We start from the raw sequence: 55,356 nt of genomic DNA on the forward strand, positions 1-55,356 counted from the left end.
CCCCCCGCCCGCCCCTGAAGGGGCGGGAGCGAGGGAGTCCGAGCGAGAGGATCAGTTTTCAGCAGCCCGAATCCCGGGCTGTGCTGGTCGTCTCGTCTTCGGAGTGCATCGCCATGGCAAACGTTCGAGTCGAGCAGCGCAACGCTCATCTGGCCGGTCCGGTCCGCCTGGAGTACGTCAACGGCCGCGAAGGCAAGGTCGCGAAGGCGACGATCACCGTGATCTCCAACAACCGCCGCGGCAGCGGCGAGGACCGCGAGGAGGAGGCGACGTCGCTGATGTGGACCCTGTGGGGCCGGCAGGCCGAGAACGCCGCCGAGTACCTGGGCAAGGGCAGCCACGTCAACGTGGCCGGCCGGGTGCGCAACAACAACTACCGCAACGCGGAGGGCGCCGAGGTCTACGGCCTGGCGTTCACGGTCGAGGAGATCGACTACCTCGACAGCCGCGCCGAGTCCGAGGCGCGGCGCGCGCGCAGCGAGGGTGGGGCAGCGGCGCCGGCTGCGGTTCGCAAGACCCTGACGCCGCCGCCTGATGGGGGCGTGGTGCCGGCGGCCAACGGCCGCACGCAACGTCCGCGTCAGCGCCCGCAGGCCTGACCGAGTCCCCGGCGGGCTCTGTCCTGCCGGTCCCGAACCGATCGCGGATCCGGCCGGGTCCGCCCTGCCCCATGCGAGGACCATCATGCAAACCCGTTCCACGCTCGCCACCCGCTTCGGCCAACGCACCCAGGTGCTGCGCAGCCATGAGCCGCTGGCCGAAGACCAGATCCGCGCCGTGGCGCCCTCGGTATTCGCCGACGGCAAGCACGCCAGCCGCTCCGAGCGCTACACCTACATCCCGACCATCGAGGTGCTGCGCGGCCTGAAGCGCGAAGGCTTCGAGCCGTACATGGCGGCGCAGGGCCACAGCCGCAAGGAAGACCGGCGTGCGTTCACCAAGCACATGCTGCGGCTGCGCCATGCCGGCCAGGTCCAGGCAACGCAGACCCGGGCGCGCGACACCGTCAACGAGATCATCCTCATCAACAGCCACGACGGCGGCAGTTCGTACCAGATGCTCGCCGGGATGTTCCGCTTCGTTTGCTGCAACGGCCTGGTCGTCGGCGACGTGGTCGACGACATCCGCATCCCGCACAAGGGCGACGTGCGTGGCGAGGTCATCGAAGGCGCGTTCCGGGTGCTCGAGGAGTTCGACGAGGTCGACGAGCACACCGAGGCGATGAAGGCGCTGCCGCTGGAGCATGGCGAAGAGATCGCGTTCGCGACCGCGGCGCTGGCGCTGCGCTTCGGTGAGCGCGCGCTGGAGGATGGCGGCCACGCGCCGGCGCCGGTGACGGCCGAGCAGCTGATCGAGGCGCGCCGTCCCGAAGACCTGGGCCACAACCTGTGGACCACCTTCCAGCGTGTGCAAGAGAACGTCATCCAGGGCGGGCAGCCGGGCCGCAGCCCGCGGGGCCGCCGGGTGGCGACGCGGCCGGTGGGCAGCATCGACCGGGGCGTGAGCCTGAACCGCGCGCTCTGGATGCTGGCCGAGGAGATGCGGCGACTGAAGGCCTGATGCCAGGCCGGCCGGCGGGCTTGTGTCCGCCGGCCACGCGCCGGATGGCAGGCGACGAATCATGCCTCCAAGTCGTCGCCCCCGGCGCGCCACGCAGAGCGGACCATTGTGGCGGGCGCCGGCGCCCGCTCTTCGCGAAAGGAGCCCACCATGAGAGTCGACGTCAACCGTGCCGAGTCCGACCTCGACGACAGCCGCTCGAGCGAAGCGACGCAGGCCGGCGCGCAGGCGTTCTTGCGGCTGCTGAACCTGGCCGAGCAGCGCGACTCGGGCCAGATCGCCCGGGTCGCGCGCTTCCTGGCCAGCCTGTACAACGGCCAGGCATTTCCGCTGGACCCGTATGACCTGCGGGCCGTGGATGTCGCGATCAGCGACGACATGCTGTGCTGCCTGGACGCCTTGCGGTGGGGTCGAGCCGACCTGCACACGCTGGGCAATGCGCGCATGCTGGCCGTGATCGAGCGCTGGGGCCTGCGGTGGCCTGCCGACGCGTGAACACCGTGGGGCCCTTCAACGGCGACGCCGGGCGGCTGACTGTCGAGCGTTCGCCCTGGGGGCCGGCGTCGGTGAGCGCGACCCGACCTTGGGCCTTCGAGGCCGCGCGGTCGGGACCAGCGCGCGGGCTGGCCAAAGAGCGGGGCTTTGCCGAGGCCGGCGGCGCAGAGGAAAGCCCGCGGCGCTACACTGCATCGCAGTTGCAACGCATCAAAGGGCCCGCCATGAAGACCGCCACCTTGCCGTCGCTGCGTGTCGAGCCCGAGCTGCGCGCGGCCGCCGAGAGCGTGCTGGTGGAAGGCGAGTCCTTGTCGGGCTTCATCGAGGCGTCGGTGCGCGAGAGCATCGAACGCCGGCGCGTGCGTGCCGAATTCATCGTCCGCGGCCTGGCGGCACGCGAGGAGGCACGGCTCAGCGGCGACTACGTCGACGCCGACCAGGTGCTCGAGAAGCTGCAGCGCAAGCTGGACGCGGCCCGGGCGCGGGCGGTGCCGGCGAAGTGAGATTTCGGGTCCGGCTGACCCGTGCGGCCGAGGCCGATCTCGAGCGGCTCTATGACTTCGTCCTCGAGCGTGAACTGCAGCGCGGCGCGGGGACGCTCGATCTGGCCGACCAGGCGCTGGCCGCCCTGCGGGCCGGCATCGCGACGCTCAAGACGTCGCCGTTCACCTGCCGCAAGGCTTCATCCGGTGCCTTCCTGCGCGAGCTGGTGGTGAGCTTCGGGCACTCGGGCTATGTCGTGCTCTTCGAGGTCGAGGACGCGTCCACGGTGACGGTGCTGGCAGTGCGGCACCAGCTCGAGGACGACTTCCACTGAGCGTGCTCGCTCCGACGCGCCGGACCAGATTTCCTGTTTGCTGCGGCCGCTTGCCGCCCTGCCTACTATCGGGCCATGTGCAATCGCTATGTCTCACCCGAGGCCGGTGACATGGAGCGTTACTGGCACGTCGGTGCCAGGCAGCCCTGGCGCGGCGCCGAGGTGTTCCCGCGCGCGCAGGGGCCATTCATCCGGGCTGCACCTGAGGCGGCCGAACCGCATCGGGAACTGGTGATCGGGCAGTGGGGCCTGGTGCCGTGGTTCGCGAAGACCGCGAAGCTGACCTTCTCGACGAACAATGCGCGCTTCGAGGAACTGGCGCAGAAGGCGTCGTTCAAAGACTCCTGGGCGAAGGGGCGCCGCTGCATCATCCCGGCGAACTCGTTCGACGAACCGAACTGGGAGAGCGGCAAGAACATCTGGTGGCGCTTCCGGCGCGTGGATGGCTCACCTTGGGGCCTTGCCGGGCTGTGGAACACCTGGGTGGACCGGACGACGGGCGAGGTGGTCGAGAGCTACACGATGCTGACGCTCAACGCCGACGCCTGCGCGCTGATGTCGCGTATGCACAAGCCCGACCCGAAGCTGCCCGCGGACCAGCAGGACAAACGCTCCGTCGTGCCGATCGAGTTCGGGGACGTCGACGAATGGCTGTTTGGCACGCCGCGCGACGCTGCCGCACTGGTGCGCCTCAGCGCGCCGGAGTCATTCGACGCCAGGCCCGCCGCTTAGGGTCGCCGGGACGATCGCTCGCCTTGCGGTCCGCGGCCAGCCATCTCTGCAGCGATGGCTACTGTCCCGGCGGATCGCAGCTTCGCGCCGCCATCGGTCCGCGTCTTCGCCCTTGCGGGGGGTTTACGGCGGGCTCCTGGCTGGATAACCAGTAGAGTCCTGCGGTGCCGCTCGCTGCTCTCGTTCTCTCGTGCCTGGTCGTTGGGATCTCCGACGGGGACACGCTCACCGCCCGTTGCGACAACGCCGCCGACCCGGCGCAGCAGACCGTCCGCGTCCGCCTGGCCGAGATCGATGCGCCTGAGAGCCGACAGGCCTTCGGCACACGCTCGCGCCAAAACCTGGCGCTGCTGTGCTTCGGACAGCCGGCGCTGGTCGCGCCGCTCGTCGGCTCAGCCGGCCGGGATCGCTACGGTCGGCTCGTGGCCCGCGTGACCTGCAGCGGCGTCGATGCCAATGCGGCGCAGGTCCGCAGCGGCATGGCGTGGGTCTACCGCGCCTATGCGCGCGACTTGTCCCTGCTGGACCTCGAGGCCGATGCGCGAATCCGCGCGGTCGGACTGTGGGCCGACTCCCGCCCGACGCCCCCTTGGGAGTGGCGCGCCGATCGCCGCACGCCCCGGCACGGGTCGTAGCGGCCTTGTCGGCGGCCGCAGATCAGCCGGAGGCCCCGGCTCGTCGTCGCTGCCGACTTCGCGGATCCAGAACGCGCAGCCGTCGGCTGCCATCGAACGAACGTGGATGCCGGCGGAACGGACGCACACCGCCGCGCTGCCGCCGCCGCACATCCGAGCGAAGTGCTGGCAGTGCCAGCAGGGATGCCGCTCCGCGGCCCAAGGGTTGAACTCCGCCATTCAGGGAGCATGCCCGCGCCGGGGCTCACGACGTGAGCCCGTTGCGAGCGGCCTGGCCCAGCGGGATCACCAGCGGGCGCGGCAGTTGGGCAACCGGTACGGCTGCGGCCACCAGGGGCTCGTCGTCTGCGTCGGCTGCCGGCATCGACGGCTCTTGTCTTGGTCCGGGAGATGTGTTCCGGGACACGCTCAACGATGGCCGTCGGCGATCCCCAGGAGGTGGGCAAGGAGGCGTTGCGCCTCCTCTTGGGGCAGATCGAGGCGCTGGCACCAGCGTTCATCGCCGGCATGTCGAGAGGCCACCTGTGTGCATGATGTCCCCAGCCGCCGAGGGCGACCGGTCGACTGCCGCCGGCGGATCGGTACGCACCTGGTGACGCGTCCGAGTGCCCGACAACGCGCCGTCGCTCAGTGAACAAGGAAGCGCAGCACGAGAACCGTGGTGCCGAGCGACGAGACGATGCCGGCGACGGCGCCCAACGCAACCTGCAGAACGTAGTTGGCGGTCTGCTCACGGCCGAGGCTCCGGAGCTGGGCGGCCACCCCGTTCAGAGCAGGCGCTAATTCCTGCGCGACAACGGTCTTCGAGGCCTTGACCATCGCGCGAGTCTGTTCCTCGATCACCTGACGTCGGGCTTCGTCGGCCGATCGGATCATGAACTCGGCCATGCGCCGCTGCGCGGTAGCCCCGAGGGCTTCGATGCTGGTCTTCACCGAACCGACAGTGGACGTCAAGGTCTGTGCTGCGTCGAGCATGGCGCTCCGGGTGTCCTCGACCAGCGGTGGCAGAGCTTCGACGCGCCGGATCAACTCCAGCGCCTCGCCGAGCACGTCAGCCAGCAGCGCCTCGCGGACAGTCTTGGGGCCTTCCATCACAGGCTCCTCGCCATGGGCGCGATTGCCGGGGCGGTGGCACCCAGCTGAAGCGCGGCGAAGCAGGCGTCCAGCCGCGGCACGACGCCGGCGGCCAAGCGCCGGATGGCGAGCTTGCGGGCGATCACGTAGCGCTCGGCGCTGTCGGCCGCGCGCGCGATGAGCGCCCTGTAATCCGTGGTGTCGCTCGCCAGCGAGACCAGGTCCGTGCCGCCGGCGAGCTGGAAGACCTCGTTCGCGCCGATGTGGCACGCCGGGTTCGCGACCGCGATTGGATGGCGGGCCAGGAAGTCCAGCAGGCGGTCGAACACCTCGTCGAACTTAATGTCGTCATCCAGCATGTTGAACACGAGCCGCAGACGATGGGGCGGGATTCCGAGCTGCGCCAGATGCACCAGGGTTGTGACGGTGTCCTTCTGCGGCTTCTGCGCGGCGACGGTGGGGACGACGAAGCAGTCGAAGTCCTCATGGCTGCCCTCGTAGCGGCGCATCAGGGCGAGCAAGTCCTCGACGTTGCTGGCGCCGATGTCGACGATCGCGTCGTCGATGGTCTGCAGGTGCTCCTGCAACTGCCCGAACTGGCGGCCCCGCAGCGCGTCGGCCGCCTCTCCATCCTCTGCATTGATGCTCTCGACGGCAATGAGCTGCGCGCCGGGGATTCGTGGCGCCAGGAGATGGCGGGCGATCGTCGTCTTGCCGACGTTCCCCGAGAAGCTGATGACGGCTACTTTCATTTGGCACTCCGGCTGCGGTAGAGCGGGTTGGACATCTGGGCGCCGCCGAACACTTCGTCGGCAACGTCCTTCGGGCTGCTGGTGGGAACGATCGACGGCGTCCGCTGGGGCAGCGTCGGCGGTGGCGTGGCAGCAGGTTCTGGCTGTGAGTCGCGCCGCGGGCGCCAGGCGAGCTCGCGCTGCACGGTGCTCTTGCTCACGACAACCCCTTCATCGGCCAGCGCCTCGCGGATCGCTTCCAGCGTGTAGCCCTCGGCGTAAAGCCGCCGGATGTCGTTCGCATAAGCCCGCGCCTTGCGAGAAAGGCGACCGGGCGGTCGTTTCGGGGTCAGGGCCATGACGCTTCTCCTGTCTGCGATCCATTGTTGGCCCGGTCGCAGCTCAAAAGTCCGACGATTTCGGACCCAGATTCGTCGCGTCACTGCAGTAGGACGGCTTGGAATCTGCCGGGACAAGTTATTTCGGGATTACCCCAGACGCGCTGGAAGTAACCGGAGTTGACCCGCTGTGTAATTGCTCGCTGCCCGGATTCGGCGTCGTCCGGGTCACGCCAGTAGCCCGGTCGGCGTCGGCTATGGAGCGCTGTCGACGGCCATGACCCGTCGTCGACCCGTCAAGGAGGAGAAGGACCGTATACGCAACGCCGTACCCGCTCGCGCCCCGGTCTCGAATCGGCCTTGAAGAATCGGCATGACGCCTACGACTCGACCATTAACGCTCTTGAACTGCTCGCGTCTCATCAGTGCAGGCGCTCTCTCGATTGGCGACGAATCGAAGGCCAAAATCGTCGCATTTATAGGCCTCTGAATGGCCAATACTCCAATCCAAGATGAGTGCAGGATAGGCGGCTTGCCGCCGATTTCACAAAACGCGTATTGGCCTCCTGGCGTCGGCAATGAGCAATTCTTCCCACGACTTCGTCAGCGTCGACATGCGCGGTTTGAAAGCCGCGCTGGTCGAGCGCGCGGCGCGCGATCGGGTCACCGTGTCGGCTGTCGTGCGGGCCGCGGTCGAGCGCCACCTGGGCCCTGACGCTGCGGCCACGGGGCCAGGCAAGCCGGTCATCGCTGCCGCTCGCCAGCCGGTCAAGGTCTCCATCCGGCTGACGGCCGGCGAAGCAGCCAGCCTGGCCGACGGCGCGCGGCGCGCCGGTGTCTCGCGTGGCGCGTACCTGGCCGCGTTGGCGTTGGCACCGGCCGGAGCCGTCCGCGGGGTCGACGGCGCCGCGGCGCTCACCGCCTCATGCGCTCAACTGGCGACGCTGGCGCGCGACCTCCGGCAGCTCCGGCTGCTGCTCGCACACGGATCGGTGGAGGCGTCGCAGGCCTACCGGCAGCGGCTGGACGACGTCGAGCGCCTCGTGCGCCAACACCTCGAGATCTCGGCCGACCTGCTGGCCGAGTTGAGGCCACTGCGGCGTGAGCGCCGCGACACCCCGCAAGGAGCATCCCATGGCTCGTGATCCCGCGATCGACGCCGTCCTCGTACAGTGGGGCGACCGGCTGTTCTATCCCGGCAACCGCATCGTGCGCGACTCGACGCCGAGGCTCAAGCAGCGGCCGGAGTCACTGGCCAAGCGCTCCGACGCCATTCGCGCGCGCATCGATGCGACGTTCGTGCGCCGGGCGCCGCAGGTCATGGTCAAGGTGACAGGGGGCGGCAGCGGCATGAAGGCGATCGCCGCGCACTTTCGCTACATCAGCAAGGGCGGCCGGCTCGTCATCGAGGATCAGGACGGCACCGAGCTCAAGGGTAGTGGCGCGGTCGCCGAGATCGCCGAGGAGTGGCGCGTCAGCGGCTCGCGGATCGAGGACGTCGGCCCCCGGCGCGAGGCGTTCAACATCATGCTGTCTATGCCGCGCGGCAAGGCCGAGCCGCACCTGGTGCTGCGCGCCGCGCGCGACTTCGCGAAGAAGGAACTGGCCGGGCACAAGTACGTGATGGTGCTGCACGACCACCAGGCGAACCCGCACGTGCACTTGAGCGTCCGCGCGGAAGGGATCGACGGCCGACGGCTGAACCCGCGCAAGGCCGACCTGCACCGCTGGCGGGAGACCTTCGCCGAACAGCTCAGGCAGTGGGGCGTGGAGGCCGAAGCAACGCGGCAAGGCACACGAGGCGTGAGCCGCCGCTACGACGCGCTGTGGCAGCAGAAGGCGAGGGCGGAAGGGCGTCTGACGCGCGAGACGCGTGGGCCGAAATCGGGCGATTCCGCGCAACGCACGCTGCGCGAAAGCCACGAGGCCTGGTCCACGGTGGCGGCCGCGCTCCGGAGGTCAGCAGATCCCGGCGACCAGCGGCTTGCAAGGGGAGTGCAGGCGCATCTGGAGTCGCTCGCGCGTCAGGGCGCTCAGCGGCAGACGCCCCCGCGCGGGATGTCTCGTGAGGGCCGCTGATTGCTCGGGCCGTGCGCCTTCGTAGGACAGAACGCTTTGTCGGCCCGACACGGGACTCCGGATCCCGACTCTTCTGAAAGCGCGGCGTTCTGATGCATGTGCGCCACTTTGCTCGGGAGGCTGCGCCAGCGCGGCGTTGCTTGCCTAGGAGACATCGGCGGAGGAGTCGATGGCGCTGGCGGCGAAGAACCTCCCACGAGCCGACCGAGCGGTCACGGCGTCGCGGAAGCACACGGCTTTGGCGCGCTCAGTCATCCAGTAGCCCCGGACGATGTGCGGAACGTACGCAAGCTCTATCTGGACGGGGCTCGCGGGCCTACTTCAACGCGGATGAATCTCCAGGCGTACCACCCCGTCGTGCGGGATCGTCTTGACACCGAACGGCCGCAGTCGTGCGGCGACGGTGACTCGTGCGCTCGCCGGAACCGTCGCCGCGATCTCGCGCGCGCCGCCTTCAAGTTCATGCTCGGAGACCTCGGCCCCCGCTTCACGCAGCAGCGCGAGGAGGCTCGCAGTCGTCCCGGCGACGTCATTCACCTGAAGCTGCATGGCCGGTTCGGCGCCGCGCAGCTGCTCGCCGTCGAGTTCGCGCGATGGCGGCTCGTAGAGGACCAGAACGCCTAGCACGACGACCGCGGCGGCTGCAAGCGGCCCGCGCAGGATCCGCCCGAAGCGCCCACGCTTGCTGTCGAGCAGATGCTCGCGTTCCAGTCGAGCGAGCACCCGGCGCAGCGAGAAGTCGTCGCCTTCGTCGCCGGCGTTGTCAGCGTCGTACTGGCGGCGCACAGCGGCGGCCAGGTCGCTTGCCTCGGCAATCGTTTGCTCGGAAGTGTCGGGCCGTGGCCGTCCCCGCAACGCCTCGAGCCACGCGTCGTCGTCCGGGCCGGCGCTCATGGTGCATCCAGCGCGTAGCAGTGGCCAATGAAACTCCACAGCCGCTTGCGACACTGCGACAGGTACTCTCGGGCGGCGCCCGGTGCGCTTGCGCGGTATTGCGCGAGCTCGTTGACTCCCCAGCCGTCGAGCACAATGCGCTCCAGCACGTGCGCCGCTTCTGCGAAGCGCGCTGCGAACGACGCCAGACCTCGGGCGACGCAGTCGGCGTCGGCGGGATCACCCGAAGCCGATCGGGCCTGTTCCAGCGGGTGGCCCGACGCCGTTTCGTCGCCGGCGTCGAGCGAGACGGTGGCGCGATCACCTCGCTCGGATCGCAGGCTGCCGACAAGCGTGTTGCGGGCGACGGCCCACAACCAGGCCTCCAGCGACCCCTCTCCGCTCCAGTCGTCGATGCCGCGCAGCACCTTCACGAAGGTCTCCTGCAGCAAGTCCTCGGCCTGTGCCGGGCCGGCGCCGTGGCGGCGGAAGTAGCCCTTGAACTTGCGACCGTAGCGTCGGTAAAGGTCGCCGACCGCGCAGCGGCGCGCTGCCCCGCCCGCCCGGATCTGCGCGACGAGCGCCGAGGCGGGCGGAGGATCCGGGCGAACGGGCGGCCGCATTTCCATCGGTGCAGAGTGCGGGGTTGTTGCGGGTGCTTAACGCGAACGCGTGCGGTGCCCGCGGCCGCCTATGCTCGCCCGCCCAGCGCGTCCTGCCTAGCGTGGAACGCCGGCCGCGAACCCCTAGTTTATGGCTCGCGGCAGCGCGCTCAGCGTCAAGTGGTATTCGCATACCACCCACCCACGACCGCTGAAGTGTCCATGCGGGCTGCGGGCGTGCGCTTGCAGCGTGAACGTGCGCGGCTGCGTGATGCCATATCCGGGAACGACTTCGACGAAGTCGCTCCAGTCGTAGCGGCATTCGTGTTCGCTGCCGTTTTCGCTGGTCTTGCCGCCGGCCAGCCCCTTCGGCCCGTCCTTGATGAACACGAAGCCCTCCGGCGCGGTGATGACCGTGGGCGCGCTGTCGCAGTCATGGCGCACGCCGTCGCCTCCGGTGGCATCGGTCGTGCATTGGGCAGTCACCCTCTGCACCGCTTGTGCGGGCCCCTGGGCAGCGACGTGTGACGACGCGACGGCCAGCGCCGTGACGAGCGCGAATGAGAACGCCTTGTTCATGTTGATTGCTCCTGTCAGACTGCGGACGCGCGATAGCGGATGGGCGGGCAGCGCTCAACGCGACAGTTCCGGAAGCGGAATCGTCACGGTGACCCCGTAGCTCGTGTCCGACTGGCTGCCTCGCGTGCCGTCCGGAATGAAGTTGCCGCTGCCATCCTGGGACACGCCGCCGGTCACGGTCGTCGTTGCGGACGGACCGACCTTGACGCCACCGGAGGTCGTATAGAGATCGAGCGCGGTGCTCTGCCGAGCGGTTTCGGCGCCGACATCGCCCTGACGGCTTTCGGTGGTCGAAAGCTCGATTTCGGCTTGCGCGAGGCTCGCCGCACCGGACACGGCGAGCAACGACACGCAACGGATGAAGAAGTTGGGGTTCATTTGCTAATCTCCGATTGACTGCCCGCTCGGCGGGCGATCGATTTGCAGGTCTCGCCGCCTCCGGGATGGGTTCGGTCCGAGGCCTGCCCGGGTTACGACGCAGGCAGTGGCCGTTTGTCAGGACGGCCGATGTGTTTTTTTGTCGGCGAGTCGCCGCGTGGGAGTCCAGATGCGACGGTCATCCGCGTTCCGACGGTTTCGGCTTGCGGCGCTGGTCCTGTGTTGCGCCGTGGCGGGGGCGGCCGACAAAACCGAGGCGGGATTGCGCGCCGCCGAGGACGGTGCCGGGCAAGGGCTTCACGCCGACGGCGCCACGCCCGCGGAGCCGCTGCTGCTGTTGGCCTCGTGGCTGGCTGCGCGCGATCGACACGCCGAGGCGGTTCCGTTCTGGCGGCGCGCCGTCATCTTGCTGGAGCCGGGGGGCGGGGTCGCATGGGCCGAGGCTTTGGGAGCCCTGGCCGAGAGCCTCGCATTCACCGGCGAGTACGACGAGGCCCGCGCGCTGGCCCAACGCAGCGTCGACCAATTGACGGCCGATGCGCCAGACAGTCCCGAGTTGGCACAGGCGCAGTACCGCCTGGGAGAGATCATGCAGGAACTCGGAGACGGCAGCAGGGCGCAGTCGCTGTTCGATGCCGCTCTAGCGCTGCAGCAGCGCGTCCTCGGAGAGCACGCGCCCCAGTCTGGCGTGACGCTGACCGCGCGCGGCTGGTCGCGCCTGCAACAGGGTGACGTGCCGGGCGCGATGTCCGACTACCGCCGTGCGCACGCGCTGCTTGAAGCGGCGGGTGCGCTCTGGCGGGCCGATCTGGCGCGTGTCGTCAACGACATCGGGGTCGTGCACGAGAACCTGGGCGACTATCGCGGTGCGGTGCCGTTCAGCGAGCAGGCGCTGGCACTTCGCGAAGAGGCTGTCGGTCCCGATTCCGCATCGGTGGCGCAGAGCCTGAACAACTTGGCGGGTCTGTATGAGGCGCTGGGAGAATACGATCGGGCCATCACGCTCTACTCGCGGTCCCTAGCGATCAACGAGCGACTACGCGGGCCCGAGCATCCCGAGGTCGCCTCGGTCCTGCAGAACTTCGCGCTCGTCCATTACCGACGCGGCGACTATTCTGAAGCCCTGTCAATGGCCGAAAAAGCGCTGGCCATCGACGAGCGCGCCTTCGGCGCGCGACATCACCACGTGGCAATGGATCTTGGAACCGTCGCAGCCATTCACCGCGAACTCGGCGACTACGGCGCCGCGCTGCAGCGCGCCGAGCGGGCGTGGGAGCTGCTGCGCGAACACCACGGAGAGCGGCATCGGCGTGTCGCCATCGCGCTGAACAACGTCGCCAGTTTGCAGGTGCTGCTCGGACGGAACGAAGAGGCGCGCCGCGGCTACGAGCGATCGCTTGCGGTGAAGCGCGCCGTGCTCGGAACTGGTGACCCGTCGCTGGCCGTGACCCTCACCGGCATTGCCCACATCGACCTCGACGCTGGTGCGCTCGCCTCTGCCCAGACGGGCCTCGAGGAGGCGCTGCAGATTCGCCAGGAAGCGCTCGGCCCCGAGCATCCGGACGTTTCCGAAAGCCTCACGAACCTGGCCCGGCTGCACCTGCGACAGCACACGCCTGAAAAGGCGCTTCCACTGCTGTTGAGAGCCGAGCGGATTGCGGTGGCTGCCGGTGCGGCGCCGCAGCAGTGGCGCGCGGAGGCCGGTTTGTTCGAAGCCTACGATGCCATCCGTGACCCGGAACTGGCGATCTTCTGGGGCAAGCAGGCCGTCAACGGGCTCCAGGAGGCACGTGGCCGTATCGGCGTTCTCCCCGCCGAACTGCGGCGCGGTTTTCTAAACAGCAAGCGCGGCACCTACGCCGCGCTCGCCGACCGGCTGGTCGCCGCGGGCCGCCTCGTCGAGGCCCAGGAAGTGCTCGGCATGCTGAAAGACGACGAACTGAACGACTTCACGGTTCGGGCGGCGAGCAGCCCGCATGGTGCGGCGCGGGCGAGTTACGTCGGACCGGCTGAAACGGCGGCCCGCCAGCGATGGCAGGCCATCGCCAGCCAGGTGGCAGCGCTCGGTCGCGACGCCGGAGACTTGAATCGCAAAACGCCGCTCGGGTTGACGCCGGAGGAACACGCCCAGCTTCGACGCATCGAGCAGGATCTGATCATCGCGAACCGGGAGTTCGACAGGTTCCTCGCGGATCTGTCCCGGGAGTTCGCTGCGGCCGGGCCCGCGCGCGCCGAGGACCTGGGCGCCCGTCAACTGCGTAATCTGGTCGTGCTGCAGGACGTCCTCTCAAAGCTCGGCCGCGACACGGCGTTGCTGCACTATGTCGTTTCGGATCGACGCGTCGCGATCATTGTCACCACGGCCGACGTTCAGATCGCCCGCGAGTCCCTGGTGCCGGCCGCGGAAATCAACCGGCAGGTGCAGCGCTTTCGCGAGTCGGTGGCGTCGCGTGGCGATGTGCTGCCGGTGGCCAGGCAGTTGTATCGCGTGCTGTTTGCGCCGGTGGAGGACGACCTTCGCCAGGCAGGCATCCGCATGTTGATGCTTTCGCTCGACGGCACGCTGCGCTACCTGCCGTTCGCCGCGCTGCATGACGGCGAACACTGGCTGGCCGAACGTTTCGCGCTGGCGCTCTACACCGAGGCGGCGCGGACACGGCTCGAGCGTGAACCGACGCGGGCCTGGACGGTGACCGGCCTGGGCGTCGCGCGTTCATTACCCGGTTTCGCACCACTGCCGACGGTGCGCGAGGAGTTGCGGGCCGTTCGCAGGGCGATTCCGCAGGGAGAGGTTTTCCTCGACGAACAGTTCACGACCGAGCGCTTGCGGGAGGCGCTGGCACGCTCGCGCACGGTGCTGCACGTCGCCAGCCACTTCCAGTTCCGGCCGGGAACGTATGTCAACTCGTTCTTGCTTCTCGGCGACGGAACGCGTCTGTCACTGCAGAACATCCGGGAACAACGGCTGCGATTCTCGAATACGCAACTGCTGACACTGAGTGCCTGTGATACCGGGATGGGTGGGGGCCGTGACGAGACGGGGGCCGAGGTCGAGGGCTTCGGTGTGCTGGCCCAGCAGCAAGGAGCGGCATCGGTGCTCGCGACGCTCTGGCCGGTGGCCGACCTGAGCACCGCTCGCTTCATGGAACGGCTATACAAGGTCAGGACCGCGGACTCTCGGATGACGATGGCGCAGGCATTGCAGCGCACGCAGCTCGATTTTGCCGGATTCGGACGCGTGACCAGCGCCGACGATTCGCGCAGCGAGCGTCGTTGGGCACATCCCTTTTATTGGGCGCCATACGTGCTGATGGGTAGTTGGCGTTAGCCGTTCCGGCGGCTGTCTTCAGCGTGGATCCGCGACATTGCCGCCGACCGCCTACGCCAAGTTATTGATATGTCAGAAGATTGGTCGCGATTTCTTTCGTCGTGCAGTTGCCGTCGGCGATGCGGCCGGTGTTAGGACGCCGTGAAGAACATCGAAGCCCTGATCGAAGACGGCGGCGACATCACGTTGGGCCGGCTCAGTGTGATCGACTGCGCTGCGACGGCGTCCACCGGGCACAACGTCGCAGCGATGCTCGTGCGCCGCGATGGCGAGACCCTCACGGCCCTGCTCAAGCGCCTCGACCGGGCCATCGGCCACTTCTACGACACCGACGAGCCCGTCGACGAGATCAATCCTCCCGCCGAACGCTGAACTCGTCGTCAAGACGGCTGCGCTGGACGCTCACGGCGCACCCGCAGCGCCAAGATGTCCTTGACCTTGAACGGCGCCTTTTGCCCGACGATCTTGCCCTTGTTCCACGGCTCGCGATGATCGACGGTGGCGTTGGCTTCCATGATGGGCTCCCATCAAGTTGTGGGCCAGCGAAGATCCGCCTACGACCTCTGGATGTCGTTGCACCTGCGCAAGAGCGTGAGGCCGACGGAGTCAGCGACGTGCCGCCCGGCGACTGGCCGCTTTCGGGTGCGCTTGGCTACAGGCGGTCCCGGCCACAACCCGTCATCCGTCTGATGGCCGGATAGCCGACGATCGGTTGATCTGGGTGAATCCCGGGTCAATCCAGCTGCGGCGCCCGGAACACTGGAAAGTCGCTGTGTAGCACCGTGCAGTAACGTTCCAGCAGGGCTGGCCACCATCGACGCGTGGTCATCGCCCGGTCTAACAAAGGCTCGCACGTCGTGGGTGTCCGTGGGCTCCCAGCGAATCGCACCGCCGGGCGGGCAGCGCTATGGGGTACTGCGGATTCTTCGACAATCGGCGCCGCAACGAGATGCAGTTCAGCGTGGGCGGGCGGGCTTCACCGGAAACCGCTTGCTCACCGCACAGCCTCTGGCCGCTCTTGAGTCAGGGATTTGTCGAATTGTGGGAACAGCACCTCGTTCTCCAACCGAATGTGCGCCTGCAAGTCCTCGGCGAACTGCCTCGTCGCAGTGCATAGCTGATCCCAGGTGCGGCACGCATTGCCGGGCGGCGCAGCTTGATGAGTCAAGGCCATCAACTGCGTGAGCCTGCGAGCATGTTCCTCATGTTCGGACATCATGACGCAGATCGGGTGGATCACGAACGCACTGCCGCCCCGCGCCAGCATCGGAAAGAGGATGGTCTCCTCCTTCTCCATGTGTTCAAGCAGTTCACTGTGCACCGACTTCAGTAGATCGGTCATCCCCCGCAGCGCGTCAGGGTGGTCCGCGTTCACGGTCTCCACCTTGGCCGCGAGCGAGATCAGCTCTGGAAGCTGCCGACGATGGACTTCGTGAAACCGCGTCAGGATGTGCTCGATCAGCGCTCCCGGCTCGACGCGCAACTGGGGCTCCTCGGCCGGCGCCGTCGTCGTGGGCTCCAATGTGGCAGGCGCTGTGTATCTGGCATCCACCCGGCTGATGTTCTGGTGATGGGCCTGCAGCATGTCGGTCAAGCTGGCGCTTGCTTGTGCGTCGTTGACCAGCGGTATCAAGGCCTGGATCTTGCGGGTTACCCAGGCTTGCCCTCGATTCAGAAACTTCAAACGCTCGTCCAGATCGGCGATAGCCATCGCCTTGCCATGGAACGCACCCGTTGCGCTGGAGGGCGTGGCCCCCAATGACGTGATCGTGCGCATAAGCATGCCGCACCAGCGGACCTCGTCCTTGTGGATGTCGTCCACCAGTGCCGCGAGCGCGGGATCAGCGATCGACCGGCCCGTCTCCATCGCAACGCGGGCGCCGGCACGCTCGGCCTCCAACAGTTCGTTGAGCGCGTCGAGCAACGTTTTGCGTGCCGGGTCCATGGTGGCTGAAGCGGAGTCTGTCTCCGGCAAGGAGGCGGTTGACTGCGGTGGGGTCGAGTTCATGAGGTCGTAGTCGCGGGCGACCATGGGTTGAATGTGGAGGAGGAGTCCGGCGATGCAGGCCTTGCGAAGAGGGGGAACAGCTCCTCGTCCTCTGCGCGGATGTGCAGTGCCAACTCATTGGCCAGGTCGTCGAGGGCTCGAATCAACTGCTGGAGCGTCAGGTCGGTGCCGTGCGCTTCGGTCAGCATGCCAAGCCGCGCGCGCAGGTCGTCCATGGCGTTCTCGTGTGCGACATGTTCGCGATGTAAGTCCTCGATCAGCAGCCCGATCAGGGTGTTGCCACCTTGCTCCATCATCGGAAACAGCCGCATCTCCTCCTTGAACATGTGCTGCTCCAGCGCGTTACCGATGGTGCGCAGTGAAGCGACGACGCCGTCGTCGATACCGCGCGCCTCGACCATCGCGGCCATCGCTTGCAACTGAGGCAGTGCCTGGCGGTGGCCTTCGTGGAACCGCGTCTGGATGCGGTCGATCAGGGCACTGACCTGCCGGGTAGTTTCAGGGGACATGGTGGGTGGAGGCTGTCTATTCGGGTTCAGTCTGGGCGAGCGCACAAGCCATTCGCGTTGACGCAAGTCAACTCCTAACCCAACGGTCCCCGGCGTAGTTCTTCAGAATTATGTCCAGACCCCGCGGCATCGTTCTTCTGCCGCGGGGCGCATAGCCACCGTGCTGATGTTCACGGGCGCCGCGCCGGCGGACAGTCTTGTCAAACCCAAGACGAGTCCGATCCATGGCCGCCACCGCAACTCCAATCCCACGCCAGGCGTGGTCCGTGCTCATCGTCAGCACCATCGCCTTCACCGTGTGCTTCATGGTGTGGATGATGTTCGGCGTCATCGGCATTCCGCTGAAGAAGACGCTGGGACTGAATGCCACGGAGTTCGGTCTGTTGACCGCCACGCCGGTACTGACTGGCTCGCTCATCCGCGTTCCCCTGGGCATCTGGACCGACCGCTACGGCGGCCGCATCGTGATGACACTGCTGATGGCCGTCACCGTGCCGGCCATCTGGCTGATGAGCTACGCCACGGCCTATTGGCACTTCCTGGTCATCGGCCTGTTCGTGGGCCTTGCCGGGGGTTCGTTCTCGGTCGGCACACCCTACGTGGCGCGCTGGTTTCCCAAGAGCCGCCAAGGCATGGCGATGGGCGTGTACGGCGCGGGCAACTCCGGCTCGGCGGTCAACAAGTTCGCCGCGCCGGTGCTGCTGGCCATCGGCGGCTGGACGCTGGTGCCGCAGGTGTATGCCGCGGTGATGCTGGGCACGGTCATCCTGTTCTGGCTGGGCAGCAGCAGTGACCCGAAGCACCTTGTGCCGTCGAATGTGAAGTTCAGCGACCAGCTGAAGATGCTGAAGGATCCGAAGGTTCTGAAGTACTGCCAGTACTACAGCATCGTCTTTGGCGGCTATGTCGCGCTGGCGCTGTGGATGGTGCAGTACTACGTGGGCGAGTTCGGCCTGTCCATCCAGACGGCTGCGCTGCTGGCGGCCTGCTTCAGCCTGCCCGGCGGCGTGCTGCGCGCGGTGGGCGGCATCCTGTCCGACAAGTTCGGCGCGCACCAGGTCACCTGGTGGGTGTTGTGGGTGAGCTGGGTGTGCCTGTTCCTGCTGAGCTACCCGCAGACGGAGATGACCATCACCACCGTCAACGGCCCGCGCAGCTTTCACGTCGGCCTGAATGTCTATGCCTTCACTGCGCTGATGTTCATCCTGGGCATCGCCTGGGCCTTCGGCAAGGCCAGTGTCTTCAAGTACATCGGCAACGACTACCCCGACAACATCGGCACCGTCAGCGGCATCGTGGGCCTGGCCGGTGGCCTGGGCGGCTTCGTGCTGCCGATCATGTTCGGCGCGCTGATGGACCTGACCGGCATCCGGTCCAGCGCCTTCATGTTGATGTACGGCGTGGTCTGGGTCTCGCTGATCTGGATGTACTGGACCGAAGTGCGTAAGACCGAAATGATGGGCACGAACGCACCGGCGTCGCCCTTGTCGCGCAGTTTCGCGCGCTGAAAGCACAAGGAGAAGATGCCATGAGTGCCACCACCACAGGGGGTGCCAAGTCCGCCCCCAACCAGGCTCCCGGCCCCGACATCGCCGACTGGCGTCCGGAAGACGACACCTTCTGGAATGCCACGGGCAAGAAGGTCGCCTACCGCAACCTCTGGATCTCGGTACCCGCGCTGCTGTGCGGCTTCGCGGTCTGGGGCATGTGGGGAATCATCACCGTGCAGATGCTCAACCTGGGCTTTCCTTTCACCCAGGCCGAGTTGTTCACGCTGACGGCCATCGCCGGCATCTCGGGCGCAACGATGCGCATCCCGGCGTCCTTCCTCATCCGCCTGGCGGGCGGCCGCAACACGATCTTCCTGACCACCGCGATGCTGCTGGCCCCGGCCATCGGCACCGGCATCGTGCTCCAGCACAAGGACTGGCCGCTCTGGGCTTTCCAGCTGATGGCGCTGTGGTCGGGCGTGGGCGGCGGCAACTTCGCCAGCTCGATGTCCAACATCAGCACCTTCTTCCCGAAGCGGCTGCAGGGCACGGCACTCGGGCTGAACGCCGGCCTGGGCAATTTCGGCGTGACGACGATGCAGATCGTCATCCCGCTTGTGATGACGGTGGGCCTGTTCGGCGCCTTCGGGGGCGAGCCGATGGTGCTGGTCAAGGACAGCGGCTGGATCTTCGGGAAGATCGCCGCCGGCACCCCCACCTGGGTGCAGAACGCAGGTTTCGCCTGGGTGCTGTCGCTTGTGCCGCTGTCCATTCTGTGCTGGTGGGGCATGAACAACCTGAAGACGGTGTCGCCTGCCACGGGCTCACCGCTGGTGGCGTTCGCCAAGATCACCTACCTGTACACGCTGGCCTTCGTGCCCGCGATCTTCATGCTGTGGCTGTACCTGCCCAAGCCCACCGGCCTGGGGGTGCTGAGCATGTGGGTGGCCATTCCGTTGGACGTCATCCTGGCGTTGCTGGTGATGAAGCTGGCCGCTTTCGGAGAGATGAAAGAGGGCGTGAAGAAACAGTTCGCGATCTTCAGCAACAAGCACACCTGGTCGCTGACCGCGCTGTACATCGTCACCTTCGGCTCGTTCATCGGCTTCTCGATGGCGCTGCCGCTGGCCATCACGGTGATCTTCGGCTTCCAGCACATCCCCGATGCCAACGGCGTGATGCAGCACGCGCTGAAGAACCCGAACGCGCCCTCGGCCCTGACCTATGCCTGGATAGGCCCCTTCATCGGCGCGGCCATCCGTCCCGTGGGCGGCTGGATCTCGGACAAGGTGGGCGGCTCTATCGTCACCCAGATCATCTCGGTGGTGATGGCCGGGGCTTCGGTGGCGGTGGGCTACGTGATGATGCAGGCCTACGGCTCGGCCACGCCTGAACAGTACTTCCCGATGTTCCTGGGCCTGTTCATGCTGCTGTTCCTGGCCAGCGGCATCGGCAACGGCAGCACCTTCCGCACCATCGGCGTCATCTTCGACCGCACGCAGGCTGGCCCGGTGCTGGGCTGGACATCGGCCATCGCCGCCTACGGCGCCTTCATCGCACCGGTGGTCATCGGTGCGCAGATCAAGGCCGGTACGCCGCAATATGCGATGTACGGCTTCGCGATCTTCTATGCCGTCTGTCTGGTGCTGAACTGGTGGTTCTACCTGCGTGGCAATGCCTACGTGAAGAACCCTTGAGTCACGGCGACGCAACCTAACGCCGGCACCCCTTCACGCCATGACCAGCATGACGATCATCCAGCACTGGAACCCCGAGGACCGCAAGTTCTGGGACCTGTCCGGTCGCGCGGTGGCCCGGCGCAACCTGTGGGTGTCGGTCCCTGCGCTGGCCCTGGCGTTTGCCGTGTGGATGCTGTGGTCGGTGGTGGTGGTGCACCTGCCGGCAGCGGGCTTTCGCTACAGCACCAATCAGCTGTTCTGGCTGACGGCGCTGCCCGCCCTGTGTGGCGCCACGCTGCGCATCTTCTACGCCTTCGCGGTGCCGATGATCGGTGGGCGCCGCTTCACCACGCTCGCCACGGCCAGTCTGCTGGTGCCGGCGGTCGGCATCGGCCTGGCGGTACAGGATCCGAACACGCCTTTCGAGTGGATGGTGGTCCTGGCTCTGCTGTGTGGCCTGGGCGGCGGCAACTTCGCCAGCTCGATGGCAAACATCAGCTTCTTCTTCCCGAGTGCCCGCCAAGGTTATGCGCTGGGCCTGAACGCCGGGCTGGGGCACTTGGGGGTCGCGCTGGTTCAGCTGCTGGTCCCACTGGCCATCAGCGCCGGGGTCTTCGGCCTGTTCGCCGGGCCTGCGCAGCAGACGGCTCAGGGGCCTATGTGGCTGCAGAACGCGGGCTTCATCTGGGTGCCACTGATCCTGGCCAGCACGGCAGCGGCCTGGTTCGGCATGGACGACCTGGCCGACACCCACGCCAGCATGGCCGAGCAGGCCGTGATCTTCACGCGCAGGCACAACTGGCTGATGTGCTGGCTTTACCTGGGCACTTTCGGCAGCTTCATCGGATTCTCAGCCAGCTTGCCGATGCTGGCGCAGAGCCAGTTTCAACGGTCCGATGCGTTGCACCTGGTGTGGTTGGGTCCGTTGATCGGCGCCGTACTGCGCCCGTTGGGCGGCTGGATGGCCGACCACTGGGGCGGCGCGCGCGTGACCTTCTGGATCTTCGTGGCGATGGCTCTGGCCGCTTCGGCTGCGCTGTTGTGCCTGCCCGCGACCGACGCCACCGGCCATCCTGGGCAGGGCGGCAATTTCCCCGGCTTCCTGGCTGCCTTCGGTGTGCTCTTCGCTGCATCGGGCATCGGCAACGGCAGCACGTTTCGCATGATCTCCAGCCTCTTTGTGGCCGAACGGGTGCAGCGTGCCGGGGGTCTGCCATCGGACCAGGCGCTCGCGGCCAAGGAAGGCGCGGTCGAGGCGGCCGCAGCCCTCGGCTTTGCGAGCGCCATCGGCGCCTACGGCGGCTTCTTCATTCCCAAGAGCGTGGGCTCTTCACTGGCGATGACGGGCAGCGCATCGGCGGCGCTGGCGACGTTCATCGTGTTCTACCTCTCGTGCATCGCGCTGACCTGGTGGGCCTGCAGCCGCCGCAACGCCCCATACCCCTGCTAGTCCGCACCAGCAGACGACATCTTCCAAGGACGACAACATGAGCCACTTTCTCGACAGACTCACCCACTTCGCGCAGCCCAAGGAGTCCTTCTCCGGCGACCTCGGGCGCACCACCGGTGAAGACCGCACCTGGGAAGACGCCTACCGCAACCGCTGGGCGCACGACAAGATCGTGCGCAGCACCCATGGCGTGAACTGCACCGGCAGCTGCAGCTGGAAGATCTACGTCAAGGGCGGCATCGTCACCTGGGAGACGCAGCAGACCGACTACCCGCGCACGCGCTGGGACATGCCCAACCACGAGCCGCGCGGGTGTGCCCGCGGCGCCAGCTACAGCTGGTACCTGTACAGCGCCAATCGCGTGAAGTACCCGATGGTCCGCGGCCGCCTGCTGGAGCGCTGGCGCGCGGCGATGAAGACGGCGAAGACACCGGTGGACGCCTGGGCCACGATCGTCGAAGACGACGCTGCGCGCCGCGACTACCAGAAGGTACGCGGCATGGGCGGCTTCGTGCGCAGCAGCTGGGACGAGGTCAACCAGATCATCGCGGCGTCGAATGTCTACACGATCAAGAAGCATGGCCCCGACCGTGTGATCGGCTTTTCGCCGATCCCGGCGATGAGCATGGTCAGCTACGCCGCCGGCAGCCGCTACCTGAGCCTGATCGGCGGCGTCTGCATGAGCTTCTACGACTGGTACTGCGACCTGCCGCCGGCCAGCCCGCAGGTTTGGGGCGAGCAGACCGACGTGCCCGAAAGTGCCGATTGGTACAACAGCACCTACATCATGGCCTGGGGCAGCAACGTGCCGCAGACCCGCACGCCCGACGCCCACTTCTTCACCGAGGTGCGCTACAAGGGCGCGAAGACGGTGGCCATCACGCCCGACTACAGCGAAGTGGCCAAGCTGGCCGACATCTGGCTGCACCCCAAGCAGGGCACCGATGCAGCGCTGGCCATGGCGATGGGCCACGTCGCGCTCAACGAGTTCTATTTCAAGCAGCGCAGCCCGTACTTCGACGACTACGCGCGCCGCTACACCGACCTGCCGTTGCTGGTGATGCTCAAGGAGCACACGCTCCCTGACGGCAGCAAGACCCTGGTGCCCGACCGCTACCTGCGCGCGTCGGACTTCAACGGCAAGCTGGGCCAGGAGAACAACCCCGAGTGGAAGACGGTGGCCTTCGACACGAGCGGCCGCGCGGTGCTGCCCAACGGCAGCATCGGCTTCCGTTGGACTCCGGAAGGCGGCGTCGACCAGGGCAAGTGGAATCTCGAGAACAAGGAAGCGCGCCACGGCACCGAGGTGAAGCTGAAGCTCTCCGTCATCGAAGACGGCGAGCAAGCGCATGAGGTGGTGGACATCGGCCTGCCGTACTTCGGCGGCGTGAGCACGCCGCACTTCAAGTCCAACACCCAGAACGGCGAAGTCAACTTCGTCAAGGTTCCGGCCGTGCGCCTGCGCCTGGGCAAGGAGGGCGACCACCGCGAAGCGTTGGTGGCCACCGTGTTCGACCTGCAGGTGGCTCAGTACGGTATCGACCGCGGCCTGGGCAGTGGCGCGAAGAGCTACGACGACGACGCAGCCTACACGCCCGCCTGGGCCGAGAGCATCACCGGCACCCCGCGCGACCAGATCATCACGGTTGCCCGCCAGTTCGCCGAGAACGCGCACAAGACGCATGGCAAGAGCATGGTGATCATCGGCGCGGCGATGAACCACTGGTACCACGCCGACATGAACTACCGCGGCGTCATCAACCTGCTGATGATGTGCGGCTGCATCGGCCAGAGCGGTGGCGGCTGGGCGCATTACGTGGGCCAGGAGAAGCTGCGCCCGCAGACCGGCTGGACGGCGCTGGCCTTCGCGCTGGACTGGATCCGCCCGCCGCGGCAGATGAACAGCACCAGCTTCTTCTACGCCCACACCGACCAGTGGCGCTACGAGAAGCTCGGCATGGAAGAGATCGTGTCACCGCTGGCCGACAAGGCACTGTATGCCGGAAGCATGATCGACTACAACGTGCGCGCCGAACGCATGGGCTGGCTGCCCAGCGCACCGCAGCTCAAGACCAACCCGATGCAGGTGGTGAAGGACGCCAGCGCCGCCGGTATGGACGCCAAGGACTATGTCGTCAAGGCGCTGAAGGACGGCACGCTGCAAATGAGCTGCGAAGACCCGGATGCAAAGCAGAACTGGCCGCGTGTGCTGTTCGTCTGGCGCAGCAACCTGCTGGGCTCGTCGGGCAAGGGCCACGAATACTTCTGCAAGCACCTGCTGGGCACCGAGAACGGCATCCAGGGCAAGGACCTGGGCCAGGACGACGCCAAGCCGACGGAAGTGAAGTGGCACGAGCACGGGCCGGTTGGCAAGCTCGACCTGGTGGTCACGCTCGACTTCCGCATGAGCACCACCTGCCTGTACTCCGACATCGTGTTGCCCACCGCCAGCTGGTACGAGAAGAACGACCTCAACACCAGCGATATGCACCCCTTCATCCACCCGCTGAGCGCGGCCGTGGACCCGGTGTGGCAGAGCCGCAGCGATTGGGAGATCTACAAGGGCTTTGCCAAGACCTTCAGCGAGGTCTGCGTCGGCCACCTGGGTGTCGAGAAAGAGGTGGTGCTGACGCCCATCATGCACGACACCGCCGGTGAACTGGCCCAGCCCTTCGAGGTGAAGGAATGGAAGAAGGGCCAGTGCGAGCTGATCCCCGGCAAGACGGCCCCGCAGATCATGGTGGTGGAGCGCGACTACCCGAACGTGTTCAAGCGCTTCACCGCCCTCGGCCCCTTGATGGACAAGCTGGGAAACGGTGGGAAGGGCATTGGATGGAAGACCGGCACCGAGGTCGAGCAACTCGGCCAGCTGAACGGCAAGACGCTGACGGAAGGCGTGACCAAGGGCATGCCGAAGATCGTGACCGACATCGATGCCTGCGAGGTCATCCTGCAGCTGGCACCCGAGACCAACGGCCACGTGGCGGTGAAGGCCTGGCAGGCGCTGGGCAAGCAGACCGGCCGCGACCACACGCACCTGGCGCTGTACCGCGAGGACGAGAAGATCCGCTACCGCGACGTGCAGGCGCAGCCGCGCAAGATCATCAGCAGCCCCACCTGGAGCGGCATCGAGAGCGAGACCGTTTCGTACAACGCCGGCTACACCAACGTGCACGAGTACATCCCCTGGCGCACCTTGACCGGCCGCCAGCAGTTCTACCTGGACCACCCGTGGGTGATCGCCTTCGGTGAAGGCTTCAGCAGTTACCGCCCGCCGGTGGACCTGAAGACCACGGCCGGTATCTACAACATCAAGCCGAACGGGAACAAGGAGATCCTGCTCAACTTCATCACGCCGCACCAGAAGTGGGGCATCCACAGCACCTACAGCGACAACCTGATGATGCTGACGCTGAACCGCGGCGGCCCGGTGGTGTGGCTGAGCGAAGACGACGCCAAGCGCAGCGGCATCGAGGACAACGACTGGGTCGAGGTCTTCAACATCAACGGCGCCATCGCGGCGCGCGCTGTAGTGAGCCAGCGGGTGAACCCCGGCATGCTGCTGATGTACCACGCGCAGGAAAAGATCATCAATACGCCCGGGTCGCAGATCACCGGCGTGCGCGGCGGCATCCACAACAGCGTGACGCGCATCGTGCTCAAGCCCACCCACATGATCGGCGGCTACGCGCAGTTCAGCTACGGCTTCAACTACTACGGAACCATCGGCACCAACCGCGACGAGTTCGTGGTGGTCCGCAAGATGGCCAAGGTCGACTGGCTCGACACCCCGCTGGGTGATGAACGCGCCGAGATCGTTCAAGCACAAGGAGAAGGCGCATGAAGATCCGCGCGCAAGTCGGCATGGTCCTGAACTTGGACAAGTGCATCGGTTGCCATACCTGCAGCGTGACCTGCAAGAACGTGTGGACCAGCCGCCCCGGCGTCGAGTACGCCTGGTTCAACAACGTCGAGACCAAGCCGGGCATCGGCTACCCCAAGGAATGGGAGAACCAGGACAAGTGGAACGGCGGCTGGATCCGCAAGGCGGACGGCTCCATCGTGCCGCGTCAAGGCGGCAAGTGGCAGTTGCTGATGAAGATCTTCGCCAACCCCAACCTGCCGCAGATCGACGACTACTACGAGCCCTTCACCTTCGACTACGACCACTTGCAGTCGGCGCCCGAGATGCAGCACGCGCCCACCGCGCGGCCACGCAGCCTGATCACCGGCAAGCGCATGGAGAAGATCGTCTGGGGTCCGAACTGGGAAGAGATCCTGGGCGGCGAGTTCAGCAAGCGCAGCAAGGACAAGAACTTCGACGACATCCAGAAGGACATCTACGGCCAGTTCGAGAACACCTTCATGCTGTACCTGCCCAGGCTGTGCGAGCACTGCCTGAACCCGGCTTGCGTCGCGAGCTGTCCGTCAGGGTCCATCTACAAGCGCGAAGAAGACGGCATCGTCCTCATCGACCAGGACAAGTGCCGCGGCTGGCGCATGTGCGTGAGCGGCTGCCCGTACAAGAAGATCTACTACAACTGGAAGAGCGGCAAGGCCGAGAAGTGCATCTTCTGCTACCCGCGAATCGAAGCCGGCCAGCCCACGGTTTGCAGCGAGACCTGCGTGGGCCGCATCCGCTACCTGGGCGTGCTGCTGTACGACGCCGACCGCATCCAGGAAGCCGCCAGCGTCGAACACGACAAGGACCTGTACCAGGCACAGCTCGACATCTTCCTGGACCCGAACGACCCCAAGGTCATCGCGCAGGCCAGGCTGGACGGCATTCCCGACAACTGGATGGACGCGGCACGCAACAGCCCCGTCTACAAGATGGCGGTGGAGTGGAAGGTGGCACTGCCGCTGCACCCCGAATACCGCACGCTGCCAATGGTCTGGTACGTGCCGCCGCTCAGCCCCATCACCGCAGCGGCGAATGCCGGCCACGTGGGCACCAACGGCGAGATCCCGGATGTCAACCAGCTGCGCATCCCCGTCAAGTACCTGGCCAACCTGCTGACGGCCGGTGACACCGCGCCGGTGGTGCGGGCCCTGGAACGCATGCTGGCCATGCGCGCCTACCAGCGCAGCAAGCACGTTGACGGCGAGGCCAACCAGGCCGCCATCGACCAGGTGAAGATGAGCGTGAACGAGGTGGAAGAGATGTACCGCGTGATGGCGATCGCCAACTACGAAGACCGCTTCGTCATCCCGACCACGCACCGCGAGTACGCCGAGAACGCCTTCAACGTGCGCGGCGGTTGCGGCTTCAGCTTCGGCAATGGGTGCAGCGAGGGCACCACCGAGACCAGCCTGTTCGGCAGCGAGAAGAAGCGCACCATCCCCATCAAGGCAGGAGTTTGAGATGAGCTTCTTCAACACCTCACCGACGACCGCCACCAAGACGCTGCGTGTGCTGGCCCACCTGCTGAGCTATCCCGACGCCGAGTTGCGCGCGCACCTGCCCGAACTGAAGGCGGCGCTGCACGACGAGCGCGCGCTCAGCGGCGCGCGCCTGGCCGAACTGGACGCCCTGATCACGCGCCTGTCCCGTCGCCGCCCGCTAGACGTTGAGGCCGATCACGTCGAACTCTTCGACCGCGGCCGCGGCACCGCGCTGCACCTGTTCGAGCACGTGCACGGCGACAGCCGCGACCGTGGCCCGGCCATGGTGGACCTGTGCCAGACCTACGAAGCTGCAGGTCTCTTTCTGGCGCCGGGCGAACTGCCTGACCACCTGACCGTGGTGCTGCAGTACGCATCGACACAGCCCCCGGCGCAGGCCAAGGCTTTCCTGGGCGAGATCGCGCACATCCTGCAGGTGATCTTCAGCGCGCTGTTGCGACGCGAGGCGGCACATGCCTGTGTGCTGGCCGCGCTGCTCGACCTGGCCGGCGAAAAGGCGCAGGCGGTGGCCGTGCCGCCCGAGCCCGAGCTGGATGAAAGCTGGGCCGAACCCATGGCCTTCGATGGCTGTTCCACCCAGGGCCAGGCGCGGCCCGGTCAGCCGCAACCGATTCAGATCGTGCGCGCGCCCGTACGCACCGCCAGCCACGTGATGCCGGGAGCTTCCACATGAACACCCTCCACAACTTCATCTTCAACGTCTACCCGTACATCTGTCTGGCCGTGTTTCTCATGGGCAGCCTGGCCCGCTTCGACCGCGATCAGTACACGTGGAAGAGCGACAGCTCGCAGCTGCTCCGTCAGGGGCAATTGCGCTGGGGCAGCAATCTGTTCCACGCCGGCATCCTGTTCCTCTTTTTCGGCCACCTGTTCGGCCAGCTCACGCCCCACTGGATCTATGAATACCTGATCTCGGCGTCGCAGAAGCAGTTTGTGGCGGTGGTGGCCGGCGGTGTGGCGGGATTGATCTGCTTCATCGGACTGAGCCTGCTCTTGCACCGCCGCATCTTCGACGACCGCATCCGGCTGACCAGCCACCGGACCGACCTGGCCATCCTGATCATTCTGTGGGTGCAGCTGGTGATCGGCCTGTCGACCTTGCCTGCATCGCTGCACCATGTGTCGGACCCGCAGACCATGCTGAGGCTGGCCAACTACCTGCAAGGGCTGGTGCTGTTCAACCCGGACGCAAGCCTGGTGTGGGGCGTGGAGTGGCACTTCCAGGCGCACATGCTGCTGGGCATGACCATCTTTCTGCTCTTCCCCTTCAGTCGCCTGGTGCATGTGTGGAGCGGCTTCGGCACGCTGGCCTATCTGGTGCGGCCGTACCAGATGGTGCGCGCCCGCCGACTGAACGTGCCGGCCAATCAGACCCTGCCCCGTCGCGGCAGCTGAACCTGCTGCCCCCAATCGCTGAAAGCTCAGACCATGAACACGTCTACTTCTGTTCTTCCCCAGGTCAATGGCGTCGTGCTGTCGACCCCCGACGAAGCGCTGACGACCGAGACCCTCAGGCAGCGTGCCTGTGCCGAGTTGCTGCGCCAAGCTGCCGTCGAGGCGGGCCTGCTGGCTGCCGACGATCCGCTGCCCCTTGGTGGCGCCATGACCGAGGCCGCCAGCACCGCCATCGAGGCCCTGCTGGACCGGGAACTGCACATGCCCGAACCGTCGGACGAGGCTTTGCGCCGACACCACGCGGCCCAGCGTGGCCGCTACGCCGTGGGTGAACGTGTGCAGCTGCGCCACGTGCTGTTTGCCGTCACACCGGGGGTGGATGTCAATGCACTGCGCAAACGTGCCGAGGCCTGCCTGTTGGATGTGCGCTGCGCGTCGCCCGGAGGCGAGGACCGCTTCGCCGTAGCGGCGGCTTCCACGTCCAACTGTCCCAGTGGTGCCGATGGCGGTGCCTTGGGCTGGCTGACCACCGACGACTGCGCGCCCGAGTTCGCTCGCGAGATCTTCGGCAAGACCGAGGTCGGCGTGCTGCCACGCCTGGTGCACAGCCGCTTCGGGCTGCATGTGGTGGAGGTGCTGGCGCGCGAACCGGGCCTGGACCCCGCGTTCGAAGCGGTGAAGTCGGCCGTGGCCCAGGGGCTTCGGCAGCAGGCCTTTGCCACCGCGTTGCGTCAGTACCTGCAACTGCTGGCCGGCGCGGCCACGCTGACGGGCGTGGACCTGGAGGCGGCTGAGTCGCCTCTGGTCCAGTAGCTCGGCTTCTGCCCGAAAACCCATGCCCGACGAACTGCTGCAGCGCCTTCAGCGCTTCCAGACGGACGCGTTCCCGCAGCACCGCTCGCACTTCCGGCTGCTGGTCGACGATGGTCAACACCCGATGACGCTGTTCATCGGGTGTAGCGATTCGCGCCTGGTGCCTTACCTGCTGACTGGCGCCGGTCCGGGTGAGTTGTTCCTGGTGCGCAACGTCGGTGCCTTCGTGCCACCGCACGACCAGAGCCAGGGTTTCCATGGCACGGCGGCGGCCATCGAGTTCGCCGTCCTCAACCTGTCAGTCAAACGGATCGTGGTCTGCGGTCACAGCCACTGTGGCGCGATCCGGGCCTTGTATGGCGATGTCTCACCGGCGGCAAAGCACCTCTCGCAGTGGCTGGAACTGGGCCGCGAAGCCGCCTTGCCCGTGGCCGAGCCGGGCCCCGATGTGCTGCGGCGCACCGAGCAACGTGCGGTGGTGCTGCAGCTGGAGCGGCTGATGGACTACCCGATGGTGCGAGAGCGCGTGGAGGCCGGCATACTGGCATTGCACGGCTGGCACTACGTGATCGAAGACGGCGAGGTCCATGTCTTCGACGTTCAGCGCGGCGGCTTCGTGCCGGCGGCACGGGCCGACAACGCGGGCACCGGGCCGTACGTGGCGCACCAACCCGAAGCGCTACAGGATGATGAGTCCACCCGCTTGTGAAGGGTCGACTGTTCGGTCAGCCCAACTGGACGGCCTCGCCCTGATGGTCGAACGGAATCATCCCGCTCAGATTGCCGGACTTCACCGCCTCCACCATTCGGGTGAGTGCGGCCTCCACCTGCGCCGAAGCGGGCGCCTGACTTCCTTGGCCAGACATGGCCGCAGCGAACACCAGGGCCCAGTCCTGACCCATGGACAAGGCTTCCGCCTGCAACGCGGCGAAGTCCTTCAAGTCGGCAGGGTCCTTGTCGACACACATCAGCGGTGCCAACTCGCCGGACTCACCCGCTTCGAAGCGTGCCCGCTGCTCGGCCGTGGCGTCAGGGGGCAGGCTCGCCGCAGCAAACACCATCAAGAGACGCTGCGCGTCGGGTTGCTGCCGAGCGGCAGCCAGCAGATCGTTGAAGTGACTGATTTCCATGGCTGCGAGCTTAGTCGCTTCCACCCGAAAGCCGATCACCATGCCTGAGTTCGTGGTCTGGTATTCGCCCCTCAAGTTGGCCCATATCGGCCTCGTGCTGGTCAGTGGGGCGCTGTTCGCCCTGCGTGGTGCCCTGGTGCTGGCCGGGCAAAACTGGGCGATGGCCAGGCCCTGGCGTCTGCTCAGCTACGGCATCGACACCCTGCTGCTGACGGCCGGTGTCACGCTTTGGATCTTGCTGTCGCTGAATCCGGTCGCCAGCCCCTGGCTGGGGGTCAAGTTGCTGCTGCTGGTGCTGTACATCGTGCTCGGCTCGCTGGCGCTCAAGCGGGCGCGGGCACCGGCAGCGCGCCGTGCCAGCTACGCCGGGGCCTTGATGGTCTACCTGTTCATGGTGTCGGTGGCGAATTCGCACCACCCGCTGGGGTTCTTGCAGGTTTGGCTGACGCATGGCGACTGAAGTCACTCCGAGCCTTGACCAGGTTCGGTCCATTTACAGCCTCCAGTACAGTGCACGCATGCCTCGGTCATGGAGCCTCTCCGCCAAGCTTGGTGCCATCGGGACCACCTTGTTGCTGATGGCGTTTGCCTCGATCGGGCTGACGCTTTGGGTGACCTGGCAGTTGGAAGGAGGTGCGGCTGCTGTCAACGAGGCCGGCCGGATGCGCATGCAGACCTGGCGCATGGCCCAGACGCTGGCCCGCTCGGACGCGCAACAGATCGCAGGGCTGGCGGCGCAGTTCGACCAAAGCGTGAGCGTGCTGCGCACGGGCGACCCGGCACGTCCGCTGCTCGTTCCACACGACGCCCTGTCGCGGCAGGCCTTTGCGGCTGTACAGCGCGACTGGCTGGAGCTCAAGGCCAGTTGGACCGCATTGCCTGGATCGGGTGCCGAGTTGTCAGGGCAGCAGGCCGATGCCTTTGTGGCCCGCATCGACACCTTCGTGTCGGCGATCGAGCACCACCTGGCCCGACTGACGGCCATCCTGAATGCCGTGCAGTTCGTGATGGTGGCGCTGACCATCGGTAGCGCGATTGCCTTGCTGTATTCGGCCTATCTTTTCATCTTCAACCCGCTGTCCCGGTTGCAGGCCGGTTTGGCCCGGGTCGAGGCGGGCGACTTGGGCGCGCGGGTCGATCCAGGCGCCAACGACGAATTCGGCGCGCTCGCGGCCGGTTTCAACCGCATGGCCGAAACCCTGCAGGGCCTGTACCAGAACCTCGAGTCCAAGGTGCAGGAAAAGACCGAGCATCTGGAGGCGCAGCGAGCGCGCCTGGCGGCTTTGTACGAGTCCGCCGCGTTCGTGGCGCGTGCCGAAACCTTGGAGGCGCTGGCGCAGGGCATTGCCAAGCAGGTGCGCCAGGTGGCCCGCGCCGACGCTTCGGCCGTGCGTTGGTCGGACGAGGCCAACCGCAAGTACCTGTTGCTGGCGTCGGATTGTTTGCCGCAAGCCGTGATCGACGAGGAACTGTGCATTCCCACGGGCGACTGCCTGTGTGGCCAGCCCCAGGGCGGCGCCATGACACGGGTGATCCCAATACTGCCGGACGGCCCCGCGTCGCGCCTTGGACACTGCGCCCAAGAAGGCTTCCAGACCGTCATCAGCGTGCCCGTCAGGCTGCACGAGCGAATGGTTGGCGAGCTCAACCTGTTCTACCGCGAACCCAGGGCATTGTCCGACGACGACCGTGCCTTGCTGGAGACCATCGCCAGCCATCTGGCGGGTGCGATCGAGGGCCTGCGTGCAGCAGCCCTGCAACGTGAGACCGCCGTGGCCGAAGAGCGCAGCTTCATCGCGCGGGAACTGCACGATTCCATCGCCCAGAGCCTGGCCTTCCTGAAGATCCAGTTGGGCCTGCTGCGCAGTGACATTAAGAGCACTGATGCAGCCCGAATCGAAAGAACCCTGGGCGAACTCGACGCCGGCGTTCACGAGAGTCTCGGCGACGTGCGTGAACTGCTGGTGCACTTCCGCACCCGCACCAACAGCGAAGACATTGCACCCGCCCTGAAGACCACGCTGCAGAAGTTCGAGCACCAGACCGGCCTGGCCACCCATCTGGACATCGAAGGCGACGGCATGCCGCTGCCGGCCGACGTGCAGGTGCAGGTGCTGCATGTCGTGCAGGAGGCTCTGTCCAACGTGCGCAAGCATGCGCAGGCGAGAGAGGTGTGGGTGGAAGTGCAGCAGACGCCGCAGTGGCGCGTGGAAGTGCGCGACGACGGCTGTGGCTTCGACCCCGATGGCGCCGGCCCCGACGAGACCCATGTGGGGCTGCGCATCATGCGCGAACGGGCGCACAACATCGGCGCGACGGTGGAGGTGGCCTCGGTGCCAGGCTCGGGCACTTGCGTGGTGCTGAAGCTGCCCGAACGTCTGGGGCTGGCCGCATGATCGCCGCACAGCCTATTCGCGTGCTGGTGGTCGACGACCACACGCTGTTCCGCCGTGGACTGATTTCGCTGCTGGCGGGCGACGCCCGCTTTCAGGTGGTGGCCGAGGCCGGCGACGCCAACGAGGCGCATCAGCGGGCTGCGCAAACCCAGCCCGACGTGATCCTGCTGGACAACCACATGCCTGGCGTCAACGGCGTCGACGCGCTGGCCGGGTTCAAGGCATCGTCGCCCCAGGCTCGGGTGCTGATGCTGACCGTCAGCGAGGACGAGCGAGACCTGGCGGCCGCCTTGCGCGGCGGCGCCCGTGGCTACCTGCTCAAGACCATGGACAGCGAAATGCTGGCCTCGGCCATCCAACGCACGATGGCAGGCGAATCGGTCGTCAGCCCCGAGATGACGAGCAAGCTGGTCAATGCCTTCCAGACTGGGCAGGGCACTGCCACACCATCGCCGCCGGCCGTCGATACCGACCCCATCCACAGCCTGTCGCCGCGTGAGCGCGAGATCCTGGCCCTGATCGCCAAGGGCGCCAGCAACAAGGAATTGGCGCGCGAACTGAACATTGCCGAAGCCACGGTGAAGATCCACGTGCAGCACATCCTGCGCAAGCTGAACCTCACCTCGAGGGTGCAGGCGGCGGTGTACCTGGCAGGGCGGCAGGGGTGAACGCCGAGGACGAACTGCTGGACCTGCTCGCGCTGCGTTACTCAGTGGGGCCTAAGTATTTGGCGCCTCCTGGGCCCAGCGCAGAGCAGTGGGCCCGCGCCGCGGACCTGGCCTTGCGTGCGCCTGACCATGGCGGTCTGCGTCCGTTCCGGTTTGTCGTGATCGGTGACCGCCAGCGCGTTGCATTGGCCGGGTTGTTTGCAACGGGTGCTCAGCAACGTGGGCAGACCGCCGAAGAAGTCGAGCGCGCCCGGTCGCGTGCCTTCAACGGCCCCGGGCTCGTTGCGCTGGTCGCCCGCGTGCGCGACGACGTGCCCGATGTCCCGCCGCACGAGCAGTGGCTGTGCGTCGGCGCGGCGCTGATGAACTTCATGAATGCCCTGCACCTGATGGGCTTTGGTGCCAAGGCGCTGAGCGGTGCTACGGTGTCCGACCGGGCCGTGCACACGGCGTTCTGCGGGTCGGGAGAACGGCTTGCCAACTGGGTCATCGCGGGCCGTCCTGTCCGCGCGGCGCATCCGAAGGCTGGGGCTGAAGCATCAGCCGTCATCAGCGGCTGGCGTATTGATCAGGGCTGAGGCGCGATCGCTGCGGTCGCCGCGTTCACTGCGACAGCGCCGCGCCGGCTGCGCATGGCCAGGCCGATGCGATCGAGTTCGACATCGCTCAGCAAGCGGGTCGCCATGGGCAGCAGTTCGGCTTCCTCGCGGGCGATGTGCTGCTCGTACAGCTGCACGAAGCCCGGTACATCGGCGTCGGCCAGCGTTGACGCGGCGCCTTTGGCGACTTGCAACAACCGCTGGCGCATGGAAGCCCAGCGCTGCTCCAGCAAACGGTGATCACGGCACAGCGACGCGGTTAGATCGCGCAGGCAAACCGCATCGGAGCCGGCCATGGACTCCAGCAGGGCAGGAAACAGATCCTGCTCCTCGTCCTCGTGGTGGTGGCGCGCGGCAGTATCGAAGTAGCGCATGACGGCGCTCGCGGCTTCTTGCGCAGGGCGGTCCGCGCCATGGGTCTGCAGGTGGGTGACCAGGCGCAGCAGGGTTTCGCACTGGTGCTGCACACGTCCATGGCAGGCCGCCAGCATTTCAAGCGGGACTTCGAAGCCGACGGCAGGGGCGCTGTGGCCGGGGAGGGTCAGGGCCATGGTGGATTGATCCTGTGGGCCTTCAGGCGCTGCTGCCCGGGCGCGCGGCGCGCCGCGGGATCGGTGCGGCCACCACCGCAGGCAGCTTGCGGCCCGTCTGCGATAGGGGCGACTTGCCTTTGGTCGCTGACTGGCCGTGTGTCATGTGCGCCAGCGTGGCGCCGTCCAGCGCCTTGAAATAACCCGCCAGCGCGTCGTCGAAGAGGTGCTTCAGCCGGCAGCTCGGCGTCAGCGTGCAGGCGTTGGTGGTGGCGTCGAAACACTCCACCAGCCTGAAGTCGGTCTCGGTGGCGCGCACCACATCGCCGATGCGTATGGTCTCGGGCTCGGCCAGCAGCCGCAGGCCACCGCCGCGGCCCCGGGTGGTTTCGAGCAGCCCTTGCCGCGCCAGGTCGTTGACGACCTTCATCAGGTGGTTCTTCGACAGCCCGTGGTGCTCGGCCAGTTCGCCGATCGTCACCAGGCGGTCTCGGTGCGCCGCACAGTACATCAGCACCCGCAGCGTGTAGTCGGTGTATTCGGACAGGCGCATGGCAATCCTTAAAGATGCACACAGTGTATTGCTTTAAGGGCGGCAAGTTATTAACATGTACGCATGCTGCATCTTTTGACCGACAGCCCAGTTTGCAGGCTCCAGGGATGGCGTTCACGGCCATGAAGGAACACATCCCCCTGGTCGCCACGGGCGCCCCCCAGAGCGTCGCGGCGACCGCTTCGAACGTACAGTTCCCGTCGCCTGGCTGGCCGCTGTTTCGCCTCGGATTCCGGCCGTTCTACCTGGGTGCGGCCGCATTCGCCCTGTTCGCGGTCCCGTACTGGATCGCGGGCCTCCTGGGCTTGATGGCGCTGCCTTCGACGATGCCGCCGCTGCTGTGGCACGCCCACGAGATGCTCTACGGCTTTGCCGTGGCGGTGATCGTCGGCTTCCTGCTGACGGCCGGCAAGGCCTGGACGGGCCTGGCCACGCCGCGCGGTGCCACGCTGGCGGTGATGGCGGGGCTGTGGCTGGCAGCGCGGCTGTCCGCCGTGGGGGCGCCGTACGCGGTCTACGCCGTTCTGGACGTGGTGCTGCTGCCTTGGGTGGCCTTCGTGCTGATCAGGGTGCTGCTGAAAGCCGGCAACCGCCGCAACCTGCCACTGGGCGCGATCCTGCTGCTGCTGGCGACAGCCAATCTCACCTTTCACGCTGCGGTGCTGGGCTGGCTGGACATCGATCCGCTGCGGGCGCTGCATGCTGGGTTGGCCCTGGTCGTGATGATCGAATGCGTGATCGCGGGGCGGGTGATTCCGGCCTTCACGATGTCGGCGCTGCCAGGCCGACAGCTGAAGGTGCCGGCCTGGCTGGAGCGCAGCACGCTGGCGGCGACGGCGCTGTCGCTGGCGGCCTGGGTGCTGCTGCCGGCCAACCGGATCACGGCGGCTGGGTTCGCCCTGGCGGCGCTGTTGCATGCCGCTAGGTTGTGGCACTGGCAGCCCTTGCGCACCCGTGCGCGCCCCATCCTGTGGGTACTGCACGCGGCGTACGCCTGGTTGCCCGTAGGCTTCTTGCTGCTGGCCTGGGCGCAGGTGGGTGGCGTGGCCGCTTCTGCCGGTATTCACGCTCTGGCGGTGGGTGCCACGGCCGGGCTCATCGTCGGCATGGTCACCCGCACGGCGCGAGGCCACACGGGGCGCCCGCTCAAGGTGTCGAGTCTGGAGGTGGGCGCCTACCTGCTGGTGGCGGGTGCTGCCGTCGCTCGGGTGCTGCTCCCCTTGGTGGCGCCGGCCCACACGGCCGACTGGCTCGTGGTGGCTGCAGCCGCCTGGGCCGTGGCTTTCGCGCTCTACCTCTGGGTTTTCACGCCTTGGCTGCTGAGCAGTCGTCTCGACGGCAAGGACGGCTGAACGTTCCCTTTCCCTCATCGCACTTCCACCGCGCATGTCGCGCGGGCAGGTGCGCACTTCACTCCTGAAAGGTTCCCATGACTGCAAACCTGATTCAACCCACCTTTGAGTTGGACCTGCGCACCATTGCGCCGCGTGAGCGCCACCCGCTGATCTTCGGTCGCTTCGACGCCCTGGCCACCGGCCAGACACTGCAACTCGTGAACGACCACAACCCGCAACCGCTGCGCTATCAGTTCGAAGACCGCGCTTTGGGGCAGTTCGAATGGGCCACGCTGGAAGCCGGCCCGTCGGTCTGGCGCATCCAGATCAGCCGCATCGCTGACGCCGTCGCGCCGTCGGCGGCCGCCAAGGGCGATTCCTGCTGCTCGGGCGGCGCCTGTTGCGGTTGACATCTCGCACGCGCAGCGATGACCTTCGTCGTCACCGAAGCCTGCATCCGGTGCAAGTACACCGATTGCGTGGACGTGTGTCCGGTCGACGCATTTCGCGAAGGACCGAACTTCCTGGTCATCGACCCGGACGAGTGCATCGACTGCGCGGTCTGCGTTCCCGAGTGCCCGGTGAATGCCATCTATGCCGAAGAAGACGTACCCACCGGCCAGCAGCACTTCACGCCGCTGAACGCCGAGCTGTCGCGCGAATGGAAACCCATCACGAAAACCAAGCTCGCGCTGCCGGATGCCGAAGCCTGGAGCAAGATCGAACACAAGCTGGGCGAGCTGAAGCGATGAAAGCCCTGATGCGATGTGACTGCTCGTTGGCCGGCACGCCCTGAGAATGGCAAGTTCCAGGAAGGTCATCCCCATCGCACCGGCAGCGGGCTCGAGCGACGACGGCGAGCAGTTCGTCTCGATGTACCAGAAGCAGGCGACGATCTACCCGCGTGCAGTGAAGGGTTGGTTCGCCACTTGGCGATGGGTCTTCGTCTGGCTCACGCAGTTGCTGTTCTACGGTGTCCCCTGGTTGCAATGGGGCGGACGCCAGGCCGTGCTGTTCGATCTGGAGGCGCAACGCTTCTACATCTTCGGCCTGCTGCTCTATCCACAGGACCTGATCTTTCTGGCGGCGCTGCTGGTGCTGTCTGCGCTGGCCTTGTTCTTCTTCACCGCCGTGGCCGGCCGGCTGTGGTGCGGCTACACCTGCCCGCAGACGGTCTACACGGAGATCTTCATGTGGGCCGAGCGCAGGATCGAAGGCGACCGCATCGCGCGCATGCGGCTGGACCAGGCGCCCTGGGGCGCGAACAAGATCTTGCGCAAGGGCGCCAAGCAGGGGGTGTGGCTGGCCATCGCGCTGATCACTGGCTTCAGCTTCGTCGGCTACTTCACGCCGATCCGGGAACTGGCCGCCGCCGCCGTGGCCCTGGACATGTCGGCGTGGAACGCCTTCTGGGTGCTGTTCTATGGCGCCGCCACCTACGGCAATGCGGGCTTCCTGCGAGAGCAGATGTGCAAGTACATGTGCCCCTACGCACGCTTCCAGAGCGCCCTGATTGACAAGGACTCCCTGGTCATCGCCTACGACGCCGGTCGCGGCGATCCGCGCGGCTCACGCTCGAAGAAGACGAACGCCGCCGCGCAGGGACTGGGCGACTGCATCGACTGCACCTTGTGCGTGCAAGTGTGCCCCACCGGCATCGACATCCGCAACGGGCTGCAGAACGAGTGCATCGGCTGCGCGGCCTGCATCGACGTCTGCGACGACGTGATGGACAAGATGGGCTACGCCAAGGGGCTGATCCGCTACTCCACCGAAAACGGTGTCGTGAACGGCTGGACGCGGCTACAGATGTTCAAGCGTACCTTGCGGCCGCGTGTGCTGATTTACGGGGCGGTGCTCTCCGCGGCGAGCATCGCCTTTGCGACCAGCGTGGCGATGCGCAGCCCGTTCAAGTTCGATGTGGTGAAGGACCGCGGTGCATTGGCGCGTGTGGTGGAGGAGGGCGCGGTCGAGAACGTCTATCGCATCCAGATCATGAACCGCACCGAAGGCAGGCAGACCTACCGGGTGGCCGCTTCCGGGATTGAGGGGTTGGAGGTCTTGGCCGTGCCCACAAGTGCTGGCCCGGCCGCTGTAGCGTCGATGTCGGTCAGCCTGCGCCTGCCTTCCGCCGTGGCGCAAGGGCTTGCGGGCAGATCAGTGCCCGTGGTGTTTGAAGTCACGGGTGTGCAACCCCGTGACGCGGACGGCGTGGACAGATCAGCGATCGAGCTCGAGAAGTCGACCTTCTTCGTCCCGCGTTAGACCGCTCCGACTTGTCAGAGGCCGCGCCCTTTGCCCGCCTCAGCAGGCGTGCTGCGTTCGAGGATGCGAACAGGCAGGTTGAATGTCGGGGTGATCATCTATCCGTGCCTCACAAAAACGAGTTGCTCTTTGGCACGCCATGAGTGCGCTCCCGCACAGATGCAGAAGGCGGACTGAGCGCAGGCTCGCCTGTGGGGCGCATCTGCGCCATTGACGTTCAGGATGACCATCCCAGTGCCCACGCCAAAGATCGATGCTGTCGGGGCCTCAGTTCCCGCCCCCAGGCAGGACGAGCAGCCACCTGAGGACTCACCACTGACGAACGCGGAACTGGTGCAGTTGCGTATCCGCGTGATCGCCTTGGAGAACCTGGTCATCGCGCTGCTGGCCGACGCGCCGGATCGACAAGTAACTCTCGCACGAGGCATGGCGACCTGCATTTCACCGCGAGCCGGCTTCACCCCTCACCCGATCACGCTGCGAGCGGCCGACGAGATGCTGAGCTTGGTCGACCGGGCCAACCGCTACCGCCGCCCGTAGTCGCCCCCATTGCCACCATGCACAGATTCCACATCTATCGCTACGACCCAGACGCCGACGAGAAGCCGCGAATGCAGGTGATTGAGTTGGAGGTGGGCAGCGCTGACCGCATGTTGCTGGACGTGCTGACGCGCCTGAAGGCGATCGATCCGACCTTGAGCTTCCGCCGCTCTTGCCGCGAAGGAATCTGCGGCTCGGACGCCATGAACATCAACGGCAAGAACGGCCTAGCCTGTGTGACCAACATGCGGTCGCTGCCGAGTACCGTGGTGCTGAAGCCACTGCCCGGCCTGCCTGTGATCCGCGACCTGTTCGTCGACATGACTGGATTCTTCAAGCAGTACCACTCTATCAAGCCCTGGCTGGTCAACGACAACCCGCCGCCCGAGCGCGAGAGACTGCAGTCGCCCGAGGCCCGCGATGAACTCAACGGCCTGTACGAATGCATCCTGTGCGCCTGCTGCTCCAGCGCTTGCCCGAGTTACTGGTGGAACCCCGACAAGTACGTCGGGCCTGCGGGGCTGCTGCAGGCCTATCGCTTCCTGGTGGACAGCCGCGACCAGGCCAGCGGCCAGCGGCTGGACGATCTTCAGGATCCCTACCGTCTTTTCCGATGCCGAACGATCCTGAACTGCACAGACGTTTGCCCCAAGGGGCTGAATCCGGCGCTGGCTATCGGAAAAATCAAGGAAATGATGGTGCGACGCACTGTCTGATCTCCTTCGCTCGGATCCGCATCTCGCAACATGCGCAACGTACGGTGCCGCACGGACGGCGGACGCGTTGTTGGTCATCATCGACAGATGAGCGTTCCATCCCTCCGCCGCCATGTCCACCGTCGCATCCGGTGATATCGCACCCATGAGTGCGTACCAGGGCTTCCGGATATTCAGCCATGTCGTGCTCGGCTTGATGTTGGGGGGTATCGTGTACGCGGCCTACATCGCCGTTACCTACTGGACCGGCATCAGCGTCTGACGCTGCGGGCCTATCGATGAACAAGCGACAGGCCAGACTCTTCGCAATCGGCTCGACTGTCGTGGCTTCCCTTGCCTTCCTGGGGCTGACCATCGACAGCCACCGGCAGTTCCCCAAACTGACCAACGCTCAGAACATCACGCCGGCCGTCACGCACGGTAAGGATGTCTGGCACAAGAACAACTGCATCAACTGCCACACCTTGTTCGGCGAGGGGGCCTACTACGCGCCCGACCTGACCAAGATTGCGCAGCACCGTGGCGCGGCTTACCTGCAGGCCTACCTGAAGGACCCGTCAAAGTTCTACGACGAACAGCGCCACCGCCGGCTCATGCCCAAGCAGGACATGACCGACGTCGAGATCGCCGACCTGGTGTCGTTCCTCGACTGGGTGAGCAAGGTGGACAACCAGGGCTGGCCACCGAGGCCGATCCTGGTCACGGGCTCGGGCATCGGGCCGATGGGCGCGCCTCGGCCCATCGAGGGGACAGCGGGTTCTGCGCCGCTGCCAGGCGCCGCAACACCAGCTGGCGACAAGAGCCCGATCGCGCTGGGCGAGATCGTGTTCAAGACATCGACGCCGGCCTGCGCTGCCTGCCACTCACTGGTGCCCGGCGCCCAGATGGCAGGGCCGTCGCTGGCGGGCGTGGCTACACGCGCACAGCAGACCATCGGATCGGCCGACTACAAGGGCCAGGCGAAAGACGCGACGACCTACCTGCACGAATCCATCGTGCAGCCCAGTGCACACACGGTCGCCGGTGCCATGTACTCGGCCAGCGGGGTGTCGTTCATGCCCGCCACCTATGGCAAGGACCTGACGCCCGAGCAGATCGATCAGCTGGTCGCCTACCTGGCGACGTTCAAGTAGTCCGGCGCACGCCTCAAGGAACCCGCCATGCGCTACAGGTCTCAATCGGTTGCTTACTGGTACTTCGCCGTCGCGATGGTGCTGTTCGGCCTGCAGCTGGTGTTCGGCCTGTTGTCGGCCGCCAAGTACTTGGGTCCGGACCCGCTGCTCTACATCCTGCCCTTCGATGTCACGAAGGTCATCCACACCAACCTGCTGATCGTCTGGGTATTGACCGGCTTCATGGGCGCCACCTACTGGATGGTGCCCGACGAATCGCGCACCGAGCTGTACAGCACCAAGCTGGCCTACCTGCAGTTGGTGCTGTGGACGCTGATGGGCGTCACCGCGGTGGTGGGTTACCTGTTCCGCTACGGCACCGGCAACAAGCTGCTTGAACAGCCCTTGCCGCACAAGATCGTCATCGTGATCTGCATGCTGATCTTTCTCTACAACATCGGCATGACGATCTGGAAGTCCAAACGCTTTACCACCACCGAAGGCGTGCTGATCCTCGGCCTGGGCTTGGCGGCGGTCTTGTACCTGCCGGCACTGCTGGAATACGAGAACTACACCGTGGCCATCTTCTACCGCTGGTGGACCATCCACCTGTGGGTCGAGGGCGTCTGGGAAATGATCCAGGGCGGCTTCCTGGCCTACCTGCTGATCCGCCTGTCAGGCGCGGACCGGGAGGTGATGGAGAAATGGCTGTACGTCATCGTCGGCCTGGTCTTCATCGCCGGCATCCTGGGTACGGCGCACCACTACTATTGGGTCGGCGTGCCTTCGTACTGGCTGCCCATCGGCGGCATCTTCAGTGCGCTGGAGCCGGCTGCGCTGGTGGGAATGGCGATCTACGCGTATTCGGCCATGCGCCGATCCGGCATGTCGCACCCGAACACCCTCGCGCTGCACTGGACGCTGGGAAGCGCCGTGTTCACGCTGTTCGGCGCCGGGTTGCTGGGGCTGGCCCACACCTTCCCCGACGTCAACAAGTGGACCCACGGCACGTTGATCACCGCGATGCACGGCCACGCTGCGTTCTACGGTGCGTACGCGATGATCACGCTGGCGATGATCAGCTTTGCTTTGCCGTCGATGACGCCCGGGCGGTCCGAGCAGGGCAGCAGCATCGGCTACTGGTCGTTCTGGCTGCAGATCGGTGGCATGTTCGGCATGACCTTGTCCTTCGCCACCGCCGGCATCGGGCAGGTGTATTTGGAGCGCATCCTCGGCATGGGCTACCTTGATGCGCAGCTGAAGATCCAGGTGCATTTCGTGATGCTGGTTGTCACCGGCTCGATCTTCGCCATCGGCGTGGGCCTGTTCATCTACGACTTCTTCCGCTACGCGCCACGTTTCGAGGTCGAGGACGACTCGAAGTCGGCCCTGCGTCCCGGATTGGCGCCTGGCGTGAGATCAGTGTCCGCGTGACCGACTGGGTTGCACCGGACAAAGAGCCGTACTACCTGCCGGCCGGCGACGAAATCTCGATCTTTCAGCAATGCCACAGCCGCGGCCTGTCGGTGATGTTGAAGGGCCCCACCGGATGCGGCAAGACACGCTTCGTCGAACACATGGCCTGGCGGCTGAAGCGCCCGCTGGTGACGATCTCCTGCCATGACGACCTGACGGCCAGCGACCTGATCGGGCGCTTTCTCATCCGGCACGACGGCACGGCCTGGCAGGACGGGCCGCTCACACGCGCCGTGCGCGAAGGCGCGTTGTGCTATCTGGACGAGGTGGTCGAGGCGCGCCAGGACACGATGGTCGTGCTGCACTCGCTGACCGACCACCGGCGCTTCCTGCCCATAGACAAGACTGGCGAGACGATCACCGCTGCACCGGGCTTCCAGCTCATCGTGTCGTACAACCCGGGCTACCAGCGCATGCTGAAGGATCTGAAGCCCAGCACGCGGCAGCGCTTCGTGGCGCTGGATTTCGATTTCCCACCGGCACCGCAGGAAGCAGCGATCCTCGAAGCCGAAGCGGCCGCCGACCATGCCACGGCGGTGGCTCTTGTCACCTTGGGTCGCCGGCTGCGCGGTTTGCGCGACAGGGGGCTGGCGGAGGTGCCGAGCACGCGGCTGCTGATCGCTGCTGCGGGCCTGGTGGCCAGTGGCATCAGTCCGCGTCAGGCTTGCTACAGCGCCATCGTCTCGCCCCTGTCCGACGACGTATCGCTGGTCGGCGCGATGCGCGACCTGGTCGACGCCACCTTCGTCTGAGAGCCGCCAACGTTCGGAAGGGCTGACGTGGCAGAGGCAGAAGACGTCATCACCGATGCGGCACTGCATGCCACGAAGTTCGTGCAGGGCGTGTGGCGCCGGCACCGGGCCCACAAACCCGCTATTCCCAATCTGACGCTGTCAGACGTCGTACAACGCCTCGACCTGTTGGTCGTGGCCGTGTTCGGTCGCGCCTGTCCTCTGCGTGTGGCGCAGGTGCCGGCCCGCGCGACCCTGCTCGCGAGAACCTTTCAGCGGCAGAACCGCCCCGATGTGCAAGGCGCGATCCCGGCCACTGACGGCGCGCAGATCTGGTTGCCTGCCGAGACCGGTCTGACCGATGCGGCGCTTGCGTTGGAGCGGTTTCGCACCGCGGCGCTGCATCAGGCGATGCGCGTGGTTCGGGGCAGCGCGTTCGGCATCGGCAGCGAGGCCACGCCGTTGGTGCGTGATCTCTACCTGCTGATCGAGGCGCATGCCGCCGACGCGGACTTGGCGGAACTGCTGCCCGGTATGCGAGCACCGTTGCAGGCCCTGCGGGCGGCCGCGCTGAGCGCGCGCCCCGCCTTGTCGCATTTCCCCGCCTGGCGCCAGCCGCTCGAAGCCTGGACGCGTCGGCTGATGAACGGCCTCGTGCCGTTCCGGGGAACAGATGCCCTGTACAGCCCGTCGCCGGCGCGATCCCGGCGACTGGCGCAAGACATCGCGTGCGAGCTCCAGGGGGACGCATCGGAACCCGGCCGGCCCTGCACCCAGCCCTTGTTCAAAGACTGGTGGACAGGCGAACTCCTAGTGCCCGCCGCTGGGTTGGGACTGGCGGCCGACAGTGACAAGGACAGCGACAGCGCATCCGCCCCATCTGCGGACCCCGTCCGCAGCGCTCGCTTGGCGCGCCAACCGAAGGTGCGCGAGGCCCCGGACGAGGAAGACGACATCCGCCAGGGTGCCTGGATGATCCAGGCCTCGGCGCCGCATGAAGTCGCTGAAGACCCCTTCGGACTGCAGCGTCCCACCGACCGAGATACACAAACGGCGGCCGAAGAATTTGCCGAGTCACTCGCCGAACTCGAACAGGCGCGACTCGTGTCGACACCCGGTCGACCAAAGGAGGTGTTGTTGTCGGACGACCCACCCGATGCGCGGGCGAGAGATGGCGGCCGCGTGAGCGCCGACGACTCGGAATACATCCGCTATCCCGAATGGGACCACCGAAACCAGGCCTACAACGAAGCTGGCGCCATCGTCCGCCTGCTGTCGGCTGCTGAAGGCCCACAGCAGTGGGTGGACAAAACATTAACCGAGCACCGTTCGATGCTGGACGCGATACGACGGCGTTTCGAGATGCTGCGCGGGCAGCGCACGCCGCTGCGCAGACAACTGGATGGGGACGATCTCGATCTGGAAGCTTGCATCGACGCGCGCGCCGACTTGCGCGCCGGGCATCCGATGGCGCAGGCGCTGTACCGATCGCAGAAGCGAACCAAACGCGACATGGCTATCCTGCTGCTGATCGACGTCAGCGGTTCGACCGACGGGTGGGTGTCCAGCGGTAGGCGCGTCATCGATGTCGAACGCGAGGCGCTGCTGCTGGTCTGCATCGCCCTGGGTGCGATGGGCGAACCGTACGCCGTGCAGGCGTTCTCCGGGCATGGTCCGCGGGCGGTGTCGGTGCGCACCCTGAAACGCTTTGATGAGCCCTACGGCAACCAGGTCGCCACGCGCATCGCGGCGCTCGAACCCGACGAATACACCCGCGCAGGCGCCGCGATCCGCCATGGCAGCGCAACGCTAATGCGCGAGCCCGCGTCGCAGCGTTTGCTGCTCCTGTTGTCCGACGGCAAGCCCAACGATGTCGATGTCTACGAGGGCCGCTACGGCGTCGAAGACATGCGACGGGCCGTCATCGAGGCAAAGCTCCAGGGCATCGCACCCTTCTGCCTGACCGTTGACCGGTACGCCGCAGGGTACTTGCCAGGCGTCTTCGGGGCCAACCAGTACGCCTTGTTGGCGAAGCCTTCGATGCTGCCGACCGCGTTGCTCGACTGGATGCAGCGGCTGGTCATGGCGGGGTAGTTCGTATGCGTCTCAACAACAAAACCGTGCCCCGAGGCGTCACAAGTGTTTGGTCGATCGACGCGAATGCACTCTGCTTTTTGCCCAAGCTTGGACGAGACTGCAAGGCCTTGAGGAGCACGTTTCTGAGCTGGTTGTCCGCGGGCACTCAACGCCTCGGGCCCCCACCTGATGCCACTCGATCAAACACACCTGGCACCTTGCTCCGATAGGCGCAACCGCTCGGGCGTGCTTGCCCTTTGGTTGACATAAGCAGTACCGAAGCTGGACCCCGGCTCTGGTCTCGCGCCAATACTCCTCAAGGCCCGCCGGGCAGAGGTCGGCATCTTCAGTGGACGACAGCTTTTCAAGCACCTGAACTTCAGCATTGGGTCGCCAGCGTGAGTTCGGCACCCGAAACAGCAGTCGTTTGCTGAGCCGAGGCCGTGCCGGCGAAGCGCCCCGGCGCCCTACCGCCGCAAGGGCGGCATGGCCCGGCATCGAGGTGAGTGGGTCAGCCTGGCGCACCAACGAGGCCGTCGGCGGGATGCCGAGCTAGCAGGGGAGAAGTCGACTTGGCAGTAGCGTGTCGGCGCTGGACGGCGCCGCATGAAATGATGCGGCATGCCGCTGAGTCCCGACGACCTGCAGAACGTTGTCGCGCGCACCCTGGCGCACTACGAGCAGCACGCCCAGAGCTACTGGGAGGGCACGCGCGACCATGACGTCAGCCAGAACATCGCGGCGCTGCTGAAGCACATCCCCGGGCCACCGCCTTTTGACCTACTGGACTTCGGCTGCGGGCCCGGGCGCGATCTGGCCGCGTTCAAGGCGCTGGGTCACCACGCCGTCGGCCTCGAGGGCGCGGCCAACGCCGCCGCGCTGGCGCGTGTGCACAGCGGCTGTGTGGTGCTGGAGCAGAGTTTCCTGGAACTCGACCTGCCGGCCGGACACTTCGACGGTGTGTTTGCCAATGCGGTGCTGTTCCATGTGCCCGGCCAAGTGCTGCCGCAGGTGTTGCGACAACTGCAGGCCTGCCTGCGTCCGGGCGGCGTGCTGTTCAGTTCCAACCCGCGCGGCGATGGCCAGGAGGGCTGGAACGGTGACCGCTACGGCGCATTCCACGACTGGCCCACCTGGCGTACCCTGGTCATGGCTGCCGGTTTCGACGAGTTGGAACACTTCTACCGCCCGCCGGGGCTACCGAGGCAGCAACAGCCCTGGCTGGCGAGTGTGTGGCGCAAGCGCTGACCACGGGCGAAGCCGGGGGGCCGTCGCGGCCCTTCAATCCGAGGGCTCCGCAACCGGATGGAACGCGGCTGGCAGCGCAGTTCGCGCGGCGCTCGGTGCGAATGCTGACCACACCCGCGTGCAGGGCAACGCAGGCGGCGGCCCGGCAGCCGGGCGCCAGGACCAGGTCGCAGGCCAGTCCGTGGCGGCAGAGCTGAGTCCGGTCTGGGCGGCTGCGCGCCGATCGATGAGCAATTCTGTCGGCGCTGGCGGTTCGTGCAGGACGGCAACCCGCACGACCTCTGATGGGGCCGCGTCATCGGTCAGGTGCTTGAAGAACCTCCGGCGCTCGCCGATGAGCTTGGCGACGAGCACGCGCTCATCCTCGTCGGCCAGCGGAATCCACTCGGCGCAGCAGACCATCAGTTCCAGTTCGACGACGGTCGCCGCGCCGGTCTGGTCCAGCACCACCGTCGCGATGCAGACCATGTGCAGGTCGTCGTGCGTGCCGCGCATCGCCAGCTGCCCGGCGAAGCGCTGCTCGATGGTCCGCAGCGCGCCTTCGCGCAGCGCAAGCGGCAGGTCCGGCAGGTGCTTCACCCACGCCCGCGCCACGCGCTGCCCTCGGCGCAGGGTCTTCAGCTCGCCGACGACCACCATCGAGGGTTGAGCCTCGCCGTCCTCGCGCAGGATCCAGTTCCAGCGGGCCTCGCGTCGCGCGCGGATCGCCTCGGCTCTCTCGACACTGAAGACCTCGGGCACGTAGAGCCGCTTGGTCAGCGCACCGGTGGGTGTGCGGATCTGCTTGGCCGCCTGCAACAGGTGTCGGCGCACGACCCCCCAGTGGCGCTTGCCTGCGAAGCCGGGGTGCCACATGGTCAGTTCGGCGCGGATCCACAGCTCGTAAAGCACTCCGAGCAACGAGGGCCGAGGGGGCTCAGGCATCGCCACCGGTTCGCCGATGGTGGCTGTCTCGACGAATCGACCCGTGTCGCCTTCCAGGCGCGGGACCGGGATGCGGGTGCCCTGGCCGTTCGGCGCTGCTCCTGCGGCGCGACCGAAGTGCGGACACCCGGGCGCATGCCGGTATCCCGACAGCGGCATGCGCTTGACCAGCCGGCCGTCGCCATGCCGGGCCACGTACATCGGAACGCCGCCCGGAACGCACAAGCACAGCGGACGAGTGACTTCGCCTGGCGCGCCGGCGAAGGCGTCGTCGAGGCCGGCGTAAACCGCGGCACGCTGCTTTGCTTGTTGGCGCAGGTGGTCCACGGCGTCACCTTGCCGGTTGCGGGACCGTGCGTTCGACCGTCGGCGCCCGCGACACCTCGCGCGTCGGCTCGCGGTTGCGCGCTGGTGCCTGGCTGTCGTAGACCTTCACGCGGTGGGTCTCGCCGTTGCGCAGCCGCTGCGCGAGGTTCTGCTCGGCCGCGGCCATCACCGCGGCGCGCTGCTTGTCCGGCACCTTGCGGTCGATGAGTACCGCCTCGAGGGCTGCCAACACCGTCTTGCGGCCGCCACCGCCTCTTCCTGAGGTTCCCTTGGCTGATACCGGTGTGCTGTTGTCGGTGCGCGGCGCCCCGGCCGCATCGAGCACCGGCTCGATCCGGTTGCGCTGGCGCTCGGCGCGTTCGCGCTCGACGAGCTGCAGGTCCGCGGGATCGGGCTCATAGCCTACCGCGCGAACGCCGCGTGCCGTGGCCTCGAGCCAGACCTGGCGCTTGAAGGCCTCGCTGCCGTTCACACGCAGCACCCTCCAGTTCCGGGCCTCGGCGACGTCGACCATCGAGCGCGCGACCGACGGGTTGTCGTTGTCGGTCGCGAGCTTGAACGCGGTCTCGGTGAAAGCCACGCGTTTCGTGTCGCCGCGGTAGCGGTACTCGGTCCTGCCCATCGGCACGTTGTTAACGATCACCTTCGAGCTTTTGACCATATAGCGCTCGCGCAGCGCGGCCTCGATCTCGGCGGCGCGTGTGGCGCGCACGGCTTCGAGTTCGTCGCGAGGCTTCGCGGCGGCGCTGTCGGGCGATGTCCGCGTGGGCGCCTCCTGTGGCTCAGATCGCGCCGCGCCCGCTTTGCCGACCGGCTCGTCGCTGACGGCCTGCTCGGGCGGCGCCGGCCGGGGTGGCAGCCTGCCCAGCCGTTCCCACTTGCCGAAGATCTTGTGGATCGGCGTTCGGGTGCCGTCTTCAGCAACCGCCATGATGCGCGACGCCTGCAGCCGGTCGGCGTGGTCGACGATCTCCTTCATCGTCGACGCCCGGTAGGTCGTCTCGGTGAATGGGTCGTGCAGCTCGTAGCGCTCGCCGGGATGAGACGGCGTCTGCGCCCGCGCCTTCGTGATCGCGGCGCGGTCGGCCGGCTCGACGGTACCGCCAGGTTCGCGGCCGGATGCGGGATCGGATTCCATGGTGCACCTCGCTGCTGGGAGAGAAGGTCACGGGGAGGCCGGCGAGCCGGCGGCGATGAAACGCGGCGCGTTCCGGTAGATCTCGATCTCGACGCGGCGGTTGAGCGCGCGGCCGGCCTCGACAGTGTTGTCGGCGGCGAAGTCGCCCACCGGCTGCCAGGTCGCGCGAATGCGGGAAGGGTCGACACCCGCGCGCACGAGCCAAGCCTGGACCGCGGCGGTGCGCTCGCGGGCGACGCGCCCTTCAGCCACCGCGTCCTTCGCCCCGTCGGTCCGGCCGCGCAGCACCACCAGCGGCGCTGCACGTGCGGCCTCGGTGATGCGCTGCGCGTCGGCCGGCAGGTCCAGGCGACTGCTGCCGTAGCCGAACAGCAGCACGTGGACCGCGTTGGGCTCGTGAGCCGATGGCGCAGCGACGCCAGACGTGGTCGCCTGTGCTGCCGATTGGGCAGCCGCGAGCGCGGCGTACGCCCGCACGGCCTGCGCCTCGCGCCGGGCCTCGCTGGCGACGATGCGGGTGTTCTGCAGGTTGCCCTGGCAGACCTGCAGCTCGACAGCGGCTGCGGTGTTGGCCGGACGGCGGTTGGACTCGTCGGTCTCGGGCGGCTTGGGCGGCGGCGAACCGCAGCCGACTGCCATCAAAGCGACAGCGAAGATCACGAAGAACGGGGCAGGGCGCATCGGGTACTCCTTCGCATCACTCGGTCAGCACCGGCTCGACGGTGTTGGCTACGGGCTCGGGCACCTTCGTCAGCTCGAAGAACGCGTCGGCCGCGGCGCGCAGTTCCGCCGGGCTGGAGTTCGGGCCGACCTTCGGCATGCCGGACAGGTCCAGTGCCAGTTGCTCGACGACCAGCGTCTCGCCGGGCTCCAGTTCCTCAGGGGCCTCGCAGATGCGGCGCTGCACACGCGCGAAGTGCAGCTCGATGTTCATCGGAGGCACCTCCGGCGCCGGCAGCAGCCGGGTCTTGAAGACCTGCTCGCGGTGGTAGCGGATCTTGGTCGCCAGCACCGGCTTGCAGTTCTCGACGATCAGCACCAGGCGCTCGCTGCCGAGTTCCTTGAACTCCTGCGGCATCAGCAACGCGCGACGCTGGTCACTCTCGTTGCGGCTGGTGCTCGAGTGGCCGTGGTGCCCCAACGAGCGGCTGCGGCTGCGTGAGGTCGCGCGCGCGGTGAACGTGCCCAGCATCGCGCTGTATTCGTCGGCGTCGCGCTGCTCGCGCGGCGCATACAGGATCTGCAGACCGTGATTCGTCGCGAAGGTCCGCGCGTCCTTGTCGCCGTAGACGGCGTCGAGTTGCGACATCGCCTGCACGACGGTCAGCAGCCGGATGTTGTAGCCGGCGAGGAAGGCCGCCGCGCTGGTCAGCACGCCGACGCGGCCCATCGCGGTGAACTCGTCGTTCACCAGCAGGCATTGGTAGCGCAGCGAGGGGTCTTCTTCCGGCCGGGTCCGGGCGTTCAGGCTCACCAGCTGCGAGAAGAAGAGCGCCAGCAACGGCTTGGCGCTGCCGAGCCGGTGCGGCGGCACGCGCACGTAGATCGACATCCGCTCGCGGCGCAGGGCGTGGAGGTCGAAGTCGTCGGCGCTGGTTGCCGCGTCGACGACGGCGTCGGCGAAGATCGTCAGCGGCGCATTGAAGGTCGCGACGATGCTCGACATCGTGTTCTCGGAGTTGCCGAGCAGGCGCTGCAGCGCGTCGGTGCATTCATCCGACAGCGAGTTCCCGGCGTCGCGCCGGGCGTCGATCGTCGAGCGCAGATGCTCGCGCAGGCCGCGGCCCTGGCCCGAGGACTGGCGCAGCATCTCGCCGATCGTGCGTGGCAGCTCGGGCGTCTCCAGCAGCAGCAGGCCCAGGCCCAGGAACAGGTTGCGCGCCTGATCGTTGAAGAAGGCTTCCGACGAGGTATGCCCACCATCGGTCGGGAAGAAGACCTGGCCGATCTCGAGAAGGTCGCCGACGCGGTGCAGCCGGCTCGTGCGCACGCTCGACAGCGGGTTCCAGCGGTGGCTGCGCGCCTCGTCGTCGAAGGGCGAGAAGGCGTAGACGACCTGGCCGTGTGCGGCCCGGAATCCGGCGGTGGCCTCGAAGTTCTCGCCCTTGATGTCGAGCACGACGACCGAGTCGGGCCAGTTCAGCAGGTTCGGGATCACAACGCCGACGCCCTTGCCGCTGCGCGTGGGCGCCGACAGCATCACCGACAGCTGACCCGGCAGCGACAGGAACTGCGAACCCATCCGTCCGACGAGGATCGCCGGGCACTTGCTGCCGCCCAGCAGTCCGGCGCTGGCAATCTCGGCCCGGTTGGCAAAGCGCGCGGCGCCGTGCAGGGGCCGCTGCGGCCGCGAGGCGAGCCAGAGACCGCCGGGCAGCACGACGAGCAGCCCGACAAAGGCGGTCGCGATCGAGCCGATGAGCTTCGGGCGCAGCCTCGTGTCGGCCGCGTACAGCTGCCAGTAGTCGACGATGCTGGCCACGCCGGCCTGTCCCGGCGGGGCGCGGTTGATCAGCAGGAACAGCACACCGGACGCGTAGGTGGCAGCGATGGCCAGCAAGACCATCGCCACGAGCGCGGACGTCCAGGCCACCGCCTTCCGTGGCCGGGACCAGGGTGCTGCACTGAGCGCGCTCACCGCTCCACCCCTGCGCCATCGCGCTCGAGCCGCAGGCCGCGCGGCTCGTAGAGGATCTCGGGGATGAAGCGCCCGCCCTCGTCGCGGTCGAACTGAATGGCGACGTCGACAACGGTGCGCAGCAGGCGCCGGATCTCGGCCAGCGTGAGCCCGGAGCCTCCGGCGCTCTCCCGGATCATCAGCGCCATCTGTTCGAAGGCGAGCGCGCAGCTGCCGGCGTGGCAGCTCGTGATGCTGCCCGGGTGGCCCGATGCCGCCAGGCGCACGAAGTGGAAACACTCGTCGCCGCGGACCTCGGCCAGGAAGATGCGGTCGGGCCTCATCCGGAGGCAGGCTTCGAGCAGTGCCTTGGCCGTCACGCGCGCCGTGCCCTGGGCGTCCTTGCTGTAGTACAGATGCACGACGTTCGGGTGGTTCGGCAGCATGAGCTCGGCGGTGTCTTCGATCGTTATCAGCCGCTCCTGGCGCAGCACCTCCTCGACCAGTGCCTTCATGAGGGTCGTCTTGCCCGAACCCGTGCGGCCGCTGACGACGATGGTCTGGTGCGAGCGCACCGCCAGCCGCAGGAAGTCCGTGTAGCGGCCCGCTTGGTGCAGCGCCAGCAGGTCGCGCTCGTGGGGCTGCAGCGCCGCGCGCTCGCCGCCGGCCGTCGAGCTGGTGCGCGCGAAGATGCCGCCGCGCTCGAAGTCGTCCAGGCGCATCACGAACTGCGAGGGCTTCCTCAGCGTGATCGACACCGTGCCGCGAGGCACCGCCGGCGCGATGACGATCTGCAGCCGCTCGCCCGAAGGAAGCGTCGCAGCGAGCAGCGGGCGCTCCTCGCTCACCGCCTGGTCGGAGTAGGTCGCCACCGCGAAGGCCAGTGCCAGGCAGCGCTCCAGCGTCAGCGTCGGTGCGTCGTGGCGCTGCCAGCCGGCCGGCGTCTCGACGAAGAGTTCGCCGGGCCGGTTGACACAGACGTCCATGACACCCGGCGCGTCCAACGCCTCGCGCAGCGGCCGCATGAACTCGATCACCGAGGTCGCATCGCCTCGCCATTCGGCTTCGGTCGCCAGCGCTTCGCTGGGGAAGAGGTCGGCGTTCATCGCGACACCGCCTTCAGCTCGTAGACCGATGAGAAGTCGAGGTCGCGGGCGACGACGACACCGACGATGCCGCCCTGGTTCTGGTAGATCAGCGGGGGGATGTTGATCGTGCTGTCCAGCACCTTCTCGGCGAGCTTGGACGTGTTGTCAGTCGTCGACGGCAGCACGATCGTGTCGCCGGAGCGTTCGGTCTGGTTCTGCACGACGAGGTTGACCGAGTCGTCGATGAGCGACAGCAGCATCGCCGCGCCGATGCGCTCGCCCCAGCGGTTGTCCACGTGGCCGGGAATGCCGGCTTCACCGAGCGGCCCAGTGCCGGGCGAGGCCAGGTCGACGGTGACGCCCTCCGGCGTGCGCACCCGGGTCCAGAGCACCGGGATGCGCACGGTGCCCGGACGCACCGACGCGATCCGGTACTCGCCGTCCAGATGCGAGCCACGCTCGATCAGCAGCACGCGGCCGTTGTCGCCATAGACGTTGCGCTGAACCATGCAGCCGACCAGGCCCGAAGCGGCACTCACGACGCGGGTCTTCAGCGCGCAGGTGAACGACGTGCCTTTGGGCAGCGTGAGGCTTCGGTCCGCGATGCGACCGGCGGCCACTGGTGGCGTCGCCGAGCCCTGCAACTGCCCGCCAAAGAGGCCGGCGGCCTGGGCGGGTGCGGTAAGCGAGGTCGCCGCATCGGTGGTCGGGGCAGGGATGCCTGCGGCTCCTGCGCTGCGCCCCAGCGCATCGACGACACCACGCAGGTGCTGCTGGTAGCCCTCCAGGTTGCGGCGCAGGTTCGACCCGGAGTCTTGCGGCCCGGCGTCGGCAGGCGCGTCTGCAGTCGCCTGGCGACTGGATGGCCTGCTGGTGACGACCATGACCGGCGCGTCCTCGGGGGCGACAGCCTTCTCGCCCCGGCCGCGCGAGGCGCTACCGGTGCGGCGAACGCCGATCGGCTCTGCCACCTCCGCGGACGGGTCGATGGCGGGGATGCGTGGTGACGGCGCTGCCGCCGACGATGAGGCCGAAGGCGCAGCGGGCATTTCGAGCGGCTTGCGTGCGCTGCCGGCAGCGGCCGGTTTCTGCGCGAGCAGTTGATGCGCATCGTCGGCGTCGGTGCCATCGCCAAGCCAGTGCTGTACGGCCACGCCAGCGATGGCGCTCAGCATCCCGATCGCCAGCAGGACGGCGACGATGCCCTTCTTCGGCAAGCGGCGGCGCGTGGCCGAAGCGACGTCCGGGATGCCGGGTTCGCCTGCCAGCGGCTCCAAGCGCTCTCCGGAAGGCGGTGCTGGAGCTTGCCCAGGCGCCGGGGCGTCCGGTTGCCCTGGTGGCGGGCCGTTGGGAGTCCGGTCGGTGCTCATCGCGAGGCTCCTGGCTCGGTGCTGCGATCGGCCCGCAACAGCGGCGCCGGCTGCGGTCGGTCTGGCCCGGCCGGCGGCTCGACCGCTGCCGTCTGCGGAGCCGGGTGCTCCCGCATGACGCGCGCGACCCCGAGCACCGTCGTCGCGTTCTCGGGCGGCACGCCATCCAGGTCGAAGCCGTCGTTCCAGACCGCGACGACGGCGCTGCCGGCGCGCAGCTTCAGGCGCCGGCTGACACGGTCGACGACGAGCAGGTCGCCTTCCATGCGCGCATTGACCAGCGTCTCGCTGCCGTCGCCGAGCACGTGGAACACAGCCGGCACCTCGCGGTTGTTCGGGAATCGCAGGTAGGTGAAGCGGCCGTCGTCGAACATCAGCGTCGGCACGATGTGCTCGGAGCCCGCGCCTTCGGCGATCGAGTAGCTGGCGTTGACCACGGCCGGGGCGGTGCCGAGCCGTTCCGCGACGATGTCGGCCTCGCGTACCTGGGGCAATGAGGGCAGCGTGGCTGCAGCGACCTCGGAGCGCTTCGGCGGCGCCGGTGACTTCAGCGCCAGCCGATAGACGGGTTGGCGCGCATCGCGGTCGGCGAGCACCTGGAAGCGCAGCATGTAGCTGCGGCGATCGGTGACGACGGCCAGGTTGTTCGGCTCGTGTGCCGCGCTGCGCGCCTTGACGAAGAGGTTGCGGCCGCCTGCCTGGGCGGAGACGCACCAGCTCGCGTCGGGCTTGGCACAGTCGGCGCCGAGGCCGCTCGCCACCTCGACAATCGATTCGTCGGCAGCCAGCTCGACGTGTGTGACAGTGCCCTTGCGCACCGGCACGGTGACGACGGCGCCGGAGTCGTAGACGACTTCCTTCAGCCGCGGATCAGCGGCCAGTGCCGGTGTGATGCCGAGCGCCAGCAGCGCAGCGGCGGCGATTGAGGTGGCGGCGCTTCGCATCGCATCCTCACGGCTGAGCCCGCGCCAGTGTCGCGAGCGGCACGGTGCCGATCTCGGGATCGGAGCGGTAGGCCAGGACGACGAAGCCGAGCGGGTTCTCGAGCCGGTCGGCCTCGTTGGACAGCACCTTGGGCTGGTACTCGTAGACGATGCTGGCCACGTGGCGCGTCGTCACATCGGGCGCACCGCGGACGGGCTGGCGCACGGTCTTCTCATACGTCACGGTGGCCTCGCCGCGCGTGCCCTTGCGGCCGGTGGCGGCAAGCCGAACGCCGACAACGTCGATGCGCCACTCCTCGTTGCCGGCCAGGCGCTTCTGCAAAGAGGCCTCGCCCTCGAACTGGCGCCTGTAGTCGGCGAAGACCGCCGGCACCGCCATGCGCGCGACCTGGTCGTAGTCACGCTGCAGCCACCACCAGTTGTAGCCCTCGCGGTTGCGCACGAAGACGGCGGCGTTGTGTTTGTCCAGCGACTCCTGAACCGGGATCGTCTCCTCGGTGAGCCGCTGCTGCACCGTCGTCTCGCCGGTGCGCTTGTCGACGACGATGGGCAGCGGCACGACCTGCTGCAGCGGGCCGTGCGCGAGCACGGCGCCGACCGCCA

56 protein-coding genes and 1 pseudogene (1 of these 57 only partly in view) are annotated in these 55,356 nt (G+C 67.0%); 36 read left to right on the forward strand and 21 right to left on the reverse strand.

The genetic code is table 11. From position 1 onward, the window contains the following. The 7 genes from CKO43_RS01835 to CKO43_RS01865 form a co-directional block, all read left to right on the forward strand. The coding region (locus CKO43_RS01835) for a single-stranded DNA-binding protein (RefSeq protein ID WP_242481027.1) at positions 1-599 on the forward strand (599 nt) is incomplete at its 5' end. A gap of 85 nt (positions 600-684) precedes the next feature. Then, the gene (locus CKO43_RS01840) at positions 685-1,560 is read left to right on the forward strand and encodes a DUF932 domain-containing protein (protein WP_200225265.1); all 876 of its coding nucleotides are present in this window, start codon (positions 685-687) and stop codon (positions 1,558-1,560) included. A 150-nt stretch (positions 1,561-1,710) separates the two neighbouring features. After that, positions 1,711-2,055, forward strand: a complete 345-nt coding sequence (locus CKO43_RS01845; protein ID WP_200225266.1) for a DUF7673 family protein — start codon at positions 1,711-1,713, stop codon at positions 2,053-2,055. Between the two features lie 224 nt (positions 2,056-2,279). Continuing rightward, complete coding sequence (locus CKO43_RS01850; RefSeq protein WP_200225267.1) at positions 2,280-2,558, forward strand: YlcI/YnfO family protein; 279 nt, start codon at positions 2,280-2,282, stop codon at positions 2,556-2,558. Next, complete coding sequence (locus CKO43_RS01855; RefSeq protein ID WP_200225269.1) at positions 2,555-2,872, forward strand: type II toxin-antitoxin system RelE/ParE family toxin; 318 nt, start codon at positions 2,555-2,557, stop codon at positions 2,870-2,872. The genes CKO43_RS01850 and CKO43_RS01855 overlap by 4 nt, the downstream gene beginning before the upstream one ends. A 75-nt stretch (positions 2,873-2,947) precedes the next feature. After that, complete coding sequence (locus CKO43_RS01860; protein ID WP_200377692.1) at positions 2,948-3,604, forward strand: SOS response-associated peptidase; 657 nt, start codon at positions 2,948-2,950, stop codon at positions 3,602-3,604. A gap of 164 nt (positions 3,605-3,768) precedes the next feature. Continuing rightward, complete coding sequence (locus CKO43_RS01865) at positions 3,769-4,239, forward strand: thermonuclease family protein (RefSeq protein WP_200225270.1); 471 nt, start codon at positions 3,769-3,771, stop codon at positions 4,237-4,239. 627 nt (positions 4,240-4,866) lie between these two features. On the opposite strand, the gene CKO43_RS01870 is transcribed toward CKO43_RS01865, so the two are convergent. Genes CKO43_RS01870 through CKO43_RS01880 form a run of 3 tightly spaced genes read right to left on the reverse strand, consistent with a single transcriptional unit; the run spans position 4,867 to position 6,403 of the window. Continuing rightward, complete coding sequence (locus tag CKO43_RS01870; RefSeq protein WP_200225271.1) at positions 4,867-5,331, reverse strand: hypothetical protein; 465 nt, start codon at positions 5,329-5,331, stop codon at positions 4,867-4,869. Next, positions 5,331-6,065: a StbB family protein gene (gene stbB, locus CKO43_RS01875; protein ID WP_200225272.1), complete on the reverse strand. Its 735-nt coding sequence runs from the start codon at positions 6,063-6,065 to the stop codon at positions 5,331-5,333. Before stbB ends, CKO43_RS01870 begins: the two co-directional genes overlap by 1 nt. Further along, entirely contained in the window at positions 6,062-6,403 is a 342-nt protein-coding gene (locus CKO43_RS01880; RefSeq protein ID WP_200225273.1) for a hypothetical protein, read from the reverse strand. The genes stbB and CKO43_RS01880 overlap by 4 nt, the downstream gene beginning before the upstream one ends. Before the next feature lie 557 nt (positions 6,404-6,960). Here CKO43_RS01880 and CKO43_RS01885 point away from each other — a divergent pair. Both CKO43_RS01885 and CKO43_RS01890 read left to right on the forward strand, forming a co-directional pair. Beyond that, entirely contained in the window at positions 6,961-7,527 is a 567-nt protein-coding gene (locus tag CKO43_RS01885) for a hypothetical protein (protein ID WP_200225274.1), read from the forward strand. Next, complete coding sequence (locus CKO43_RS01890) at positions 7,517-8,461, forward strand: relaxase/mobilization nuclease domain-containing protein (RefSeq protein ID WP_200225276.1); 945 nt, start codon at positions 7,517-7,519, stop codon at positions 8,459-8,461. The genes CKO43_RS01885 and CKO43_RS01890 overlap by 11 nt, the downstream gene beginning before the upstream one ends. A gap of 321 nt (positions 8,462-8,782) precedes the next feature. Here CKO43_RS01890 and CKO43_RS01895 read toward each other — a convergent pair whose 3' ends face one another. From CKO43_RS01895 to CKO43_RS01910, 4 genes are all read right to left on the reverse strand, one after another. Then, positions 8,783-9,355: a hypothetical protein gene (locus tag CKO43_RS01895; RefSeq protein ID WP_200225277.1), complete on the reverse strand. Its 573-nt coding sequence runs from the start codon at positions 9,353-9,355 to the stop codon at positions 8,783-8,785. Beyond that, positions 9,352-9,963, reverse strand: coding sequence for a sigma-70 family RNA polymerase sigma factor (locus tag CKO43_RS01900; RefSeq protein WP_200225278.1), 612 nt, complete (start codon positions 9,961-9,963; stop codon positions 9,352-9,354). Before CKO43_RS01900 ends, CKO43_RS01895 begins: the two co-directional genes overlap by 4 nt. Positions 9,964-10,080: 117 nt before the next feature. Then, a complete protein-coding gene (locus CKO43_RS01905; RefSeq protein WP_200225279.1) occupies positions 10,081-10,515 on the reverse strand; it encodes a hypothetical protein in 435 nt (144 codons plus the stop codon). Positions 10,516-10,569: 54 nt separating this feature from the next. Next, positions 10,570-10,893 carry a hypothetical protein gene (locus CKO43_RS01910; protein WP_200225280.1) on the reverse strand — a complete coding sequence of 108 codons (324 nt, stop codon included), beginning with the start codon at positions 10,891-10,893 and terminating at the stop codon, positions 10,570-10,572. Positions 10,894-11,062: 169 nt separating this feature from the next. On the opposite strand from CKO43_RS01910, the gene CKO43_RS01915 reads away from it, so the two are divergent. Next, entirely contained in the window at positions 11,063-14,221 is a 3,159-nt protein-coding gene (locus CKO43_RS01915) for a CHAT domain-containing tetratricopeptide repeat protein (protein WP_200377693.1), read from the forward strand. A gap of 141 nt (positions 14,222-14,362) precedes the next feature. Continuing rightward, positions 14,363-14,593 (forward strand): hypothetical protein, encoded by a 231-nt coding sequence (locus CKO43_RS01920; protein ID WP_200225283.1) that lies wholly within the window; start codon positions 14,363-14,365, stop codon positions 14,591-14,593. Between the two features lie 35 nt (positions 14,594-14,628). Here the strand turns inward: CKO43_RS01920 and CKO43_RS01925 are convergent. From CKO43_RS01925 to CKO43_RS01935, 3 genes and pseudogenes are all read right to left on the reverse strand, one after another. Continuing rightward, positions 14,629-14,736 (reverse strand): annotated as a pseudogene (locus tag CKO43_RS01925) (integrase); the annotation flags it as partial. A gap of 479 nt (positions 14,737-15,215) precedes the next feature. After that, positions 15,216-16,253 carry a DUF6306 domain-containing protein gene (locus CKO43_RS01930; protein WP_200225285.1) on the reverse strand — a complete coding sequence of 346 codons (1,038 nt, stop codon included), beginning with the start codon at positions 16,251-16,253 and terminating at the stop codon, positions 15,216-15,218. Continuing rightward, on the reverse strand, positions 16,226-16,738 hold the full coding sequence (locus CKO43_RS01935; protein WP_200225287.1) for a hemerythrin domain-containing protein: 513 nt from the start codon (positions 16,736-16,738) through the stop codon (positions 16,226-16,228). Before CKO43_RS01935 ends, CKO43_RS01930 begins: the two co-directional genes overlap by 28 nt. Positions 16,739-16,962: 224 nt before the next feature. On the opposite strand from CKO43_RS01935, the gene CKO43_RS01940 reads away from it, so the two are divergent. The 9 genes from CKO43_RS01940 to CKO43_RS01980 are packed head-to-tail and all read left to right on the forward strand — an operon-like array spanning position 16,963 to position 29,680. Next, positions 16,963-18,246: an MFS transporter gene (locus CKO43_RS01940; protein ID WP_200225288.1), complete on the forward strand. Its 1,284-nt coding sequence runs from the start codon at positions 16,963-16,965 to the stop codon at positions 18,244-18,246. 20 nt (positions 18,247-18,266) lie between these two features. Continuing rightward, complete coding sequence (locus tag CKO43_RS01945) at positions 18,267-19,925, forward strand: MFS transporter (RefSeq protein ID WP_200225289.1); 1,659 nt, start codon at positions 18,267-18,269, stop codon at positions 19,923-19,925. A gap of 40 nt (positions 19,926-19,965) precedes the next feature. Continuing rightward, complete coding sequence (locus CKO43_RS01950; protein WP_200225290.1) at positions 19,966-21,357, forward strand: MFS transporter; 1,392 nt, start codon at positions 19,966-19,968, stop codon at positions 21,355-21,357. Between the two features lie 37 nt (positions 21,358-21,394). Beyond that, complete coding sequence (locus CKO43_RS01955) at positions 21,395-25,201, forward strand: nitrate reductase subunit alpha (protein ID WP_200377694.1); 3,807 nt, start codon at positions 21,395-21,397, stop codon at positions 25,199-25,201. After that, complete coding sequence (narH, locus tag CKO43_RS01960; RefSeq protein ID WP_200225292.1) at positions 25,198-26,721, forward strand: nitrate reductase subunit beta; 1,524 nt, start codon at positions 25,198-25,200, stop codon at positions 26,719-26,721. Before CKO43_RS01955 ends, narH begins: the two co-directional genes overlap by 4 nt. Before the next feature lies 1 nt (position 26,722). Further along, positions 26,723-27,436 (forward strand): nitrate reductase molybdenum cofactor assembly chaperone, encoded by a 714-nt coding sequence (gene narJ / locus CKO43_RS01965; RefSeq protein WP_200225293.1) that lies wholly within the window; start codon positions 26,723-26,725, stop codon positions 27,434-27,436. Next, the gene (gene narI / locus CKO43_RS01970) at positions 27,433-28,158 is read left to right on the forward strand and encodes a respiratory nitrate reductase subunit gamma (protein ID WP_200225294.1); all 726 of its coding nucleotides are present in this window, start codon (positions 27,433-27,435) and stop codon (positions 28,156-28,158) included. Before narJ ends, narI begins: the two co-directional genes overlap by 4 nt. Before the next feature lie 33 nt (positions 28,159-28,191). After that, entirely contained in the window at positions 28,192-28,971 is a 780-nt protein-coding gene (locus CKO43_RS01975) for a peptidylprolyl isomerase (RefSeq protein WP_200225295.1), read from the forward strand. A 22-nt stretch (positions 28,972-28,993) separates the two neighbouring features. Then, positions 28,994-29,680, forward strand: coding sequence for a carbonic anhydrase (locus CKO43_RS01980; RefSeq protein WP_200225296.1), 687 nt, complete (start codon positions 28,994-28,996; stop codon positions 29,678-29,680). 16 nt (positions 29,681-29,696) lie between these two features. Here the strand turns inward: CKO43_RS01980 and CKO43_RS01985 are convergent, their stop codons facing one another. Beyond that, positions 29,697-30,143: a ribonucleotide reductase subunit alpha gene (locus tag CKO43_RS01985; protein WP_346014365.1), complete on the reverse strand. Its 447-nt coding sequence runs from the start codon at positions 30,141-30,143 to the stop codon at positions 29,697-29,699. Between CKO43_RS01985 and CKO43_RS01990 the strand changes: the two genes are divergently transcribed. The 4 genes from CKO43_RS01990 to CKO43_RS02005 are packed head-to-tail and all read left to right on the forward strand — an operon-like array spanning position 30,142 to position 33,743. Continuing rightward, positions 30,142-30,561, forward strand: coding sequence for a SirB2 family protein (locus CKO43_RS01990; RefSeq protein WP_200225298.1), 420 nt, complete (start codon positions 30,142-30,144; stop codon positions 30,559-30,561). The genes CKO43_RS01985 and CKO43_RS01990 overlap by 2 nt on opposite strands. Beyond that, positions 30,551-32,497: a type IV pili methyl-accepting chemotaxis transducer N-terminal domain-containing protein gene (locus tag CKO43_RS01995; RefSeq protein WP_346014366.1), complete on the forward strand. Its 1,947-nt coding sequence runs from the start codon at positions 30,551-30,553 to the stop codon at positions 32,495-32,497. The genes CKO43_RS01990 and CKO43_RS01995 overlap by 11 nt, the downstream gene beginning before the upstream one ends. Continuing rightward, positions 32,494-33,165 (forward strand): response regulator, encoded by a 672-nt coding sequence (locus tag CKO43_RS02000; protein ID WP_200225299.1) that lies wholly within the window; start codon positions 32,494-32,496, stop codon positions 33,163-33,165. The genes CKO43_RS01995 and CKO43_RS02000 overlap by 4 nt, the downstream gene beginning before the upstream one ends. After that, positions 33,162-33,743: a nitroreductase family protein gene (locus CKO43_RS02005; protein WP_200225300.1), complete on the forward strand. Its 582-nt coding sequence runs from the start codon at positions 33,162-33,164 to the stop codon at positions 33,741-33,743. Before CKO43_RS02000 ends, CKO43_RS02005 begins: the two co-directional genes overlap by 4 nt. Here the strand turns inward: CKO43_RS02005 and CKO43_RS02010 are convergent. Continuing rightward, positions 33,734-34,315 carry a hemerythrin domain-containing protein gene (locus CKO43_RS02010; protein ID WP_200225301.1) on the reverse strand — a complete coding sequence of 194 codons (582 nt, stop codon included), beginning with the start codon at positions 34,313-34,315 and terminating at the stop codon, positions 33,734-33,736. The genes CKO43_RS02005 and CKO43_RS02010 overlap by 10 nt on opposite strands. A 22-nt stretch (positions 34,316-34,337) precedes the next feature. Further along, positions 34,338-34,847 (reverse strand): RrF2 family transcriptional regulator, encoded by a 510-nt coding sequence (locus tag CKO43_RS02015; protein WP_200225302.1) that lies wholly within the window; start codon positions 34,845-34,847, stop codon positions 34,338-34,340. A 107-nt stretch (positions 34,848-34,954) separates the two neighbouring features. Here CKO43_RS02015 and CKO43_RS02020 point away from each other — a divergent pair, with 107 nt between their 5' ends. From CKO43_RS02020 to CKO43_RS02075, 12 genes are all read left to right on the forward strand, one after another. Further along, positions 34,955-36,199, forward strand: coding sequence for an NnrS family protein (locus CKO43_RS02020; protein WP_242481028.1), 1,245 nt, complete (start codon positions 34,955-34,957; stop codon positions 36,197-36,199). Positions 36,200-36,276: 77 nt separating this feature from the next. Beyond that, the gene (locus tag CKO43_RS02025; protein WP_200225305.1) at positions 36,277-36,591 is read left to right on the forward strand and encodes a DUF2249 domain-containing protein; all 315 of its coding nucleotides are present in this window, start codon (positions 36,277-36,279) and stop codon (positions 36,589-36,591) included. Positions 36,592-36,609: 18 nt separating this feature from the next. Beyond that, a complete protein-coding gene (gene fdxA, locus CKO43_RS02030) occupies positions 36,610-36,933 on the forward strand; it encodes a ferredoxin FdxA (RefSeq protein ID WP_054139971.1) in 324 nt (107 codons plus the stop codon). 46 nt (positions 36,934-36,979) lie between these two features. Continuing rightward, positions 36,980-38,446: a cytochrome c oxidase accessory protein CcoG gene (gene ccoG, locus CKO43_RS02035; RefSeq protein WP_200225306.1), complete on the forward strand. Its 1,467-nt coding sequence runs from the start codon at positions 36,980-36,982 to the stop codon at positions 38,444-38,446. 333 nt (positions 38,447-38,779) lie between these two features. Next, positions 38,780-38,986 (forward strand): hypothetical protein, encoded by a 207-nt coding sequence (locus CKO43_RS02040; protein ID WP_200225307.1) that lies wholly within the window; start codon positions 38,780-38,782, stop codon positions 38,984-38,986. A gap of 17 nt (positions 38,987-39,003) precedes the next feature. Continuing rightward, positions 39,004-39,702, forward strand: coding sequence for a succinate dehydrogenase iron-sulfur subunit (locus tag CKO43_RS02045; protein ID WP_200225308.1), 699 nt, complete (start codon positions 39,004-39,006; stop codon positions 39,700-39,702). Positions 39,703-39,814: 112 nt separating this feature from the next. Continuing rightward, positions 39,815-39,964, forward strand: coding sequence for a hypothetical protein (locus CKO43_RS02050; protein ID WP_200225310.1), 150 nt, complete (start codon positions 39,815-39,817; stop codon positions 39,962-39,964). Positions 39,965-39,980: 16 nt separating this feature from the next. Beyond that, positions 39,981-40,835 (forward strand): c-type cytochrome, encoded by an 855-nt coding sequence (locus tag CKO43_RS02055; protein ID WP_200225311.1) that lies wholly within the window; start codon positions 39,981-39,983, stop codon positions 40,833-40,835. Positions 40,836-40,862: 27 nt separating this feature from the next. After that, positions 40,863-42,248, forward strand: coding sequence for a cbb3-type cytochrome c oxidase subunit I (locus CKO43_RS02060; protein ID WP_200225312.1), 1,386 nt, complete (start codon positions 40,863-40,865; stop codon positions 42,246-42,248). Further along, positions 42,245-43,042, forward strand: a complete 798-nt coding sequence (locus CKO43_RS02065) for a CbbQ/NirQ/NorQ/GpvN family protein (RefSeq protein WP_346014367.1) — start codon at positions 42,245-42,247, stop codon at positions 43,040-43,042. The genes CKO43_RS02060 and CKO43_RS02065 overlap by 4 nt, the downstream gene beginning before the upstream one ends. 27 nt (positions 43,043-43,069) lie before the next feature. Beyond that, complete coding sequence (locus CKO43_RS02070) at positions 43,070-45,115, forward strand: hypothetical protein (protein WP_200225313.1); 2,046 nt, start codon at positions 43,070-43,072, stop codon at positions 45,113-45,115. 603 nt (positions 45,116-45,718) lie between these two features. Continuing rightward, on the forward strand, positions 45,719-46,345 hold the full coding sequence (locus CKO43_RS02075; RefSeq protein ID WP_200225314.1) for a class I SAM-dependent methyltransferase: 627 nt from the start codon (positions 45,719-45,721) through the stop codon (positions 46,343-46,345). A gap of 33 nt (positions 46,346-46,378) precedes the next feature. Here the strand turns inward: CKO43_RS02075 and CKO43_RS02080 are convergent, their stop codons facing one another. The 8 genes from CKO43_RS02080 to CKO43_RS02115 all read right to left on the reverse strand — a co-directional run. After that, positions 46,379-47,596: a DUF1173 family protein gene (locus tag CKO43_RS02080; RefSeq protein WP_200225316.1), complete on the reverse strand. Its 1,218-nt coding sequence runs from the start codon at positions 47,594-47,596 to the stop codon at positions 46,379-46,381. A 4-nt stretch (positions 47,597-47,600) separates the two neighbouring features. Then, entirely contained in the window at positions 47,601-48,734 is a 1,134-nt protein-coding gene (locus CKO43_RS02085; protein ID WP_200225317.1) for an LPD7 domain-containing protein, read from the reverse strand. Positions 48,735-48,761: 27 nt separating this feature from the next. Then, complete coding sequence (locus CKO43_RS02090) at positions 48,762-49,415, reverse strand: OmpA family protein (RefSeq protein WP_200377695.1); 654 nt, start codon at positions 49,413-49,415, stop codon at positions 48,762-48,764. A gap of 16 nt (positions 49,416-49,431) precedes the next feature. Continuing rightward, positions 49,432-51,327: a type IV secretory system conjugative DNA transfer family protein gene (locus CKO43_RS02095; RefSeq protein ID WP_346728194.1), complete on the reverse strand. Its 1,896-nt coding sequence runs from the start codon at positions 51,325-51,327 to the stop codon at positions 49,432-49,434. 41 nt (positions 51,328-51,368) lie between these two features. Beyond that, positions 51,369-52,457: a P-type DNA transfer ATPase VirB11 gene (gene virB11 / locus CKO43_RS02100; RefSeq protein WP_200225319.1), complete on the reverse strand. Its 1,089-nt coding sequence runs from the start codon at positions 52,455-52,457 to the stop codon at positions 51,369-51,371. Further along, positions 52,454-53,716 (reverse strand): type IV secretion system protein VirB10, encoded by a 1,263-nt coding sequence (virB10, locus tag CKO43_RS02105; protein ID WP_242477740.1) that lies wholly within the window; start codon positions 53,714-53,716, stop codon positions 52,454-52,456. The genes virB11 and virB10 overlap by 4 nt, the downstream gene beginning before the upstream one ends. An 89-nt stretch (positions 53,717-53,805) precedes the next feature. Further along, positions 53,806-54,753 (reverse strand): TrbG/VirB9 family P-type conjugative transfer protein, encoded by a 948-nt coding sequence (locus tag CKO43_RS02110; protein WP_200225322.1) that lies wholly within the window; start codon positions 54,751-54,753, stop codon positions 53,806-53,808. Positions 54,754-54,760: 7 nt separating this feature from the next. After that, positions 54,761-55,356, reverse strand: the 3' portion of a protein-coding gene (locus tag CKO43_RS02115; RefSeq protein ID WP_200225323.1) for a virB8 family protein. 136 nt of this gene lie beyond the right edge of the window; only the last 596 of its 732 coding nucleotides appear in the window; its start codon lies beyond the right edge, outside the window — the gene reads right to left on this strand; its stop codon occupies positions 54,761-54,763.

The organism is Rubrivivax gelatinosus (genome assembly GCF_016583785.1).
GTDB classification, from domain to species: Bacteria; Pseudomonadota; Gammaproteobacteria; order Burkholderiales; family Burkholderiaceae_C; genus Rubrivivax; species Rubrivivax gelatinosus_B.

Bases quoted from the DNA above. Each gene is read 5' to 3' on its own strand.
- CKO43_RS02090 (WP_200377695.1), bottom strand. From the start codon at position 49,415: ATGCGCCCTGCCCCGTTCTTCGTGATCTTCGCTGTCGCTTTGATGGCA.
- CKO43_RS01890 (WP_200225276.1), top strand. From the start codon at position 7,517: ATGGCTCGTGATCCCGCGATCGACGCCGTCCTCGTACAGTGGGGCGAC.
- CKO43_RS02060 (WP_200225312.1), top strand. From the start codon at position 40,863: ATGCGCTACAGGTCTCAATCGGTTGCTTACTGGTACTTCGCCGTCGCG.
- CKO43_RS01915 (WP_200377693.1), top strand. From the start codon at position 11,063: ATGCGACGGTCATCCGCGTTCCGACGGTTTCGGCTTGCGGCGCTGGTC.
- CKO43_RS01950 (WP_200225290.1), top strand. From the start codon at position 19,966: ATGACCAGCATGACGATCATCCAGCACTGGAACCCCGAGGACCGCAAG.
- CKO43_RS02045 (WP_200225308.1), top strand. From the start codon at position 39,004: ATGCACAGATTCCACATCTATCGCTACGACCCAGACGCCGACGAGAAG.
- CKO43_RS01910 (WP_200225280.1), bottom strand. From the start codon at position 10,893: ATGAACCCCAACTTCTTCATCCGTTGCGTGTCGTTGCTCGCCGTGTCC.
- CKO43_RS01930 (WP_200225285.1), bottom strand. From the start codon at position 16,253: ATGGTCGCCCGCGACTACGACCTCATGAACTCGACCCCACCGCAGTCA.
- stbB (WP_200225272.1), bottom strand. From the start codon at position 6,065: ATGAAAGTAGCCGTCATCAGCTTCTCGGGGAACGTCGGCAAGACGACG.
- CKO43_RS02015 (WP_200225302.1), bottom strand. From the start codon at position 34,847: ATGCGCCTGTCCGAATACACCGACTACACGCTGCGGGTGCTGATGTAC.
- CKO43_RS01985 (WP_346014365.1), bottom strand. From the start codon at position 30,143: ATGGTGATCGGCTTTCGGGTGGAAGCGACTAAGCTCGCAGCCATGGAA.
- ccoG (WP_200225306.1), top strand. From the start codon at position 36,980: ATGGCAAGTTCCAGGAAGGTCATCCCCATCGCACCGGCAGCGGGCTCG.
- CKO43_RS02075 (WP_200225314.1), top strand. From the start codon at position 45,719: ATGCCGCTGAGTCCCGACGACCTGCAGAACGTTGTCGCGCGCACCCTG.
- CKO43_RS02010 (WP_200225301.1), bottom strand. From the start codon at position 34,315: ATGGCCCTGACCCTCCCCGGCCACAGCGCCCCTGCCGTCGGCTTCGAA.
- CKO43_RS02050 (WP_200225310.1), top strand. From the start codon at position 39,815: ATGTCCACCGTCGCATCCGGTGATATCGCACCCATGAGTGCGTACCAG.
- CKO43_RS01995 (WP_346014366.1), top strand. From the start codon at position 30,551: ATGGCGACTGAAGTCACTCCGAGCCTTGACCAGGTTCGGTCCATTTAC.
- narI (WP_200225294.1), top strand. From the start codon at position 27,433: ATGAACACCCTCCACAACTTCATCTTCAACGTCTACCCGTACATCTGT.
- CKO43_RS01980 (WP_200225296.1), top strand. From the start codon at position 28,994: ATGCCCGACGAACTGCTGCAGCGCCTTCAGCGCTTCCAGACGGACGCG.
- CKO43_RS01860 (WP_200377692.1), top strand. From the start codon at position 2,948: ATGTGCAATCGCTATGTCTCACCCGAGGCCGGTGACATGGAGCGTTAC.
- CKO43_RS02110 (WP_200225322.1), bottom strand. From the start codon at position 54,753: ATGCGAAGCGCCGCCACCTCAATCGCCGCCGCTGCGCTGCTGGCGCTC.
- narH (WP_200225292.1), top strand. From the start codon at position 25,198: ATGAAGATCCGCGCGCAAGTCGGCATGGTCCTGAACTTGGACAAGTGC.
- CKO43_RS01840 (WP_200225265.1), top strand. From the start codon at position 685: ATGCAAACCCGTTCCACGCTCGCCACCCGCTTCGGCCAACGCACCCAG.
- CKO43_RS01940 (WP_200225288.1), top strand. From the start codon at position 16,963: ATGGCCGCCACCGCAACTCCAATCCCACGCCAGGCGTGGTCCGTGCTC.
- CKO43_RS02020 (WP_242481028.1), top strand. From the start codon at position 34,955: ATGGCGTTCACGGCCATGAAGGAACACATCCCCCTGGTCGCCACGGGC.
- CKO43_RS01900 (WP_200225278.1), bottom strand. From the start codon at position 9,963: ATGGAAATGCGGCCGCCCGTTCGCCCGGATCCTCCGCCCGCCTCGGCG.
- CKO43_RS01955 (WP_200377694.1), top strand. From the start codon at position 21,395: ATGAGCCACTTTCTCGACAGACTCACCCACTTCGCGCAGCCCAAGGAG.
- fdxA (WP_054139971.1), top strand. From the start codon at position 36,610: ATGACCTTCGTCGTCACCGAAGCCTGCATCCGGTGCAAGTACACCGAT.
- CKO43_RS02085 (WP_200225317.1), bottom strand. From the start codon at position 48,734: ATGGAATCCGATCCCGCATCCGGCCGCGAACCTGGCGGTACCGTCGAG.
- CKO43_RS01885 (WP_200225274.1), top strand. From the start codon at position 6,961: ATGAGCAATTCTTCCCACGACTTCGTCAGCGTCGACATGCGCGGTTTG.
- CKO43_RS01895 (WP_200225277.1), bottom strand. From the start codon at position 9,355: ATGAGCGCCGGCCCGGACGACGACGCGTGGCTCGAGGCGTTGCGGGGA.
- narJ (WP_200225293.1), top strand. From the start codon at position 26,723: ATGAGCTTCTTCAACACCTCACCGACGACCGCCACCAAGACGCTGCGT.
- CKO43_RS01945 (WP_200225289.1), top strand. From the start codon at position 18,267: ATGAGTGCCACCACCACAGGGGGTGCCAAGTCCGCCCCCAACCAGGCT.
- CKO43_RS02025 (WP_200225305.1), top strand. From the start codon at position 36,277: ATGACTGCAAACCTGATTCAACCCACCTTTGAGTTGGACCTGCGCACC.
- CKO43_RS02055 (WP_200225311.1), top strand. From the start codon at position 39,981: ATGAACAAGCGACAGGCCAGACTCTTCGCAATCGGCTCGACTGTCGTG.
- CKO43_RS01990 (WP_200225298.1), top strand. From the start codon at position 30,142: ATGCCTGAGTTCGTGGTCTGGTATTCGCCCCTCAAGTTGGCCCATATC.
- CKO43_RS01975 (WP_200225295.1), top strand. From the start codon at position 28,192: ATGAACACGTCTACTTCTGTTCTTCCCCAGGTCAATGGCGTCGTGCTG.
- CKO43_RS01880 (WP_200225273.1), bottom strand. From the start codon at position 6,403: ATGGCCCTGACCCCGAAACGACCGCCCGGTCGCCTTTCTCGCAAGGCG.
- CKO43_RS01850 (WP_200225267.1), top strand. From the start codon at position 2,280: ATGAAGACCGCCACCTTGCCGTCGCTGCGTGTCGAGCCCGAGCTGCGC.
- virB11 (WP_200225319.1), bottom strand. From the start codon at position 52,457: ATGAACGCCGACCTCTTCCCCAGCGAAGCGCTGGCGACCGAAGCCGAA.
- CKO43_RS01870 (WP_200225271.1), bottom strand. From the start codon at position 5,331: ATGGAAGGCCCCAAGACTGTCCGCGAGGCGCTGCTGGCTGACGTGCTC.
- CKO43_RS01905 (WP_200225279.1), bottom strand. From the start codon at position 10,515: ATGAACAAGGCGTTCTCATTCGCGCTCGTCACGGCGCTGGCCGTCGCG.
- CKO43_RS02000 (WP_200225299.1), top strand. From the start codon at position 32,494: ATGATCGCCGCACAGCCTATTCGCGTGCTGGTGGTCGACGACCACACG.
- CKO43_RS01845 (WP_200225266.1), top strand. From the start codon at position 1,711: ATGAGAGTCGACGTCAACCGTGCCGAGTCCGACCTCGACGACAGCCGC.
- CKO43_RS01935 (WP_200225287.1), bottom strand. From the start codon at position 16,738: ATGTCCCCTGAAACTACCCGGCAGGTCAGTGCCCTGATCGACCGCATC.